At 71.2% G+C, this 41,363-nt stretch carries 36 protein-coding genes and 1 tRNA gene; 15 read left to right on the top strand and 22 right to left on the bottom strand.

What is annotated here, in order from left to right:
* Window positions 1–25: 25 nt before the first annotated feature.
* Window positions 26–733, bottom strand: a complete 708-nt coding sequence (gene rpiA / locus AC3WLN_RS15100) for a ribose-5-phosphate isomerase RpiA (protein WP_492482506.1) — start codon at window positions 731–733, stop codon at window positions 26–28.
* A 164-nt stretch (window positions 734–897) separates the two neighbouring features.
* Entirely contained in the window at window positions 898–1,398 is a 501-nt protein-coding gene (locus AC3WLN_RS15095) for a hypothetical protein (RefSeq protein WP_492482504.1), read from the bottom strand.
* Between the two features lie 247 nt (window positions 1,399–1,645).
* Between AC3WLN_RS15095 and AC3WLN_RS15090 the strand changes: the two genes are divergently transcribed.
* Entirely contained in the window at window positions 1,646–4,435 is a 2,790-nt protein-coding gene (locus tag AC3WLN_RS15090; protein WP_492482502.1) for a [protein-PII] uridylyltransferase, read from the top strand.
* Window positions 4,436–4,549: 114 nt separating this feature from the next.
* Window positions 4,550–5,158 (top strand): nucleotide exchange factor GrpE, encoded by a 609-nt coding sequence (gene grpE / locus AC3WLN_RS15085; protein WP_492482500.1) that lies wholly within the window; start codon window positions 4,550–4,552, stop codon window positions 5,156–5,158.
* Between the two features lie 304 nt (window positions 5,159–5,462).
* Here grpE and AC3WLN_RS15080 read toward each other — a convergent pair whose 3' ends face one another.
* The 6 genes from AC3WLN_RS15080 to AC3WLN_RS15055 all read right to left on the bottom strand — a co-directional run bounded on the left by AC3WLN_RS15080 (window position 5,463) and on the right by AC3WLN_RS15055 (window position 10,330).
* Window positions 5,463–6,422, bottom strand: coding sequence for a hypothetical protein (locus AC3WLN_RS15080; RefSeq protein ID WP_492482498.1), 960 nt, complete (start codon window positions 6,420–6,422; stop codon window positions 5,463–5,465).
* Window positions 6,423–6,539: 117 nt separating this feature from the next.
* Window positions 6,540–7,217 carry an alpha-ketoglutarate-dependent dioxygenase AlkB gene (locus AC3WLN_RS15075; protein ID WP_492482496.1) on the bottom strand — a complete coding sequence of 226 codons (678 nt, stop codon included), beginning with the start codon at window positions 7,215–7,217 and terminating at the stop codon, window positions 6,540–6,542.
* Window positions 7,218–7,227: 10 nt separating this feature from the next.
* On the bottom strand, window positions 7,228–7,866 hold the full coding sequence (locus AC3WLN_RS15070) for a 2,3-bisphosphoglycerate-dependent phosphoglycerate mutase (protein ID WP_492482494.1): 639 nt from the start codon (window positions 7,864–7,866) through the stop codon (window positions 7,228–7,230).
* 159 nt (window positions 7,867–8,025) lie between these two features.
* Window positions 8,026–8,823 (bottom strand): 4-hydroxy-tetrahydrodipicolinate reductase, encoded by a 798-nt coding sequence (dapB, locus tag AC3WLN_RS15065; protein ID WP_492482492.1) that lies wholly within the window; start codon window positions 8,821–8,823, stop codon window positions 8,026–8,028.
* A gap of 78 nt (window positions 8,824–8,901) precedes the next feature.
* Window positions 8,902–9,591, bottom strand: a complete 690-nt coding sequence (locus AC3WLN_RS15060; protein ID WP_492482490.1) for a MarC family protein — start codon at window positions 9,589–9,591, stop codon at window positions 8,902–8,904.
* A gap of 4 nt (window positions 9,592–9,595) precedes the next feature.
* A complete protein-coding gene (locus AC3WLN_RS15055) occupies window positions 9,596–10,330 on the bottom strand; it encodes a class I SAM-dependent methyltransferase (RefSeq protein ID WP_492482488.1) in 735 nt (244 codons plus the stop codon).
* Window positions 10,331–10,628: 298 nt separating this feature from the next.
* On the opposite strand from AC3WLN_RS15055, the gene gloB reads away from it, so the two are divergent.
* The 8 genes from gloB to lpdA all read left to right on the top strand — a co-directional run bounded on the left by gloB (window position 10,629) and on the right by lpdA (window position 21,855).
* The gene (gene gloB, locus AC3WLN_RS15050; RefSeq protein WP_492482512.1) at window positions 10,629–11,426 is read left to right on the top strand and encodes a hydroxyacylglutathione hydrolase; all 798 of its coding nucleotides are present in this window, start codon (window positions 10,629–10,631) and stop codon (window positions 11,424–11,426) included.
* Between the two features lie 145 nt (window positions 11,427–11,571).
* Window positions 11,572–12,315 (top strand): TetR family transcriptional regulator, encoded by a 744-nt coding sequence (locus tag AC3WLN_RS15045; RefSeq protein WP_492482486.1) that lies wholly within the window; start codon window positions 11,572–11,574, stop codon window positions 12,313–12,315.
* A gap of 274 nt (window positions 12,316–12,589) precedes the next feature.
* Window positions 12,590–13,552, top strand: coding sequence for a malate dehydrogenase (gene mdh / locus AC3WLN_RS15040; RefSeq protein ID WP_492482484.1), 963 nt, complete (start codon window positions 12,590–12,592; stop codon window positions 13,550–13,552).
* A 135-nt stretch (window positions 13,553–13,687) separates the two neighbouring features.
* Window positions 13,688–14,884, top strand: a complete 1,197-nt coding sequence (sucC, locus tag AC3WLN_RS15035; RefSeq protein WP_492482482.1) for an ADP-forming succinate--CoA ligase subunit beta — start codon at window positions 13,688–13,690, stop codon at window positions 14,882–14,884.
* 8 nt (window positions 14,885–14,892) lie between these two features.
* On the top strand, window positions 14,893–15,777 hold the full coding sequence (sucD, locus tag AC3WLN_RS15030; RefSeq protein WP_492482480.1) for a succinate--CoA ligase subunit alpha: 885 nt from the start codon (window positions 14,893–14,895) through the stop codon (window positions 15,775–15,777).
* A 193-nt stretch (window positions 15,778–15,970) separates the two neighbouring features.
* A complete protein-coding gene (locus AC3WLN_RS15025; RefSeq protein WP_492482478.1) occupies window positions 15,971–18,943 on the top strand; it encodes a 2-oxoglutarate dehydrogenase E1 component in 2,973 nt (990 codons plus the stop codon).
* Window positions 18,944–19,023: 80 nt separating this feature from the next.
* Entirely contained in the window at window positions 19,024–20,340 is a 1,317-nt protein-coding gene (gene odhB / locus AC3WLN_RS15020; RefSeq protein ID WP_492482476.1) for a 2-oxoglutarate dehydrogenase complex dihydrolipoyllysine-residue succinyltransferase, read from the top strand.
* Window positions 20,341–20,454: 114 nt separating this feature from the next.
* Window positions 20,455–21,855 (top strand): dihydrolipoyl dehydrogenase, encoded by a 1,401-nt coding sequence (gene lpdA, locus AC3WLN_RS15015; protein WP_492482474.1) that lies wholly within the window; start codon window positions 20,455–20,457, stop codon window positions 21,853–21,855.
* 106 nt (window positions 21,856–21,961) lie between these two features.
* Here lpdA and AC3WLN_RS15010 read toward each other — a convergent pair whose 3' ends face one another.
* Window positions 21,962–22,549: a phospholipase A2 family protein gene (locus AC3WLN_RS15010; protein ID WP_492482472.1), complete on the bottom strand. Its 588-nt coding sequence runs from the start codon at window positions 22,547–22,549 to the stop codon at window positions 21,962–21,964.
* A 278-nt stretch (window positions 22,550–22,827) separates the two neighbouring features.
* On the opposite strand from AC3WLN_RS15010, the gene AC3WLN_RS15005 reads away from it, so the two are divergent.
* The gene (locus AC3WLN_RS15005) at window positions 22,828–23,115 is read left to right on the top strand and encodes an MTH1187 family thiamine-binding protein (RefSeq protein ID WP_463772530.1); all 288 of its coding nucleotides are present in this window, start codon (window positions 22,828–22,830) and stop codon (window positions 23,113–23,115) included.
* A 22-nt stretch (window positions 23,116–23,137) separates the two neighbouring features.
* Here the strand turns inward: AC3WLN_RS15005 and AC3WLN_RS15000 are convergent, their stop codons facing one another.
* On the bottom strand, window positions 23,138–23,365 hold the full coding sequence (locus tag AC3WLN_RS15000; protein ID WP_492482470.1) for a hypothetical protein: 228 nt from the start codon (window positions 23,363–23,365) through the stop codon (window positions 23,138–23,140).
* A 213-nt stretch (window positions 23,366–23,578) separates the two neighbouring features.
* On the opposite strand from AC3WLN_RS15000, the gene AC3WLN_RS14995 reads away from it, so the two are divergent.
* Window positions 23,579–25,147 carry a sensor domain-containing diguanylate cyclase gene (locus AC3WLN_RS14995; protein ID WP_492482468.1) on the top strand — a complete coding sequence of 523 codons (1,569 nt, stop codon included), beginning with the start codon at window positions 23,579–23,581 and terminating at the stop codon, window positions 25,145–25,147.
* A 50-nt stretch (window positions 25,148–25,197) separates the two neighbouring features.
* Here the strand turns inward: AC3WLN_RS14995 and AC3WLN_RS14990 are convergent, their stop codons facing one another.
* Window positions 25,198–25,710 carry an SRPBCC family protein gene (locus tag AC3WLN_RS14990; protein ID WP_492482466.1) on the bottom strand — a complete coding sequence of 171 codons (513 nt, stop codon included), beginning with the start codon at window positions 25,708–25,710 and terminating at the stop codon, window positions 25,198–25,200.
* A gap of 62 nt (window positions 25,711–25,772) precedes the next feature.
* Entirely contained in the window at window positions 25,773–26,729 is a 957-nt protein-coding gene (locus AC3WLN_RS14985) for a TAXI family TRAP transporter solute-binding subunit (RefSeq protein WP_492482464.1), read from the bottom strand.
* A gap of 215 nt (window positions 26,730–26,944) precedes the next feature.
* On the opposite strand from AC3WLN_RS14985, the gene AC3WLN_RS14980 reads away from it, so the two are divergent.
* Together AC3WLN_RS14980 and AC3WLN_RS14975 are read left to right on the top strand one after the other, a co-directional pair.
* Window positions 26,945–28,291 carry a PQQ-dependent sugar dehydrogenase gene (locus tag AC3WLN_RS14980; protein WP_492482462.1) on the top strand — a complete coding sequence of 449 codons (1,347 nt, stop codon included), beginning with the start codon at window positions 26,945–26,947 and terminating at the stop codon, window positions 28,289–28,291.
* 80 nt (window positions 28,292–28,371) lie between these two features.
* Complete coding sequence (locus tag AC3WLN_RS14975) at window positions 28,372–29,367, top strand: SDR family oxidoreductase (protein WP_492482460.1); 996 nt, start codon at window positions 28,372–28,374, stop codon at window positions 29,365–29,367.
* A gap of 115 nt (window positions 29,368–29,482) precedes the next feature.
* Here the strand turns inward: AC3WLN_RS14975 and AC3WLN_RS14970 are convergent, their stop codons facing one another.
* From AC3WLN_RS14970 to AC3WLN_RS14935, 8 genes are all read right to left on the bottom strand, one after another.
* Entirely contained in the window at window positions 29,483–29,833 is a 351-nt protein-coding gene (locus AC3WLN_RS14970) for a hypothetical protein (RefSeq protein WP_463772553.1), read from the bottom strand.
* 67 nt (window positions 29,834–29,900) lie between these two features.
* On the bottom strand, window positions 29,901–30,716 hold the full coding sequence (locus AC3WLN_RS14965) for a transglutaminase-like domain-containing protein (protein ID WP_492482457.1): 816 nt from the start codon (window positions 30,714–30,716) through the stop codon (window positions 29,901–29,903).
* Window positions 30,717–30,815: 99 nt separating this feature from the next.
* Complete coding sequence (locus AC3WLN_RS14960) at window positions 30,816–31,079, bottom strand: hypothetical protein (protein ID WP_463772560.1); 264 nt, start codon at window positions 31,077–31,079, stop codon at window positions 30,816–30,818.
* A 467-nt stretch (window positions 31,080–31,546) separates the two neighbouring features.
* Window positions 31,547–33,157: an ABC transporter ATP-binding protein gene (locus tag AC3WLN_RS14955; protein WP_492482455.1), complete on the bottom strand. Its 1,611-nt coding sequence runs from the start codon at window positions 33,155–33,157 to the stop codon at window positions 31,547–31,549.
* Window positions 33,158–33,159: 2 nt separating this feature from the next.
* Entirely contained in the window at window positions 33,160–34,581 is a 1,422-nt protein-coding gene (locus AC3WLN_RS14950) for a M20 family metallopeptidase (RefSeq protein ID WP_492482453.1), read from the bottom strand.
* A gap of 40 nt (window positions 34,582–34,621) precedes the next feature.
* Complete coding sequence (locus AC3WLN_RS14945) at window positions 34,622–35,575, bottom strand: ABC transporter permease (protein ID WP_492482452.1); 954 nt, start codon at window positions 35,573–35,575, stop codon at window positions 34,622–34,624.
* The gene (locus tag AC3WLN_RS14940) at window positions 35,572–36,486 is read right to left on the bottom strand and encodes an ABC transporter permease (protein WP_463772569.1); all 915 of its coding nucleotides are present in this window, start codon (window positions 36,484–36,486) and stop codon (window positions 35,572–35,574) included. The genes AC3WLN_RS14945 and AC3WLN_RS14940 overlap by 4 nt, the downstream gene beginning before the upstream one ends.
* Window positions 36,487–36,552: 66 nt before the next feature.
* Window positions 36,553–38,079 carry an ABC transporter substrate-binding protein gene (locus AC3WLN_RS14935; protein ID WP_492482510.1) on the bottom strand — a complete coding sequence of 509 codons (1,527 nt, stop codon included), beginning with the start codon at window positions 38,077–38,079 and terminating at the stop codon, window positions 36,553–36,555.
* Between the two features lie 170 nt (window positions 38,080–38,249).
* Here AC3WLN_RS14935 and AC3WLN_RS14930 point away from each other — a divergent pair, with 170 nt between their 5' ends.
* Window positions 38,250–39,155, top strand: coding sequence for a LysR family transcriptional regulator (locus AC3WLN_RS14930; protein ID WP_492482449.1), 906 nt, complete (start codon window positions 38,250–38,252; stop codon window positions 39,153–39,155).
* 387 nt (window positions 39,156–39,542) lie between these two features.
* On the opposite strand, the gene AC3WLN_RS14925 is transcribed toward AC3WLN_RS14930, so the two are convergent.
* Together AC3WLN_RS14925 and AC3WLN_RS14920 are read right to left on the bottom strand one after the other, a co-directional pair.
* A tRNA-Thr gene (locus AC3WLN_RS14925) sits at window positions 39,543–39,618 on the bottom strand.
* A gap of 50 nt (window positions 39,619–39,668) precedes the next feature.
* Window positions 39,669–41,315, bottom strand: a complete 1,647-nt coding sequence (locus tag AC3WLN_RS14920; RefSeq protein WP_492482508.1) for a DEAD/DEAH box helicase — start codon at window positions 41,313–41,315, stop codon at window positions 39,669–39,671.
* Between the last annotated feature and the right edge of the window lie 48 nt (window positions 41,316–41,363).

Here is a 41,363-nt window from a genome sequence, read left to right as displayed (position 1 = left end):
GAAGATGGGAGGAGAGGGGGCGGGTTCAGACGGTGCCGAGCCGGCTCACCACCGCCCGCCCGTCCCGCGCCTCGGCCAGGATGGCCCCGCTGGCGAGGCCGAGGAACAGGCCGTGCTCGACCACGCCCGGCACCGCCCAGAGGGCCCCCGAGAGGGCCTCGGGATCGGGGATGCGCCCGAGATGGGCGTCGAGGATGGGGTGGCCGCCATCGGTGAGGAAGGGCGCGCCGTCCCTGGCCCGCAGGACGAGTTGGCCGGTGCAGCCGGCCGCCCGCAGGGCGGCGGCGACCGCCAGCCGGGTGGCGCCGAGGCCGAAGGCGTTGACCTCGATCGGCAGGGGGAACGCGCCGAGGGTCTCCACGCGCTTGGCGGCATCCGCGATCACCACCATCCGGCGGCTGGCGAAGGCGACGATCTTCTCGCGCAGCAGCGCGCCGCCGCCGCCCTTGACGAGGCGCATCGCCCCGTCGATCTCGTCGGCCCCGTCGATGGTGAGGTCGAGCTCGGGCATCTCCTCCAGGGTGGCGAGGCGGATGCCGGCGGCCTCCGCCGCGACCCGGGTCGCCTCCGAGGTCGGCACGCCGACGACGTCGAGGCCGGCCCGGACGCGGGCGCCCAGCAATTCCACGAAGACGTTGGCGGTGGAGCCGGTGCCGATCCCGAGCCGCATCCCGGGGGTGACGAGCTCGACGGCGACCTCGGCCGCCGCGCGGCGCAGATCCGGCCCGCTCACGCGAGGGCTCCGGGGACCGGGAAGGGGAGGGCGTGCGGCATGGGACGGCTCGGGCGTGGGACGAAGCGGCGGGGAACGGATCGAACGGCGCGCGCCGCCGGGCGGGCGCGACCGGCTGCCCCTAGCACGCCGGGCCGGCCGCTCCAACGCGGCGCGGGCCGGGATCAGGGCCGGCCGCCCTGCGGCGGCGTGGCGCTCGGGCCCGCCCGGCCCGGGGCGGCGCCGGTGGCCGGGGCCTCGTCGGCCCCCGGGCTCGCCGGGTTGGCCTGCGCGGTGCAGACCACGGCCTCCTTCTGCAGCTGCACGTAGCAGATGCTCATCTCGCCGGTGCGGTAATTGACCCGGAACACCCCCGCCTCGCGGGTGTGGCGGGAGGCCACGAGGCCGTATTCCGAAGGGGCCTGGGCGCTCGCGCCCTCGCCGGCGCCGTAGCAGACGGTGACGCCGACGCTGCCCACCGCGCCCTCGCGCAGGCCGTACTGGCAGGAGGTGACCTCGCCCGTGACCTTGTCGACCCGGTAGACCCGGTTGAGGTCGATCTGGGGGGCCGGCACGAACTCGAAGGAGGCGGCCCAAGCCGGGGCGGCGAGCGCCGGCAGCAGGCCGGCCGTCAGGGCGAGGGCCCGGGCGGGGCGGGCGGACATCGGACGCAGGATCGAACGCATCGGGAGCCTTCGTGAATGCTGGGGGGCGCGGGGGGGACGGTCTGGACGGGAGACCGCCCAGCGCTAGCCCGGCCTTGCGGCGCAACCGTGGCCCGCCCGAACCCCGGAGACCGAACCCGGTAGACAAGGCGGCGGGCCGCCGCGCCCCGGGAAGGGCGGTGAAAACGCGTCGCGATCCCGCACCTGTGCGGGCTCCGCGCGGTGATGCCGCTGGCGTCGTTCCGCCAACATGCTAACGGGGTTGGCCATGTTCGACGCCGTCGCCGCCCTCCACGACATCCTCGAGACCCTGGACCGCGACGCCCGCGAGGCGACGCGCCTGCGGGCAGTGCTGGTGCCGGAATTACGACGGGTGATCGAGCTGGGGCGGGCCGATGCCGAGGAGCGCCTCCTGAAGGAGCGGGACGGCATCGCCTGCGCCCAGCGCCTGAGCCGGCTCACCGACGCGGTGATCCGCACCATCCACGACGCGGTGGTCTGGCGGCTCTACCCCAACGACAACCCCTCCACCGGCGAGCAGCTCGCCGTGGTGGCCACTGGCGGCTACGGCCGGGGCACCATGGCGCCGGGCTCGGACATCGATCTCCTGTTCCTGCTGCCCTACAAGCAGACCGCCTGGTCCGAGAGCGTCGTCGAGGCGATGCTCTACGTGCTGTGGGACCTCAAGCTGAAGGTCGGCCACGCCACCCGCTCGGTGGAGGAGTGCCTGCGCGAGGGCCGGGCCGACATGACCATCCGGACCTCGCTCCTCGAGGCCCGCTACCTGTTCGGCACCCGCGCCCTGTTCGAGGAGCTCGTCACCCGCTTCGACACCGAGCTGGTGATGTGGACCGCGCCCGAATTCGTCGAGGCCAAGCTGCGCGAGCGCGACGCCCGGGTCTCGAAGGCGGGCGCCTCGCGCTACCTCGTCGAGCCCAACGTGAAGGACGGCAAGGGGGGCCTGCGCGACCTCAACACCCTGTTCTGGATCGCCAAGTACACCTACCGGGTCCGCGACCAGAGCGAGCTCGTGGCCGCCGGCCTGTTCACCCCGGAGGAGTACCGGGTGTTCGAGCGCTGCGACGAGCTCCTGTGGCGGGTGCGCTGCCACATGCACTTCGTCACCGGCCGGGCCGAGGAGCGCCTGTCCTTCGGGCTGCAGCCGCGGATCGCCGAGCGCTTCGGCTACGAGCCGCGCGGCGGCCTCTCGGGCGTCGAGCGCTTCATGAAGGCGTATTTCCTCATCGCCAAGGAGGTCGGCGACCTCACCGCCATCGTGTGCGCGGCCCTGGAGGCGCGCCACGCCAAGCGCACGCCCGTGCTCGACCGCTGGATCGGCCGGTTCCGCGACCGCTTCCGCGCCACCGCCATCGAGGCGGAGGACTTCGTCGACGACCACGGCCGCATCAACCTGCGCGACGCCGACGCCTTCAGCCGCGATCCCGTGAACCTGATCCGGCTGTTCTGGCTCGCAGACCGCCACAACCTGCCGATCCACCCCGACGCGACGCGTGCGGCCAACCGCGCCCTGCGCCTGATCGGCCATTCCTTGAGGGCGGACGAGGAGGCCAACCGGCTCTTCCTCGACATCCTGACCTCGAAGAACTCGCCCGAGACCATCCTGCGGCTGATGAACGAGGCCGGAGTGCTCGGCCGCTTCATCCCGGATTTCGGCCGCATCGTCGCGATGATGCAGTTCAACATGTACCACCACTTCACGGTGGACGAGCACCTGCTGCGCGCCCTCGGGGTGCTCTCGGCGATCGAATCGGGCCGCACCGAGGAGGAGCATCCGCTGGCGACCCGGCTCATCGACACGATCAGCCACCGGCGGGCGCTCTACGTCACGGTGCTGCTGCACGACATCGCCAAGGGCCGGCCGGAGGACCATTCCATCGCGGGAGCGGCGATCGCCGAGAAGCTCGGACCGCGCTTCGGCCTCACCCCGGCCGAGACCGAGATGGTGGCCTGGCTGGTGGAGCACCACCTGCTGATGTCGATGACCGCCCAGAGCCGCGACCTCTCGGACCCCAAGACCATCGAGAAGTTCGCCGGGGTGGTGCAGACCCTGGAGCGCCTGAAGCTCCTCACCATCCTGACGGTGGCCGACATCAAGGCCGTGGGGCCCGGCGTCTGGACCGCCTGGAAGGGCACCCTGATCCGCACCCTCTACGACGAGACCGAGGTGGTGCTCTCCGGCGGCCATTCCGAGATCGCCCGCACCGACCGGGTCCGCCTGATCCAGATGGCCCTGCGCGAGCAGCTCAGCGACTGGCAGTCGGAGGCGTTCGACGCCTACGCGGCGCGCCACAACCAGGCCTACTGGCTCAAGGTCGACACCACGCGCCAATTCAAGCATGCCGGCTTCGTCAAGGCGCTCACGGCCGAGGGGCGCACGGTGGCCACCGCCGCCGAGACCGATCCGGTCCGCGGCGTCACCGAGCTGACGATCTACTCGCCCGACCATCCGCGCCTGCTGGCCATCGTCACCGGGGCCTGCGCCGCGTCGGGCGGCAACATCGTCGACGCGCAGATCTTCACCACCACGGACGGCTTCGCCCTCGACTCGATCTTCATCTCGCGCGCCTTCGAGCGGGACGAGGACGAGCTGCGCCGGGCCGGCCGCATCACCACCGCCATCGAGAAGGCCCTGCGCGGCGAGATCCGCATCGCCGACCTCGTGGCCGACAAGCACCCCCCGAGCGAGCGCTCGCGCACCTTCCTGGTGCCGCCCGACATGGCGATCGACAACGCCCTGTCGAGCCGCGAGACCGTGATCGAGATCACCGGCCTCGACCGCCCCGGCCTGCTCTACGAGCTGACCACGGCACTGAGCCGGCTCAGCCTCAACATCACCTCGGCCCACGTGGCGACCTTCGGCGAGCGGGCGGTGGACGTGTTCTACGTGACCGACCTCACCGGCACCCGGGTGACCCAGCCCGATCGCCAGGTGGCGATCCGGACCGCCGTGATGGAGGTCTTCGCCGGCGACGTCGCCGCCCTGCGGGCGGAAGGGCTCGATGCGCTGATCGACTCGCCCCCCCCACGCGAGGCCTGAGCCCGGCCCGGAGCCGGGGGCGCTCAGGGTCCGAGCGCCCGCGCGCTTGATTTCGCGGCGCCACCGCCTGATATCAGCGCCAACCCCGAACCCGAATTTTCCTGACGAAACCCCATGATGGCGAACGACATGCACGACGAGCGGCGCGATCCGGCCCAGGCGGTCGAGGAGACCCAGGGGGCCGCGCAGACCGAGGGCTCCGGCGAGGCGATGCCGGGCGAGGCGCTGGCTCCCCTCGTGGCCGAGCGCGACGAGCTGAAGGACCGCGTCCTGCGCACCCTGGCCGAGATGGAGAACCTGCGCCGGCGCACCGAGCGCGAGGTCGCCGATGCCCGCGCCTACGCGGTGACGAACTTCGCCCGCGACCTCCTGAATTCCGCCGACAACATCCGCCGCGCCCTCGAGAGCATTCCCGAAGCCGACCGGACGAGCGCCGACGGCGCCTTCAAGGCCTTGATCGACGGCATCGAGCTCACCGAGCGCGACCTCGCCAAGACCCTGGAGCGGCACGGCGTCAAGCTGATCGAGCCGAAGGGCCAGCGCTTCGACCCCAACCGCCACCAGGCGATGTTCGAGGTGCCGGACCCCGAGGTCCCCACCGGCACCGTCGTGCAGGTGATGCAGGCCGGCTACATCATTGGCGACCGGGTCCTGCGTCCGGCCCTGGTGGGCGTGGCCAAGGGCGGCCCGAAGCCGACCGCCAGCCCGGCCGACGCGGCCTGAGCTGGGGCGTCTCGACGCGCAAGCACCACCCCTCTCCGTCCGGGCAAAGCGATCGTAGACGGCCCCACGCCGTCATTCCGGGGCGCCGCAGGCGAAGCCGGACCCGAAGGGGCGCGCTGGAGGCGTGCAATCCAGAGCCGCTGACGGCGCCAGGTTCGACACCCCCTGCGGGTCTGGATCCCGGGCTCCGCTGTGCGGCCCCGGGATGACGCGGTGCTGCGCGCGGGGCGTCCGGACGAACCGTCCGCACGCGACCCGTCGCCAGGGCGACCACCCCGCCCGCCGAGGGCGGGGAGGCATGCCCCTAGCGCAACTGCACGCTGTCCACGACCTCGCGGAACTTCGCCAGGACGCCCTCGCGGTTCTCGGCCTTCACGACGCCGACGGCGCGCAGGTAGCCGTCGGGCGCGAAGCGGATCGTCTGCGAGATGACCACCGGCGTGCCGGACGCCGTGTCCACCGCCCGCGCCACGATCTCGTGCCAGTCGACGCCGTTCTGGCGGTAGCTCTGGGCCCGCTCGATCACGAAGTCCTTCATGGTCTGGTTGGAATAGAGCGCCGCGCGCGCGAAGGCGTCGCGCTGCTCCGTGGCCGGCGGCGGCTGCACCGCCTGGGCCAGCACCAGGATCGGCTGCTCCAGGCCGAGCATCTCGTCCTTCGTGCCCTGCGTCAGCAGCACCGAATTGCCGGCGAGCACCCGCACCGGACGGAAGCCGGCGTCGTTGCCGATCCGGAAGGGCAGGGCGGCGACCTGCTGCTCCAGGGTGAGCGCCGGCCGGATGTGGATGCCGGTCAGCAGCCGCTTCATGGTCTCCTCGGTCTCGGCATCGGGCGTCGCCTGCGCGATGATGATGCCGGTGACGGTCGGATCGCCGACGAGGAGCATCCACTTCTTGATGGCCGGGGTCCCGGCCGATTCCACCGCCGGCTGCTCGCCCGTGAACAGCACCGCGTCGACGTCGCCCGCGACCTTGATGGCCTGTCGGCTGCTGACGATGAAGCCCTGGGCCTTCAGGTTCGCGTCGGTGAAGTTGGTCTCGAGGTCGGCGAAGGCGTTGGCCGGCAGCTCCACCACCGAGACCGTCGCGCCGCCCTCCAGCCGCTCCAGGCCGGAGAAGCGCTTCGACGAGACCATGTCGGAGGGCGGGTCGAAGCCGAAGCGCGAACTCGGCGGGAAGACCGGGTCCGCCGCCAGGGCCGGCGCGGCCAGCCCCAGGGCGAGGACCAGGAGGGACACCGGACGAACGAGGTTACGCAGACGCATCGAATCGATTCTCCGCAAGGCCCCGGTCTCGCGCCGGGCAGGTCCGCCGGGTCGCCCCTGGCGGGGCAGGCCGACGCTCAGGCTGACCCGATGGGTCGGCTCAACACCCCGCCGCTGTCAAGCGCCGGAGGGCCGCGTCACGCGTCGCAGGGTCAGGTTGCAGCGCCCGCCGGGCACGAGAAAATCGGGCGGCCCGCCGGGGGCGGCGCCCGAGAGCAGGTCCGGCGCCTCCGGGACGAGGCGGTCGACCCCGTGATGGATCAGCCGGGCCGGACCGCCGATCACGAGCGCGTCACCGGCTCGCAGGCGCAGCGAGCGGGTCGGGTCCGCGCGTTGCAGGCCGCCGTAGCGGAAGAGGGCGGTGGCGCCCAGCGAGAGCGAGACCACCGGCGCATCGTGGGCGTCCTCGTCGCGGTCCTGGTGCAGGCCCATGCGGGCGCCGGGCCCGTACAGGTTGACGAGGCAGGCCTCGGGCGGGGCGGGATAGCCCGACAGGGCCTCCCAGGCGGCGAGGGCGGTGGCCGGGATGGCCGGCCAGGGCGCGTCCGTCACGGGGTGATGGGGCTGGTAGCGGTAGCCCGCCCGATCGGAGACCCAGCCGAGGGGGCCGCAATTCGACATCCGCACGGAGAAGGGCCGGTCGGTGCGGGGCATCCGCGGCGTGTAGGGGGGCGCGGCCGCCAGCGCGACCGCGAGTTCGGCGGCCAGGCGCGCCTGCGCCGCCCCGTCGAGGTAGCCGGGGACGTGGATCAGGCCGGGAACCAGGGCGATCCCGGCCGGAACGCGGGCGGCCACGGGTGGACGGTCAGACCTTGTGGTCGATGTCGTGCTCCAGCACCGTCTTGCTCTCCACCGTGGTGTCGGCCTTGAGCTGGTAGACGAGCGGGATGCCGGTGGCGATCTCGAGGCTGGCGATGGTCTTGGTGGTCATGCCGTCGAGCACCATCACCAGGGCGCGCAGGGAGTTGCCGTGGGCGGCCACCAGCACGCGCTCCCCCGCCATGACGCGGGGCAGGATGAACTGGATGTAGTAGGGCAGGACGCGCGCGGCGGTGTCCTTGAGGCTCTCGCCGCCGGGGGGCGGCACGTCGTAGGAGCGGCGCCACTGGTGCACCTGGGCGTCGCCCCAGCGCTCGCGGGCATCGTCCTTGTTGAGGCCGGAGAGGTCGCCGTAGTCGCGCTCGTTCAGGGCCTCGTTGCGGATCGTCTCGACGTCGCTCAGGTCCATCTCCTGCAGGATCAGCGCGCAGGTGCGCTGGGCCCGCTTGAGGTTGGAGGTGAAGGCCACGTCGAAGCCGTAACCCTGCTCCTTGAGCCAGCGCCCGGCATTGCGGGCCTCCTCGACGCCGAGCTCCGTCAGCTCGGGATCACGCCAGCCCGTGAACAGCTTCTTGAGGTTCCAGTCGCTCTGGCCATGGCGAGCGAGGACGAGAAGGCGATCCATCGGGGGATGATCCTCTTGGTCTTGGAGACGACACGGGCCTCGGCGGAAGCCTGGGCCGGGGGCGATGGTGCAGCGCAGCGAAGGCGCCGCGGGCGGCTCATGCGCGCGTCAATCTGAACGGCGGATGACGAAACCCGGCCGCGGCGCGCGAGTTTCGTACTAAAGCCCGAGGACGTCATCCATCCCGTAGAGGCCGGGCGGCCGGGCGAAGGCCCAGAGGGCCGCCCGCACGGCGCCGCGGGCGAAGATCGCTCGGTCCTCGGCATGGTGGCCGACGGTGATCCGCTCGCCGGGGCCGGCGAAGACCACGCTGTGGTCGCCCACCACCGTGCCGCCGCGCAGGGTGGCGAAGCCGATGTCGCCAGGCCGGCGCGCGCCGGTATGGCCGTCGCGGGTGGAGACCCGGGCGTCCGCGAGGGCGACCCCGCGCCCCTCCGCCGCCGCCTCGCCGAGGAGGAGGGCGGTGCCGGAGGGGGCGTCCACCTTCATGCGGTGGTGCATCTCGACGATCTCGATGTCGAACTCCTCCCCGAGGGCCGCCGCCATCCGGCGCACGAGGCCGGCGACGAGGTTGACCCCGAGGGACATGTTGCCCGAGCGCACGATGCGGGCGTGGTGGGCGGCCGCCGAGAGCTGGGCGAGATCGGCCTCCTGCAGGCCGGTGGTGCCGACCACGTGGACGATGCGGGCCTGCGCGGCGAGCTCGGCGAAGAAGGTGGTGGCGGCGGGCGCCGTGAAGTCGAGGACGCCCTCGGCCGCCGCGAAGACCGGCAGGGGATCGTCCGTGACCGCGACGCCGAGGGGCGCGAGGCCCGCCAGCGTGCCGGCATCCTGCCCCAGGGCCGCGGAGCCTTCGCGCTCGATGGCGCCCGACAGGGTGCAGCCCTCGGTCTCCGCCACCGCGCGGATCAGCATCCGCCCCATGCGCCCGTCGGCGCCGACCACCACGAGCCGCATCGTCCTCAGCCTCCAGAGCGTGTCGCCACCTGTCGCGTCCGCGCTGCGGTACAGCCTCCGGCCGGAGCGGACAAGGATTCAGCGCCCCGCCTGCGCCAGCAGGGGCCCGATCACGTCCGTGACGCCGTTCACGGTGATCTGGGTGCCGACGCAGAGGAGCAGGAAGGCGAAGAGGCGCCCCAGCACCCGGGCACCGACGGGGCCGATCCAGGTCACCACCCGGTCGGCCGAGCCGTAGGTGAAGCGCACGAGCACCGCGATGGCCAGCGCCGCCAGGGACATGCCGACGTAGAAGCCGATCCGGTCCGGCCCGGGCGCCGGCCGGTTGGAGCCGAGCGCGATCGCCACCGCGATGGTGCCGGGGCCGGTGGTGAAGGGCAGCGTCAGGGGGAAGAACGCGATCTCGGCCAGGTTGCCGGCCGGTTCCCGGGTGACCTCCGCCTGCTTGCGGGCCTCGCGCGCCTCCGGCGCGGTCAGCAGCGTCCAGGCCGAGGCCGCCACCACGAGGCCGCCGGCGATGCGCAGGGCCGCCAGGGAGACCCCGAAGAAGTTGAGGATCGGCGCGCCGGCCCAGAGGGTCGAGAGCATGATCAGGGCGGCGTAGAAGCCGATGCGCTTGGCGAGCTCCAGGCGCTCGGCATGGGAGTTCAGGGCCGTCACCTGCGCGAAGATCAGCGACGAGCCGACCGGGTTCACGATGGAGAACAGCGAGGAGAAGGCGAGCACGAAGCTCTGGAGCGCCGCCTCGGGCGCGATCAGGCTCAGCATCCGTTCAGCCCGGCGAGGGGGCGGGCACCAGCACGCGGGCCGGGGCGAGGCGGGTCGCCCGGCGCACCCGGCGCACGGCGACGGGGCGGTAGAGCTGCTTGGTGGCGTCGACCACGTGCAGGCCGGCGAAGGGCAGGGACAGGCTGGTGCCCATCCGCTCCCAGGCGCTCGCCGTGCGCAGCAGCAGCCGGTTCTCCACCGGCGGCATGTAGAGGGTCTCGGCCCAGCCCTCGGGGGAGAACTGGGTGGTGCGCATCAGCCGGGCGAGCTGCGAGCGGCTGTAGGGCTGGCCGTGGCCGAAGGGGGTCGCGTCGCGCCGGGCCCAGACGCCGCGCCGGTTGGGCACCACCAGGATCATCCGGCCGCCCGGGGTCAGCACCCGCCAGACGTCCTGCAGGAGTTCGGTCGGGCTCTCCACGGATTCCAGCGCGTGGACGAGGATCACCCGGTCCACCGCCGCCTCGGGCAGGGGCATCATGGTCGGGTCGGCCAGCGCCGAGCAGGAGCGGCCGCTGCCGGGCCAGTTCACCACCCCCTGCGTGGCCGGCATGAAGGCCAGGGTCCGCTCGGCGATGACGTGGACGGGGCCGAGATAGGGCGTGGCGTAGCCGAGCCCGAGCACGCGCAGGCCCGAGACCGAGCCGAGGAAGCCGTGGATCGCGCGCGCCACGATGCGGTGCGTCACGCCCCCCAGGGGGGTCGCGTAGAAGGCGCGCAGATCGGTGACGTCGAGGCGCATGGATCGGGTTTCGGTACGGTCGCTCGGCTCTGGCCGGGGCCGGCCAGGAGGCCCGCGGTGCGAAACGCTTCATCCGCATCAATGGGGGCCGGGACCCGGCACGACAAGCCCGGATCGGCCGAGCCCCACGAAGACCGGGGGACACCGCCTCCGCTCCCGCCGCGGGACACCGGTCCGGACGCGACCCTGGACCTGCCCCGTCCCGCATCCATTTGGTCCCGTGACCCCGTTCGTCGGCGCCGAGGTCCGCGCCGCGCATCCCGATCCGGAAGGACGTCCCATGACCGCCCCCAGCCCCATGACCGCTCCCAGCCCCGCGAAAGCCCAGAGTCCCGAGATCCGCACCTTCCTGTGCCGCAGCGACAATATCGGCGTCCTCATCCGCGATCCCGCCACCGGCGCCTGCGCCGCCATCGACGTGCCCGAGGCCGGCCCCGTCCTGGCGGCCCTCGACGAGTCCGGCTGGACCCTCACCGATATCCTGGTCACGCACCGGCACGGCGACCACGTGGAGGGCATCCCGGAGGTGAAGCGCCGCACCGGCGCGCGGGTCACGGCGCCCCTGAAGGCGGGCAACGCGGTACCGGAGGTCGACGTCACGGTCTCGGAGGGCGACGTGGTCCGGGTCGGCGAGCTCGCGGCGCAGGTTTGGGAGACGCCGGGGCACTGCGCCGACCACGTCACCTACTGGTTCGAGAGGGCGGGCGTGGTGTTCGCCGGCGACACCCTGTTCACCCTCGGCTGCGGCCGGGTGATGGAGGCCGAGCCCACGATTCTCTGGCGCTCCCTGGAGCGCTTCCGGCCGCTGCCCGACGCGACGGCCGTCTATAGCGGCCACGACTACGTGCTCTCCAATGCCCGCTTCGCGCTGGCGGCCGAGCCCGGCAACGCCGCCCTCGCCGCCCGGGCGGCCGAGGCCGAGCGCGCCGCGGCGGAGGGGCGCTTCCTGATTCCCAGCACCCTGGGGGCCGAGCGCGCGACCAACCCGTTCCTGCGCGCCGGCGAGCCGAGCCTCGCCCGAGGGGTGGATCTCGCGCCAGGGACCCAGCCCTCGGTTGTCTTTGCCGCATTGAGGGCCTGGAAGAACCGGTTCTGAGTCGTTAAAGGGGCGTTACAGCGAGGCTAGTGCTGTCATTGATACTGGCCTCCTTGGACTTTCGGCCAGGACATCGGCTTCTCGCGAAGCGGACCTGACCGGGAGGCTTCGTCCCGCCCCTTCACGAGCCCCGGTGTCCGATTTGATGCAGCCGCCTGGCCCGCCCTTCGCCTTCGGGCGCGAGATCGACCTCAGCGAGAGCCGGGGAAGCGAACCTGCGGAGGACCGGACGGCTCCGGAGAGCACCGTCCGCATCTCGGTGCCTCGGGTCGCCCGTCCGGCGCCCCGGGCCGCGGCGCCCCTGGCCGTCGACGCGCGCCTGCTCGCCGTCGCCACGGAGCATCTCCGGCGTCTCGGCCCCAAGCGGGTCACCGTGGTGGCCGTCGCCGCCGAGGCCGGCATGACGCATGCCAACGTCTACCGCTACTTCCCGTCGAAGGACGCGCTCCTCGACGCGGTGGCGGGGCGCTGGCTGCGCGACGTCGAGTCGGAGCTCGCCCGCATCGCCGATGCGCCGGACCCGGCCGACGACAAGATCGAGCGCCTGCTCACCGCCCTGGCCAGCGTCCAGCGCGAGACGCTGGTCCACGAGCCCAACCTCTTCGCCGTCCATCTCGACGCCACCGTGGGGGCGCGCCCCATCGCCCGGCGCCACCGGGTGCGCCTGCGCAGCCTCGTCGAGCGCGTGGTCGAGGAGGGCATCGGCGCCGGCGCCTTCGTGGCCCGGGACCGCGAGCGGGCCATCGCCCACATCTTCGACGCCAGCTACCGCTTCACCCATCCGCTGGCGATCCAGCACGATGCCGACCTGCCGCGCGACCTGGTGGAAGCCCGCCTCGGCGCGGTGATTCTGGCGATCCAGAAGGTGCTGCGGACGGGGACGCTCTGAGCCTCCGTGACAGAATTTTACCTCTGTCACTTGGCCTTCGCGCGCAGGTAGGTTTTGCGGTCTTTCCGCCAACCTCCTCGGACTGCTCGGCTTTTTCGCGGAGGGTGTCGAATCCGATCGCCACGGACCCTGGCCTGAACCCTGCTTTGGCCTTCGTGTCTCGGTTGAAGCTCTGGGCCTTTTCCGCCACACACCGCCGCAGCAACGCGCCGGTGGTTGTGCAAGCCTCCGAGCGCCGTGACCGCCACGCAAGGACCGGAGGTTCGTTTCCCCCATGGCACGCAGCAAGATCGCGCTCATCGGCGCTGGACAGATCGGTGGAACCCTCGCGCACCTGGCGGGCCTGAAGGAACTCGGCGACGTCGTGCTGTTCGACATCGCCGACGGCGTCCCCCAGGGCAAGGGCCTCGACATCGCGGAATCCGCGCCCGTCGACGGCTTCGACGCGACCTATACAGGCGCCAGCGACTATGCGGCGATCGCCGGGGCCGACGTGGTGATCGTCACTGCCGGCGTGCCGCGCAAGCCCGGCATGAGCCGCGACGACCTGATCGGGATCAACCTGAAGGTCATGGAGGCCGTCGGCACCGGCATCAAGGAGCACGCGCCCGACGCCTTCGTGATCTGCATCACCAATCCCCTCGACGCGATGGTCTGGGCCTTGCAGAAGTTCTCCGGGCTTCCCACCCACAAGGTGGTCGGCATGGCCGGCGTCCTCGATTCGGCCCGCTTCCGCCACTTCCTCGCCGACGAGTTCAAGGTCTCGGTGGAGGACGTCACCGCCTTCGTGCTCGGCGGCCACGGCGACGACATGGTCCCGCTGGTGCGCTACTCCACGGTGGCCGGCGTGCCGCTCCCCGACCTGGTCAAGCTCGGCTGGACCACCCAGGAGAAGCTCGACGCCATGGTCGAGCGCACCCGCAAGGGCGGCGGCGAGATCGTCAACCTGCTCAAGACCGGCTCGGCCTTCTACGCGCCTGCGGCCTCCGCCATCGCCATGGCCGAGAGCTACCTGCGCGACAAGCGCCGCGTGCTCCCCTGCGCCGCCTACCTCAACGGCGAGTACGGCGTCTCCGACATGTATGTCGGCGTGCCGATCGTGATCGGTGCGGGCGGCGTCGAGCGCGTCCTCGAGGTCACGTTCAACGGCGACGAGAAGGCGATGTTCGACAAGTCGGTCGGCGCTGTGAAGACCCTGATCGAGGCCTGCAAGGGCGTGAACCCCGCGCTCGCCTAGCGCGACCGTCATTCCGGGGCGCCGCAGGCGCGCCCGGAATCCAGGGCCGCCGAGGCGGCAGGCTGGATCGCAACCTGTGTTTCTGGATCCCGGGTTCCGCTGCGCGGCCCCGGGATGACGTCGAGGTTCTCATCCATGAACATTCACGAATACCAGGCCAAGGCGGTGCTGAAGGAGTTCGGCCTGCCCGTTTCCAAGGGCGTGGCGATCTTCAAGCCGGAGGAGGCCGAGGCGGCCGCCAAGGAACTTGGCGGCCCGGTCTGGGTGGTGAAGTCGCAGATCCACGCGGGCGGCCGCGGCAAGGGCACCTTCAAGGGCGCGCCGGCCGGGGCCAAGGGCGGCGTGCGCGTCACCAAGTCCCTCGACGAGGTCAAGCAGTTCGCCGGCGAGATGCTGGGCCAGACCCTGGTCACGATCCAGACCGGCGAGGCCGGCAAGCAGGTCAACCGCCTCTACATCGAGGAGGGCGCCCAGATCGAGGCGGAGTTCTACCTCTCGATGCTGGTGGACCGCGAGACCGGCCGCGTCGCCTACGTCGTCTCGACGGAAGGCGGCATGGACATCGAGACGGTGGCGCACGACACGCCCGAGAAGATCGTCACCTTCTCGGTCGATCCCGCCACCGGCGTGATGCCCCATCACGGCCGCCTCGTCGCCAAGACGCTCGGCCTCACGGGCGCCCAGGCCAAGGAGGCGGGCGACCTCACCACGCGGCTCTACCAGGCGTTCACCGCCAAGGACATGAGCATGCTGGAGATCAACCCGCTGGTGCTCACGGGCGACGGCCACCTCAAGTGCCTCGACGCCAAGATCTCCTTCGACTCGAACGCCCTCTACCGTCACCCCGACATCGTGGCGCTGCGCGACGAGACCGAGGAGGACGCCAAGGAGATCGAGGCCTCCAAGTACGATCTCGCCTACATCGCCCTCGACGGCACCATCGGCTGCATGGTCAACGGCGCCGGCCTCGCCATGGCGACGCTGGACATCATCAAGCTCTACGGCGAGGAGCCGGCGAACTTCCTCGACGTCGGCGGCGGCGCCAGCGAGGAGAAGGTCACGGCGGCCTTCAAGATCATCACCGCCGACCCGCAGGTGAAGGGCATCCTGGTCAACATCTTCGGCGGCATCATGAAGTGCGACGTGATCGCCAACGGCGTGATCGCGGCGGTGAAGGCGGTCGGCCTGCAGGTGCCGCTGGTGGTGCGGCTGGAAGGCACCAACGTCGAGAAGGGCAAGGAGATCATCCGGAATTCCGGCCTGAACGTGATCCCGGCCGACGACCTGGACGATGCCGCGCAGAAGATCGTCGCCGCCGTGAAGAAGGGCTGAGAGACCCCATGTCCATCCTGATCGACGCGAACACCAAGGTCCTCTGCCAGGGCTTCACCGGCAAGAACGGGACCTTCCACTCCGAGCAGGCCATCGCCTACGGCACCAAGATGGTCGGCGGCACCTCGCCGGGCAAGGGCGGCTCCAAGCACCTCAACCTGCCGGTCTTCGACACGGTGGCGGAGGCCCGCGAGGCCACGGGCGCGACGGCCTCGGTCGTCTACGTGCCGCCGCCGGGCGCGGCGGACGCGATCTGCGAGGCGATCCAGGCCGAGATCCCGCTCATCGTCTGCATCACGGAAGGCATTCCGGTGCTCGACATGGTGCGGGTCAAGCGCGCGCTGGAGGGCTCGAAGTCCCGCCTCGTCGGCCCGAACTGCCCCGGCATCGTCACCGCCGGCCAGTGCAAGATCGGCATCATGCCGGCCAACATCTTCAAGCCGGGCTCGGTGGGCATCGTCTCCCGCTCCGGCACGCTGACCTACGAGGCCGTGTTCCAGACCACGAATGCCGGCCTCGGCCAGACCACGGCGGTCGGCATCGGCGGCGACCCGGTCAAGGGCACCGAGTTCATCTCCATGCTCGAGCTGTTCCTCGCCGACGACAAGACCGAGTCGATCGTGATGATCGGCGAGATCGGCGGCTCGGCCGAGGAGGAGGCGGCGCAGTTCCTGGCCGACGAGGCCAAGCGCGGCCGCAGGAAGCCCATGGTCGGCTTCATCGCCGGCCGCACGGCGCCTCCGGGCCGCCGCATGGGCCATGCGGGCGCCATCATCTCGGGCGGCAAGGGCGGCGCGGAGGACAAGATCGCCGCCATGGAAGCGGCCGGCATCCGGGTCTCGCCCTCGCCGGCCCGCCTCGGCAGCACCCTCGTCGAGGTTCTGCGCGGCTGACACGCACGGGACGCGGGCCTCGCGTTGTACGAGGTTCAGGTCCGCGTCCCCATCTGACGAACGAGCGACGCGAGCCCGCTCGGGCCCGCGTCTTTCCCGGTACATCCGATTCCGGCCGCGATCCGCGCGGACGGGGTCGGGCAGGGGCCCTCCCCGGCGGAGGACCCCGCACAGCGGCAGGATGACCCGAACGATGGCACGCCAGGACGCGCTCGAAACCTCGTTCCTCTACGGCGGCAACGCCGCCTACATCGAGGAGCTGCAGGCGGCTTACGCCCGGGACCCGAACTCGGTCGACCCCGAGTGGCAGACGTTCTTCCGGTCCCTGAACGAGGACAAGGGTCTGGCGGAGAAGAACGCGGCCGGCGCCTCGTGGGAGCGGCCGAACTGGCCGATCCACGCCAACGGCGAGATCGTCTCGGCGCTGGACGGCAACTGGGCCACCGTCGAGAAGGCGATGGGCGACAAGATCCGCGCCAAGTCCGACACTGCCTCGGCCCCGTTCAAGGGCGCCGTCATCGCCTCGGCGCCGGGCATCTCGGTCGAGCAGGCCACGAAGGATTCGGTCCGCGCGATCATGCTGATCCGCGCCTACCGCATGCGCGGCCACCTGCACGCCAAGCTCGACCCCCTCGGCCTCGCCCCCCGCGGCGACCACGAGGAGCTGCACCCGCAGCATTACGGCTTCGAGGAGAAGGACTGGGACCGCCCGATCTTCCTCGACAACGTGCTCGGCCTCGAATTCTCGACCATCCGGGAGATCGTCGAGATCCTGGAGCGCACCTACTGCCAGACGCTCGGCGTCGAGTTCATGCACATCTCCAACCCGGAGGAGAAGGCCTGGATCCAGGAGCGCATCGAGGGCAAGGGCAAGGAGATCACCTTCACCCCCGAGGGCCGCCGCGCGATCCTCAACAAGCTGATCGAGGCCGAGGGCTTCGAGAAGTTCCTCGACCTCAAGTACACCGGCACCAAGCGCTTCGGCCTCGACGGCTCCGAGGCGATGATCCCGGCCCTCGAGCAGATCATCAAGCGCGGCGGCGCGCTGGGAGCCGAGGAGATCGTCGTGGGCATGGCCCATCGCGGCCGCCTCAACGTGCTCACCAACGTGATGGCCAAGCCCTTCCGGGCGGTGTTCAACGAGTTCAAGGGCGGCTCGGCCAACCCCGCCGAGGTCGAGGGCTCCGGCGACGTGAAGTACCATCTCGGTGCCTCGTCGGACCGCGCCTTCGACGGCAACAACGTCCACCTCTCGCTGACCGCCAACCCGTCGCATCTCGAGATCGTCGATCCGGTGGTGCTCGGCAAGGTGCGCGCCAAGCAGGACCAGCGGGCCAAGCCCACGGTGGAGCGCACCCGCGTGGTGCCGCTGCTCATCCACGGCGACGCGGCCTTCGCGGGCCAGGGCGTGGTGGCCGAATGCCTCGGCCTGTCCGGCCTGAAGGGCCACCGCACCGGCGGGTCGATCCACTTCATCATCAACAACCAGATCGGCTTCACCACCGATCCGCGTTTTTCGCGATCGTCCCCTTACCCGTCGGATGTCGCGAAGATGGTGGAGGCGCCGATCTTCCACTGCAACGGCGACGACCCGGAGGTCGTGACCTTCGCGGCCAAGATCGCGATCGAGTACCGCCAGAAGTTCGGCAAGCCCGTCGTCATCGACATGCTGTGCTACCGCCGCTTCGGCCACAACGAGGGCGACGAGCCGGCCTTCACCCAGCCGAAGATGTACCAGCGCATCCGCAAGCACCCGACCGCGCTGGAGACCTACGGCAAGAAGCTCGTGGCCGAGGGCGTCCTGAGCCAGGAGCAGCTCGACGCGCGCAAGGCCGAGTTCCGCGCCATGCTCGATGCCGAGCTGGAGGTGGCGGGCAACTACAAGGCCAACAAGGCCGACTGGCTCGACGGCCGCTGGGCCGGCTTCAAGGCTGTGCGCGAGGACGTGGACGATCCCCGCCGCGGCAAGACCGGCGTGCCGGTGGAGACCCTGCGCGAGATCGCCCAGCGCATCACCACGCCGCCGCCGGGCTTCCACCTGCACCGCACGATCCAGCGCTTCTTCGACAACCGCGCCAAGGCGGTGGACTCGGGCCAGGGCATCGACTGGGCCACCGCCGAGGCCCTGGCCTTCGGCTCGCTCCTCATCGAGGGCCACCGGGTCCGGCTCTCGGGCCAGGACGTCGAGCGCGGCACCTTCTCCCAGCGCCACGCCGTGGTGATCGACCAGGAGAACGAGCAGCGCTACACCTCGCTGAACTCGATCCGCGAGGGCCAGGCCAGCCTGGAGGTCATCAACTCGATGCTCTCCGAGGAGGCGGTGCTCGGCTTCGAGTACGGCTACTCCGCGGCCGAGCCCAACGCCCTGGTGCTGTGGGAGGCGCAGTTCGGCGACTTCGCCAACGGCGCCCAGGTGGTCATCGACCAGTTCATCTCGTCGGGCGAACGCAAGTGGCTGCGCATGTCGGGCCTGACCCTGCTGCTGCCGCACGGCTACGAGGGCCAGGGGCCGGAGCACTCCTCCGCCCGCCTGGAGCGCTTCCTGCAGATGTGCGCCGAGGACAACATGCAGGTCGCCAACTGCACGACGCCGTCGAACTACTTCCACATCCTGCGCCGCCAGCTGCACCGCGAGTTCCGCAAGCCGCTGATCCTGATGACGCCGAAGTCGCTCCTGCGCCACAAGAAGGCGGTCTCGCCGATCGAGGCGATGGCGGAGGGCTCGAGCTTCCACCGCGTGCTCTGGGACGACGCCGAGCGCGACGAGGACGGCATCAAGCTCGTCAAGGACGACAAGGTCCGGCGCGTCGTGCTCTGCTCGGGCAAGGTCTATTACGACCTCTACGAGGAGCGCGAGAAGCGCGGCGTCAACGACGTCTACCTGATGCGCGTGGAGCAGCTCTACCCGTTCCCCCTGAAGGCGCTGGCGGGCGAGATGGCGCGCTTCCGCAACGCCGAGGTGGTGTGGTGCCAGGAGGAGCCCAAGAACATGGGCTCCTGGACCTTCGTCGAGCCTTACCTCGAATGGGTGCTGGGCCAGGCCCAGTCGCCGGTCAAGCGCGCCCGCTACGTCGGCCGCCCGGCCTCCGCCTCCACGGCGGTGGGCATGCTCTCGAAGCACCAGGCCCAGCTCCAGGCCTTCCTCAACGAGGCGCTGGCGGTCTGACCGCCGGCCCTTCCCGACCCCTTTCGATCCGAGGGCGCCGCGCGAACGGCGTCCCGAACCCTCCGGACGGACACTGAACCATGGCAACCGATATCGTCGTCCCGACCCTGGGCGAATCCGTGAGCGAGGCCACCATCGGCCGCTGGTTCAAGAAGCCGGGCGACGCCGTGGCGGCCGACGAGCCCCTGGTGGAACTCGAGACCGACAAGGTCACCCTGGAGGTGAACGCCCCGGCCGCGGGTGAGCTCGGCGAGATCCTGGCCAAGGACGGCGAGACGGTGGAGCCCGGCGCGCTCCTCGGCTCCATCGTCGAGGCCGGTGGCGGCAAGGCCGCGGCGCCGAAGAAGGCCGACGCGAAGGCCGAGACCAGGACAGAGGGCAAGACCGAGGGCAAGAGCGAGGGCAAGCCGGCCGAGGCGCCGGCCCAGACCTCCTCGGCCGCCTACGGCAACCACGGCGAGGCCGTTCCCCAGGCGACCCGCGAATCCGGCGACCACGGCCCCGCGGTGGCCAAGATGGCGCGCGAGTCGGGCATCGATCCCGCGACCCTGAACGGCAGCGGCAAGGACGGCCGCGTCACCAAGGGCGACATGCTGGAGGCGACCGCCAGGGGCCCGTCCGCCCCGGCGCCCGCACCCGCACCCGCCCGGGAGGCCAAGCCGGCCGCCCCGCGCGCGCCCTCGAAGCCCGACGATGCGGCGCGCGAGGAGCGCGTGCGCATGACCAAGCTGCGCCAGACCATCGCCCGCCGTCTCAAGGACGCGCAGGACACCGCCGCGATGCTGACGACGTTCAACGACGTCGACATGTCGGCCGTGATGGCGATGCGGAGCCAGTACAAGGACATCTTCGAGAAGAAGCACGGCACCAAGCTCGGCTTCATGGGCTTCTTCACCAAGGCGGTGATCGGCGCCCTCAAGGACGTGCCGGCGGTGAATGCCGAGATCGACGGGCAGGACCTCGTCTACAAGAACTACTACCACATCGGCATCGCCGTCGGGACCGACAAGGGCCTCGTGGTGCCGGTGGTGCGCGACGCCGACGACCTCTCGATCGCCGGCATCGAGAAGAAGATCGCCGGCTTCGGCAAGAAGGCCCGCGAGGGCAAGCTCTCCATCGATGAGATGCAGGGCGGCACCTTCACCATCACCAACGGCGGCATCTACGGCTCGCTGATGTCGACGCCGATCCTCAACGCGCCGCAATCCGGCATCCTCGGCATGCACCGCATCGAGGAGCGCCCGGTGGTCCGCGCCGGCAAGATCGAGGCGCGGCCGATGATGTACCTCGCCCTGTCCTACGATCACCGCATCGTCGACGGGAAGGAGGCCGTGACCTTCCTCGTGCGCGTCAAGGAGGCGCTGGAGGATCCGGCACGCCTCGTGCTCGACCTCTAAGGCCCGGCAGCTGCCGTCCGCCCGCCGCGCCCCCGCGCGGCCGGACGCTTCCGCGCGCTTCGTCCATTGATGGTGGGGCATGACCCGCCGCCCAATCCAGCGAGTCAGATTTCCATGTCCTACGATCTCGTCGTCATCGGCACCGGCCCCGGCGGTTACGTCTGCGCCATCCGCGCCGCCCAGCTCGGCCTCAAGACCGCCGTGGTGGAGAAGCGGGCCGCCCATGGCGGCACCTGCCTCAACGTCGGCTGCATCCCCTCGAAGGCCCTGCTGCACGCCTCGGAGGCCTTCGAGGAGGCGGGCAAGCACTTCGCCGACATGGGCGTGATCGTGAACGCGCCCGAACTCGACCTCGCCAAGATGATGACCTTCAAGCAGGACGGCGTCGACGGCAACACCAAGGGCGTCGAGTACCTGCTGAAGAAGAACGGCATCGACGCCTATCGGGGCACCGCGCGGCTGGCCGGCGCGGGCCGCGTCGAGGTGCTGTCCGAGGACGGCGGCAACCAGCTCCTGGAGACGAAGAACGTCGTCATCGCCACGGGCTCGGACGTCACGAAGCTCCCGGGCGTCGCCATCGACGAGACGATCGTCGTCTCCTCCACCGGCGCCCTGGCCCTGGAGAAGGTCCCGGGCAAGCTCCTCATCATCGGCGCCGGCGTCATCGGCCTCGAACTCGGCTCGGTCTGGCGCCGCCTCGGCTCCGAGGTGACGGTGGTCGAGTACCTCGACCGGATCCTGCCGGGCATGGACGGCGAGGTCGGCAAGCAGTTCCAGCGCATCCTCGGCAAGCAGGGCATGCAGTTCAAGCTCTCGTCCAAGGTCACGGGCGTCGAGGTCAAGGACGGGGCCGCCACCGTCACGGTGGAGCCCGCCGCCGGCGGCGAGGCCGAGAAGCTGCAGGCCGACGTCGTGCTCGTGGCCATCGGCCGGGTCCCCTACACCGAGGGCCTCGGCCTGGAGACGGTGGGCGTCGGCCTCGACAACAAGGGCCGTATCCAGACGGACAGTCACTACGCCACCAACGTCACGGGCATCTACGCCATCGGCGACGTCATCGCCGGGCCGATGCTGGCCCACAAGGCGGAGGACGAGGGTGTGGCCGTGGCCGAGCTCCTGGCCGGCCAGTCGGGCCACGTGAATTACGGCGTGATCCCGAACGTGGTCTACACCTATCCGGAGGTCGCCTCGGTCGGAAAGACGGAGGAAGAGCTGAAGAAGGACGGCATCGCCTACAACAGCGGGAAATTCCCCTTTACCGCCAACGGTCGCGCCAAGGTGAACCACACCACGGACGGGTTCGTGAAGATCCTGGCCGACGCCACCACCGACCGCGTCCTCGGCGTCCACATCGTGGGAGCCGATGCCGGAAACCTGATCGCGGAGGTCGCGGTGGCGATGGAGTTCGGCGCCTCGGCCGAGGACGTGGCCCGCACCTGCCACGCCCATCCGACCCTGACGGAAGCGGTGAAGGAAGCCGCCCTCGCGGTGGGCAAGCGCGCGATCCACATCTGATCCGCAGCGCCGGACCCGAAAAGCCCGGCCGCCGCTCCCCGAGCGGCGGCCGTTTCGATTCCGTCGGGAGGGCGAGCCGCGGGGGTCGCCGCGGCTCCGAGAGCGGTCAGGGCGCCTGGCAGGCCATTACCTCGGCCGCCTGGGCTACGCTGAGGGCCCGCTCGCGAACCTGGCGGGACAGGCCCGGCCGCTCCGAGACCGCGGCGGCCTCGCGTTCGAGGGTGGCGTTGCAGGCGCAGGACCGATGTCCGGCCGCGTCGAAGCAGGCGTCGTGGCGCATGCAGGCCGCATCGAGGTCGTCGGTGGGCGCCAGCCCCTCGCCGCGCTGGCCGGCGCCGCAGTAATTGCCGTGAAACAGGGCCTTGCCCTCCAGCACCTGCGCGAGATCGGCCTTGGGCAGCGGCGCCTCGTCGGGGCGGTCGGTCGGGGTGAGGTCGTTGGCCGGGCCACCGGCCCGGTCGGCCGAGCCGCGAAGCGCCCTGGGAATGCCGGAGGCGGGCCCGGGCTGGTTCAGGGGCTCGCCCGCACGCCCGTTGGAATCCGCCAGGTCCGGCAGCGGCGGCGGCGGCCCGGGCCGCGCTTCCTCCTCCACTAGGCCGGCCGGCGCCTCGGTGGCGGTCTGGGCCTGGGCCGCCCCCGCCGTTAGCAGCAGGACGGCGATCGCCGCGGCTATGGCGCGAAACCGGTCGGTCAAGGCTCTCGTCTCCCGTCCACCGGACCCCCTCCCGCCCGGGCCGCGGCGGGGTCCCCGTTGGTCAGCAGATACGGCGAAGGTGGCAAGACCGTTCCGCCCGGCAGGATCCGGCCTCCGGCCTCGCGGAACGGGCGATCACCGGCCCGTACCCGTCGAGGAGATGGCGCGTCGGTGACACGGCGCGCGGGAGATGCGGCGGGCGGGAGATTCGGCGGGCGATTGACAGGCCGGGGCGCGTGCGACCTCTGAGAGGACCGTGAAGCGCAGGGAGAACCATCATGAAGGTCGTCGCGGATCTGTGCATCGTCCCGATGGGCGTCGGCCCCTCGGTCTCGCCCTACGTGAAGGAGATCAAGGCGATCATCGACGCCAGCCCTCTCCAGGCCGAGATGCATGCCAACGGGACCAACATCGAGGGCGAACTCGGCGACATCTGCGCGCTGATCGAGGCCTGCGAGGCCAGGCTTAGCGAGATCGGCGTCCAGCGCGTGTTCTTCACGATGGCGTTCTCGTCGCGGCGCGACAAGGCGCAGTCCATGGCGGACAAGCTGAAGGCCGTGCTCTGAGCGGCGGCGGCCGTCGGGACCGTCACGGCTTCGGCGCATCCGATTTCGGCCGGTCCAGCGTCTCGCCGGCCACGCATTCCCGCAGGTACGTGTCGCGGCCGGCGCCCGTGATGCCGTTCCTGTCCGCCTGCGCCCGGCAGACCGCCTCGCCGGGCGCCTCCGCGCGGGAGTCCGGGGGCGCCGGCTGCGCCGCGGCCGGCGTCGCCAGGCCGAGGGCCAGGAGCAGGATGTGGCAGGGCCGGGATCTCATGCTGAAGCCTTCCGTCCAATTCGCGTACCCACGGCAACGCATCCGGACGTTCTCTCGATCCGTCGACCGGGGCGGCCGAAAGTGTGTGGAATCACACGTTGGAGCGCTCGACGGATGAAGTCTTAACGGCCCCTGGCCGATTGCTGGCCGATCACCGGGACTTGCCGGCGGTCGTCGTTGGTTTCTCTCGGCGCGCGGATCACCGGATCACCGATGGATGCCAAGATCATCATGATGCAGGCACGATTGATCCGGACGCAGCGCTTTCGGTGGACGCACTCGGCCCGCTGGCTGAGCGCCATCAACCTGCTCGCGGTGGTCGGCCTCTGCCTGGTCTCGGGCTACATGCTCTGGCAAATGCGCGTCGATGCGGCCCGGCGCTCCGAGGTGACGTCGCGCAGCCTCGTGCAGGTCCTCGGGCGGGACATCGCCCGCAACATCGAGCTCTACGACCTCTCGCTGCGGGCGGTCGTCGACGGCCTGAAGCTGCCCGAACTCGCTCAGGCCGATCCCGCGCTCCGGCAGATGATCCTGTTCGACCGGGCCGCCACGGCCGAGAATTTCGGGCATACCCTGGTGTTCGACAGGACGGGCAAGCTCATCATCAGCTCGAAATCCCTCGCGCCCGAGCCGCTCAACTACGCCGACCGCGAGTATTTCCAGTACCACGTCAAACATCCCGGGAACGAGCTGCACGTCAGCCAGCCCCTGATCTCGCGCCTCACGGGCAAGCGCGTGCTGATCATCAGCCGGCGACTGTCGGACCCGGACGGCAGCTTCGCCGGGGTGGTCCTCGGCTCGATCTACCTCGACTATTTCCGCCAGCTCTTCGCCGCCGTCGGCGCGGACCATGCCGGCACCGTCACCCTCTACGGTCCGGGCGGCGCGATCATCATGCGCGAGCCCTACGACGAGAGCGTGATCGGCCGCAGCGTCTCGGCGAGCGACAGCTACCGGAAGTTCTTCGATGCCTCGGGAGACCACTTCAGCGGCCCCGCGATGGTGGGCGAGGGGACTCGCGACTTCGTCTTCACGCAGGTCGGCGACCTGCCGCTCCACCTCAGCATCGCGGTGTCGCCGGAGGAGATCTACGCCGACTGGTGGCACCGCGCCCTCGTCCTCGGCGGCGTGGTGCTCAGCCTCTGCGCCACCACCATCGTCCTCACCGGGCTGTTCCGGCGCGAACTGCAGCAGCGCAAGGCGGCCGAGCAGGCCGCCCTCGACCTCAACGTCCAGCTGGAGAAGCTGGCGACCACCGACGCCCTGACGGGCCTCGCCAACCGGCGCCGGTTCGACGACGCCCTCGGGCGCGAATGGCGCCGCGCGGTCCGCAACCGGCTACCGCTCTCGCTCCTCGTCCTCGATGCCGACTACTTCAAGGGCTTCAACGACCGCTACGGCCACCAGCAGGGCGACGAGGCCCTCCGGCTGATCGCCCGCTCCATCGACGCGAGCATCGCCAGCGCCTCCGACACCGCCTGCCGCATCGGCGGCGAGGAATTCGCCGTCATCCTCCCCGAGACCGACGCGGCGGGGGCGGAGATCGTCGCCCACCGCATCCGCGACGCCGTGGCGGGCTGGGCGCTGCCCCATGCGAGCAGCCCGCTGGGCATTCTCACCGTCAGCATCGGCGTGGCGCAGATCCCCGAGATCCGGGCGGTCGACCCGGCCGCCTTCGTCGAGGCGGCGGACCAGGCGCTGTACGCGGCCAAGGCGAACGGGCGCAACCAGGTGCAGGTGCGGCGCCGGGACAAGGCCGGCCTCCGCCTGGCGGCGGGCTGAGTCCCGGGCGCAAGACCGGCGGAGCCTATCTCGGCAGAACCGCCGGCGGCCTATCTCGGCCTGGCTGCCGGGGCGCCGAGTTCCCGGGCAATGCCCGCGAGGCCCCGGTCGTAAACGCCCTCGATATCGGCCCGGGCTTCCGCCTCGCCCATGCCGGCCGGGTCGAAGGTGGCGCTCCACACCACGGTCGCACCGGTGCCGTTCGGCCGGACCTGGAGGGTGGCGTTGTAGGCCGCCACCGGCAGGGGACCCTCGATGAAGGCGTAGCTGTAGCTCATCCCGGCCTCGTCGCGCCGGGTCTCGGCCTCGACCAGGACGCCGAGGCCTCCGGCGATGGTGAGCCGGCGCATCGGCTCGTTGTCCTCCCGGTCCGCATCGTCCCGGGTCCCGGAGGTCTCGCAGGCGACGACCTGCGGATGCCACAGGGCGATCGCGCAGAAGCCGCCGACGAGCGCCCAGACGGCGGCGGGCGGGGCCGGGATGTCGCGGCTGCGGGAGACCTCGACCGCGCCGGCCGGGCCGGCCAGGACCGTGAGGGCGATCCCGAAGATGGCCTGCCGCATGATCGTTTCCCCCGCATCCGCTCAGCGCAACCGGGCAGCGGCAGGGAAGGTTGCGCCGCGCTTCAGGGGAGGGCGCCGATGCCGCGCAGGTAGGCGGCGCTCGCCGGGTGCAGCCAGGCATGGGGCGCGGCCTCGACGAGGTTGCGCGGGTCGCTGTCGCCGCCCTGCGGGTAGTTCCGCGCCAGGTGCGCCTGGCTCCCGGCCAGCGCCGCGACGAAGCGCGTCACGGCGGCGCCGTCGATGCCCGGCCGGGCGAGGACGAAGCTCCAGGAGCCCACCGTGTCGATGGGCGTGTGCTGGCCCTTCAGGGCGTCCGCCGGCACGGTGCGGCGGCGCAGGGAGGTGCCCAGCGCCAGGATGCGCGCGATCGCGTCCGGGGCGGGCCCGAAGAAGCGGGCGCCGCCGGGCGCCTCCGCCAGCGTCCGGAAGCTCGGCCAGCCGAGGCCGGCGCCCCAGAGCGCCGCGGCGCGGCCGTCCTGGACCAGGACCGCCCCGTCGCCGGCCCGGTCGAGGAGGATCGGCTCGATGTCGCGGTCGGGGTCGATGCCCGATCCCGCCAGCACGGTCCGGCCCATGACGGTGAGGCCGGAGGCGTGGGTGCCCAGAGCGACGCGCCGGCCCCGCAGGTCCTGCACCCCGCGGATGTCGCTGGCCGCCGGGACGACGAAGAGGCCCGGCGAGGCGTTCACCGGCGCGACCACGGTGAGGCGCGGACCCGCCTCGGGTCCCGCCGCGAGGGCATCGGTGGCATAGTCGCCCTGGACGAGGGCGAGATCGACGGCGCCGCTCCGGAGGAGGCCCACATTCTCGGCCGAGCCCTTCGAGGGCCGCAGGGTGACGGACAGGGTGGCATCGACCGTGCGGAGCGCCTCCACCAGGGCCTGACCGAAGGCGGGGAACGAGCCCCCCGGCGTCGCCGTCGCCAGCACGAGGCCGTCCGGCGCGCCGGCCGATCGCGCCCGTCCGGGCCGGATCAGCGTCGCCGCCGTGGCTCCGAGGAGGAATGTGCGCCTGCGCATGGGTGCACCCGGTGTGTCAGGGGGCCGGTGTCGCCCGGGAGCGCCCCAGCCCACGAGGTGATCCGGGGGATCGGGGCCGCCATTCAAGCGGAGGCGGCCTGTGTCGCGCAAGGGCCGCGTCGCGCCGCGAGGGAGCCAAAAGCGGTCTCGGAGGCTTGATCCTGCGAGGCGTGGCCGCGCGGGCTGCGCGCAACGTGCAAGCTGAAGTGATCGTCATGCGGACTCGATCGAAACTCGGCCTCGCGGCCCTGGCCGTCTTCCTCCTCGGCGGCGCGGCCTTCGTGCGCTTCATCGTCTATCCCGAGCAGGCCACCCTCGAGGCCTCGGCCGGCCAGGGCGCGAGCCCGACGCTGCCGGCTCCCAACCCGACCCTGATGCCCACCGTGAACATCGCCCGCGTCGCCCGCTGGGAGAACGGCGCCAAGCCCCAGGCCGCGGCCGGGCTGCAGGTGGCGGCCTATGCCGAGGGCTTCGATCATCCGCGCTGGATGTATCTCCTGCCCAACGGCGACGTGCTGGTGGCGGAGGCCAACAAGCCGCAGACCGACGACCCCTCGACCGGCGTCGCCGACTGGGTCGCCGACAAGGTCAAGAGCATGGCAGGCGCCGGCGTGAAGAGCCCCGACCGCATCGTCCTCCTGCGCGACGCGAACGGCGACGGCGTCGCCGAGGAGCGCCACGTGCTCCTGAAGGACCTGCACTCGCCCTTCGGCATGGCGCTGGTCGGCTCCGACCTCTACGTCGCCAATGCGGATTCGCTGGTGAAGGTGCCCTACCAGGCGGGCCAGACCGAGATCACCGCGACACCCGAGAAGGTCGTCGACCTGCCCTCCGGCATCAACCACCACTGGACCAAGAACGTCATCGCCAGCCCCGACGGGCAGACGCTCTACGTGACCGTCGGCTCGAACAGCAATGTCGGCGAGAACGGCCTCGACAAGGAGACCGGCCGCGCGGCGATCTGGGAATACACGATCTCGAACAAGCAGATGCGCGAATACGCCACCGGCCTGCGCAACCCCAACGGCCTCGGCTTCGAGCCGGTGACGGGCAAGCTCTGGACGGCGGTGAACGAGCGCGACGAGATCGGCAGCGACCTCGTACCGGACTACATCACCTCGGTGCAGGAGGGCGGCTTCTACGGCTGGCCCTTCAGCTACTGGGGCAAGAACGTGGACGAGCGCGTGCAGCCGCAGAAGCCCGACCTCGTCGCCAAGGCCATCGCCCCGGACTACGCGGTCGGCACCCACACCGCCTCCCTCGGCATCGCGTTCTCGCAGGCGAGCAGCCTGCCGGAGGCCTGGAAGAGCGGCCTGTTCGTCGCCCAGCACGGTTCGTGGAACCGCCGGCCGAAGAGCGGCTACAAGGTGATCTACGTGCCCTTCAAGGACGGCAAGCCCACCGGGCAGCCGGTCGACGCGCTGACCGGCTTCCTCAACGCCGACGAGAAGGCCCAGGGGCGCCCCGTCGGCGTGATCCTCGACAGGACCGGCGCGCTGCTGGTCTCGGACGATGTCGGTAAGACGATCTGGCGGGTGAGCGCCACCAGCCGGACCCAGTAGCGGCCGCCGAGCCGATCCAGGGGCCGGGCCGCGAGGGCCGGCCCGGATGCGCGACGTCCCCCGACAGCAGCGGAAGCCCCATGACAGAGACCAAGACCGACCCCTCGCGGCGCGCCCTCGTGGGCGGCCTCTCCGCCGGCATGGCGGCGGCGCTGGGGAGCGCGGCCGGCGCGCAGGAGCGGGTGGCGCAGACCGACCCCGCCCCGAACCCGCCGCGCAGCTATCCGAAGCCCCCGTTCGAGAGGCAACAGCAGGACTGGCCCGGCCTGGCGAGCCGGATGGTGCCCCGTCCGGATCACGGCGAGACCAGCTACAAGGGGTCCGGTCGCCTCGCCGGCCGCAAGGCGCTGATCACCGGCGGCGATTCGGGCATCGGCCGCGCCGCGGCCATCGCGTATGCCCGCGAGGGCGCCGATGTCGCCATCAACTATCTGCCGGCCGAGGAGCCGGACGCGGCCGAGGTGGTGGCACTCATCCGCCGGGCCGGGCGCAGGGCGGTGGCGCTGCCGGGCGACATCCGCGAAGAGGCCTTCTGCCAGCGCCTGGTGGCGGACGCGGCGCGCGAACTCGGCGGCCTCGACATCCTCGTCAACAACGCGGTCTACCAGAAGTCCCAGGTCTCGATCCTCGACATCACCACCGAGCAGTTCGACCAGACCTTCCGGACCAACGTGTACGCGATGTTCTGGATCACCAAGGCCGCCCTCGCCCATCTCGGACCCGGCGGGGCGATCGTCAACACCGCATCCGTCAACGCCTACGACCCCTCCGAGAACCTGCTCGACTACGCCTCGACCAAGGCGGTGATCGTGAATTTCTCCAAGGGGCTCGCCAAGCAGCTGGCGGAGAGCGGCATCCGGGTGAACGCGGTGGCGCCGGGCCCGTTCTGGACGCCGCTGCAGGTCTGCGGCGGGCAGCCGCCGGAGAAGCTGCCGACCTTCGGCAAAGACACGCCGATGGGCCGCCCGGGCCAGCCGGCCGAACTCGCCGGTCTCTACGTCCTGCTCGCCTCCAACGAGGCGAGTTACGCGACCGGCCAGGTCTTCGGCGCCACCGGGGGGCGCGGGGGTCCCTGAGACGAGGGGCGCCCGCGGGTCCGGGCGCATCCGGAAACGGCCCGGCCGGGTCGCCCCGGCACTCGACCTCGCCCGCATCCCGGCCCGGCCGGGGCCGGGATGCATCCCGGAGGCTTCAGGCTCCGACCGCTCCGTTGTGGAGCGCCCGAACGTCGGCGTAGCTCATGGTCTCGCGGCTCCAGGTCGGTCCGTCGCAATCGTGGAGCCGCTTGGCCAGCGGCTTGTGCTTGTCGCCCTGGTAGAACCCGAGGATGACGGTCTGGCCGTCGGAATCGTCTCGTTCGATCCGGTAGGGCGGCTGGGCCGGCGGCCCGACCCGGCTGAGGCGGACGCGCAGGGTCGGGTTTCCGGCCTGGTCCGGGACCATGTTGAGATAGACGCCCTTCAGATACGCGAGGCGGTCCGCCGCCCGTCCGGTGAGGTCCGCGATCGAGACGTTCTCGGCGAGCATGTCGGCTGTGGTCATGGTGTCTCTGCTTTCGGGTCGGTTCGGAGCGCCGCCCCCGGAACGGGCCGGGGCGGCGGGCGGTGTGTCAGGCGCTGGGCGCGGCTTCCTCGGTCGTGACCAGGAACTTCGTCAGGGTGTTCGCCCCGAAGGTGAGGGTGAGCGGCACGTCGGCCGCGTCCCGACCGTAGGCGATCAGGATACGGCCGATCCGGGACGCGTTGTTGCGCGGATCGAAGGTGTGCCAGCGGCCGTCGAGGAAGACCTGCATCCACGCGGCGAAATCGCCGGGCGCGTGGGGGAGGGGAAGGCCGATGTCGCTCACGTAGCCGTTGCAGTAGCGCGCCGGGATATTCAGGCATCGGCAGAATGCGATCGCGAGATGCGCATAGTCGCGGCACACGCCCCGCTGTTCCTCGAAGACGTCGAACGCGGTCCGCGTCGCGCGCGCGTGCTCGTAGCCGAAGGTGATGCGGTCGTGCACGTAGTCGCAGATCGCCTGGACCCGGCTCCAGCCCGGGGGCCGATGCCCGAACAGGTCCCAGGCGATCTGCGAGAGCCGGTCGGTCTCGCAGTAGCGGCTGCCGAGAAGGAACAGCAGGCTGTCCGTCGGGAGCTTCGCCACCGGCGTCTCGGCGGCATCGGTCTCGGGGCGGTCGCCCTGGCCCCCGTCGCGGACGATGGTCCCGGTCTTCAGCGTGAAGGTCCCGGCCGGCGCGGTCATGCGCTGGCACCAGTTCCCGAAGCTGTCGCGATAGCCTTCCAGCGGCACGGCGGGGCTGGTGACGAGGTGGTCCGGTCGCTCCAGGTCCGGGAACCGCGAGGCATGGACGTTCAGCGTCGCGATGACCGGCGTCGGCTGAGGGAAGCTGTAGGTCATCTCGCAGCCGACGAGGATGCGCATGGTGTCTCTCCTGGAAAGGCAACGGCCGGCCGGGACGCGTGCCGTCCGGCCGTGGAATCCGGGTGGCGCGCCGCGCCGGTCCGCGGGGGCGGACGCCGCTCAGTGCAGGGTGGGCGGCGGCTCCAGGAACGCGCGCATGCCCCCGCCTTCCTCGACCGCGTCGGTGAAGGCGTCGAGCGCATCCTCGTCGGATTCGAAGGTATCGCTCCAGACCGTCGACCACCCCGTCTGGTCGATGACCTCCAGGGTCCAGGGGTCCTGGGTGCCGGCGAAGCGGTAGACGTTCACCGTGACCGTGACGCCGTCCTGGGTCGCCCGTCCGGTCAGGTCCGAGAATTCCATGTTGGGCTTCTCGTAGGCCATGCGGTGTCTCTCTCAGATGACGAGTTCACCGCAGGGATCCGGGCGTATCCCTGTCTCATGAGCCGAATATGGGAGTCCTAGCAGAGTTCACGCTGAAACGGTTCGGAAATGTTCTGGTCGAGGGCGAGACCTGCCCCGCGCCGATCTTCGCAGACGCCATCCAGATCACGATCCGCCAAGCAGACCTCCGGCGAAATCCCGGTTTCAGTGGCAGGCCTGGCGACTGCGCAACAGCAGCCGCTCGCTCCGTCCGGAGGTCTCGGTCTTCGCGAGGATATGCTTCTGGTGGCTCCGGACGGTCGCCATGGACAGGCGCATCGCCACGTCCATCCGATCGGAGCGGAGGAGCGGCCGACATCTCCGTCCGCTCGGGCGGGTCCGTCACAGACGGCGGAGGGCGGCGCACCAATCTCCGGAGGCCGGAGCGCCCCGGCGCTCGCGCGGCCGGCCCGTCGCGGATCGACGCCTCACGGGCCGGTCGCCCGCAGCCCCGGCACCGCCCCGAGGAGGTCGCGGGTGTAGGCGTGCTCCGGCGCGCGGAACAGCTCGGCGGTGGGGCGCATCTCGACGATGCTGCCCCGATGCATCACGGCGATGCGGTCGCAGATCTTGGCGGCGACGCGCAGGTCGTGGGTGATGAACAGCATCGCGAGGTTCAGGCGCCGCTTGAGGTCTTCGAGGAGGTCGAGCACCTGCGCCTGGACCGAGACGTCGAGGGCCGAGACCGCCTCGTCCGCCACGAGCACGTCGGGCTCCATGGCCAGCGCCCGGGCGATGCCGATGCGCTGGCGCTGGCCGCCGGAGAAGGCGTTGGGGTAGCGCTCGGCCGCGCTCGGGGAGAGGCCCACGAGGTCGAGGAGTTCGCGGGCGCGCGCCTTCGCCTCGCGGGCCGGCGTGCCGTGCGCGATCGGGCCGGCGGTGATGATCTGCTCGACGGTGCGGCGCGGATTCAGGGAGGCGAAGGGGTCCTGGAAGATCATCTGGATGCGCTTGCGCTCGTCGCGCAGGGCGCGGGGACCCAGCGCCGTGTAGTCGAGGCTGCCGAGGCGCACCGTGCCCCGGTCGGGCTCGATCAGCCGGATCGCGAGGCGAGCGGTGGTGGACTTGCCCGAGCCGGATTCGCCGACGAGGCCCAGGGTCTCCCCGCGCCGGACGTCGAAGGCCACCTCCTGCACCGCCGCGACCACGCGCGGCTTGCCGAACAATCCCGCGCGGCTGGTGTAGGTCTTGGTCAGGCCGATGGCCGAGAGGGCGAGGGGCTCGGCCTCGCGGGAGGCGCGCGCGGGCGGCACCAGGCTCGGCACCGCCGCCAGCAGGGCCTGGGTGTAGGGATGCTGCGGGTTCCGCAGCACCGCCCCGGCGCTGTCCTGCTCGACCAGGCGCCCGCGCTGGAGCACCGCGACCTGGTCGGCGATGTCGGCCACCACGCCGAAATCGTGGGTGATGAACAGGACGCTCATGCCGCGCCGCCGCTGCAGGTCGCGGATGAGCTTGAGGATCTGGGCCTGGGTGGTGACGTCCAGCGCCGTGGTCGGCTCGTCGGCGACGAGAATCGAGGGTTCGAGGGCGAGGGCCATGGCGATCATGGCGCGCTGGCGCTGGCCGCCGGAAAGCTGGTGCGGGTAGGCCCGCACGATCTGCACCGGGTCGGGCAGGCCGACCTCGGTGGCGAGCGCCACCGCCCGCGCCCGGCGCTCGGCAGGGGTGAGGAGGTCGTGCGCCTCGAACATCTCGGCGATCTGGTCGCCGATGCGCATGACCGGGTTGAGGGCGGTCATCGGCTCCTGGAACACCATGGCGATGCGGCGCCCGCGCAGGGCGCGCCAGCCGCGCTCGTCCAGGGTGAGGAGGTCCCGGCCCTCGAACAGGATCTCCCCGCCGACCGGCTTCAGCGCCCGGGGCAGGAGGCCGGTGAGCGCGTAGGCGCTCATCGACTTGCCCGAGCCCGATTCGCCGACGACGCAGAGGATCTTGCCCGGCATCAGGTCGAGGGAGAGGTCCTCGACGGCGTGGGGCCGGTCCGAGCCCTTCGGCAGCGCCAGGGTGAGGTTCCGGATGCGGACGACGGGCTCGCTCATGCTCAGGCTCCCTGGAGGGCTTTGCGCCGGGCCAGCACCGCCGGTCCGGTCTCGGCGAGGTCCCAGTACAGCCCCGCCATCAGCATCAGGGCCTCGCGGGAGGGCGACCCGAGCAGGTGCTCGTCGGGCCCGTGCTGGAGGCAGGCCGGGTAGGAATGGGGCACCCACAGGGTGGGCAGGCCGAGGATCTCCGAGAAGGCGTCGTTGGGCAGGGAGCCGCCGAGGTTCGGCAGCAGGGCCGGCCGCTTGCCGGTGCTCTCGGCGATGGAGGCCAGCGCCCAGTCGACCCACGGGTCATCCACGGGGAGCCGGGTGGCGCGGAAGACCTCGGTGCGGGCGGCCCGGACCTCGACCATCGGATAGCCGTGCGCGTCGAGATGGGCGCGCAGCGCCGGCAGGATGCCCTCCCAGTCGGTGCCGACCACGAAGCGCAGCTGCAGGGTCGCCTTCGCGGTGGGCGGCACGGCGTTGAGGGGGCCGTCCGGGTCGCCGGTCTTGAAGGCCAGCACCTCCAGGGTGTTCCAGGCGAAGACCCGCTCGGCGTCGGTCAGGCCGGGCTCGCCCCAATCCGCGTCGATCGCGGGCGCGGTCGGGTCGGTGCCGACGGTGATGTCGGCCAGCGCCGCGCGGACGGCGTCGGGAATCGCCGGCGGCCGCAGGGCGTCGAGGAGGATCTTGCCGCGCCCGTCGACGAGGGTGGCGATGGCGTTGGCCAGCACCGTACCGGGGTTGCGCAGGAGGCCGCCCCAATTGCCGGAATGGTGGCTGCCCACGCGCAGGTCCAGCAGCATCTCGAAGGTGTAGCCGCCGCGCGAGCCGAGGAAGACGGTCGGGCGCTCGGCGCTGACCCGCGGTCCGTCCGAGGCGATGAGGACGTCGGCCTTCAGGGCCTCGGCCTCGGCCCGGCAGACCTCGCGCAGGCCCGGCGAGCCGGATTCCTCGCCCATCTCGATCAGCAGCTTGGTGTTGAAGCCGAGTCGTCCGTCCCGGGCCGCCATGACCGCCGCCAGCGCGCCGAGGTTGAGGATGTGCTGGCCCTTGTTGTCGGCGGTGCCGCGCCCGTACCAGCGCTCACCCTCGATGGTGATGGTCCAGGGGTCCAGCCCTTTGCGCCACTGCTCGGGGTAGCCGCGCACGGTGTCGCCGTGGCCGTAGATCAGCACCGTGGGCAGGTCGGAGCCCTCGTGACGCTCGGCGATGAGGAAGGGGCCGTGCGTGCCGTCCGGGTTGTCGAGGATGCGGCTGGCGAAGCCGAGCGGCCCGATCAGGGGCACGAGGAAATCGTCGAGATAGGCCCGCAGCTTCGGCAATTGGCCGGAGGTCTGGCTCTCAGTGGGGCGGGCGACGGCGTCCTGCAGCACGGTGAGGAAATCGCCCTCGTCGTAGTGGCGCGCCGCGCGCGCGATCGCATCGTGTCGGGACATGGACTCACTCGATCTCGGTGACGGGTCGGTTCGGGGGGGCTCAGCGCCGGCCTTCGGGGGCGGTGACGTCGCGGATGCCGTCGCCGAGCAGGTTGATCGCCAGGACGAGGACCAGGAGGGCGACGCCCGGGATGGTGATGACCCAGGGCTGGAAGAACATGTACGGCTTGCCCTCGGCGATCATCAGGCCCCAGGACGGCAGGGGCGGCTGCACGCCGAGGCCCAGGAAGGACAGGGCGGCCTCGAGCAGGATGGCGTGGGCCATCTCCAGGGTCGCCACCACGATCAGCGCGTTCAGGATGTTCGGCAGCACCTCCTGGAACAGGATGCGGGCCGGGGAGAATCCGGTGGCGCGGGCCGCCGCGATGAAGTCCTGGTCGCGGATCTGGCGGGTCGCCGCGCGGGTGACCACGGCGAAGCGGTCCCAGAGCAGGAAGCCGAGCACCAGCACCACGACCTTCAGCGAGCCGCCCACCAGGGAGGCCATGGCGAGCGCCACCAGCACCACCGGCATGGCGAGCCGCGTGGTCACGACGTAGCTCACCACCGCGTCGACCTTGCCGCCGAAATAGCCGGCGCAGATGCCGAGCGTCGTGCCGATCACCCCCGAGATGGTGGCGGCCGCGATCCCGATCAGGAGGGAGATCTGGCTGCCGTAGATCAGGCGGCTGAGATAGTCGCGCCCGAGCTTGTCGGTGCCGAGCACGTGCTCCCAGCTGCCCTTCAGGTGCCAGATCGGCGGGATCAGGCGCCGGGAGACGTCCTGGGCATAGGGATCGTGGGGGGCGATCAGCGGCGCGGCGAGGGCGCAGAGCAGGATGATTCCGAGGATGCCCGCGCCGATGACGAAGCCGCCGTGGTGGAGGCCGCGCCGGAGCGCCAGGGCGGTGGGCGAGCGGGCCGCGGGCAGCGGCGCCGGGCCGTCGGCCGGGCGGGTCGCCGGCGTCTCCGGCAGGCCGGCATCGAGGGGGGATGCGGATGGCTGGAGGGTCATTGGCGCAGCCGGGGATCGAGGAAGGCGTTGAGGAGATCGGCGGCCAGCGTCAGGGCGATGTAGATCATCGCCAGGACGAGCACGATCGCCTGCACCACGGGAAAGTCGTTGCGGGCGATGGATTCCCAGGCGAGCTGGCCGAGCCCCTGGAGCGAGAACACCGCCTCGATCACGATGGAGCCGCCGAGCATGAAGCCGAACTGGACGGCGGCGAGCGCGATCACCGGGATGACGGCGTTGCGCAGGGCGTGACGGATCAGGATTTTTCGCGGTGGGAGACCTTTCGCCCGTGCCGTGCGGACGTAGTCCGAGGCCAGGACCTCGAGCATGCCGTTGCGGGTCAGCCGCATCACCGCCGGCATGGCGTAGTAGCCGAGCGCGACGGCCGGCAGCACGAAGTGCTTCCAGGTCGTGTTGCCCGAGACCGGCAGCCAGCGCAGGTTCACCGAGAAGATCATGATCAGGGTCAGGCCGAACCAGAAGCTCGGCATGGCCTGGCCCAGCACCGAGACCGACAGGGCGGCCCGGTCGATCCAGGTGCCGCGCTTGACCGCGGCGAGCACCCCGAGGGGGATCGCCACGAAGAGCGCCACGGCCAGCGCCACCACGCCGAGGAACAGGGTGATCGGCAGGCGGGCGGCGAGCAGGTCGATCACGCTCTCGCGGAAATAGAACGAATTGCCGAAATCGAGCCGGATCGCTCGGGCCGCCCAGGCGACGAACTGCGCCAGGAGGGGCTGGTTGAGCCCGTACTGGACCCGGATCGCCTCCACCTGCACGGAGGTCGCCTCCGGCCCCGCGATGGCGGCGGCGAGGTCGCCGGAGAGGTGCAGCAGCATGAAGCTCGCCACCGACACCGTCACGGCGACCGCGAGCGCCACCAGACTTCGTTGGATCATGAACCGGAGCATGGCCCGCTTTCCTCGTTCGGAGCTGTCCGTCGGCCCGCCGTCAGGGACCGGCCGTCCCGCGCGCCGTCACTTCCACTGCGCCGCGTAGAAGCGCGGCAGCTCGTCGGGCTGGGCCGTGAAGCTGAGGTCGGACGTGAAGGCGTAGTTCGTGGAATAGGAGAACAGCGGCAGGGCGTAGGCCTGGCCGGCGATGCGCTTCAGCGCCTCGGCATACTTCACCTTGCGGGCGGCCGGGTCGGTGGCGCCGTCGCCGGCCTGGAGGGCCGCGATCGTCTCCGGGTCCTTGGTCAGGTCCTCGTCGCCGCCCTTGAAGTACACGCCCGTGAAGGCCGAGACGTCGAGCACCGAGAACGAGCCCCAGGTCTGGAAGGCGATCGAGACCTTGCCGCCGCGGATCTGGTCGCGCAGGGCGGCGTAGCGCAGGTAGTTCAGCCGCGCCTTGATGCCGACCGCGCGCAGGTAGCCGATCACCGCCTCCGCGTAGTCGCGCTCGCGGTAGGCCCCGAGGTCGATCTCGAATCCGTCCGGATAGCCGGCCTCCTTCAGGAGCGCCTTGGCTTTCGCCGGGTCGTAGGGGTAGCGCGGCACGCCCTCGTCGGTGCAGCCGAACTGGTCGATGAAGCAGGCCGCGTTCATCACCCGGCTGCCGCCGCGCACGAGGTTGTCGACCATGGCCTTGCGGTCGATGGCGTAGGAGATCGCCTGGCGGACGCGCACGTCCTTGAGGGGCGAATTGGCGGCGGCCCGCCCCAGGGTGTCGAACTGCAGGAAGCCGACCCGCATGGTCTCGGCACTGAGCACGGTGACGTTCGGGGCCGCCTTGAGCTGGTCGGCCTGGTCGCTCGGCACGCGCCAGATCCAGTCGATGCCGCCGGTGACGAGCTCGGCCATGCGGCTGTCGGCGTCCGGGATGACCCGGAATTCGAGCTTGCCGATCTTCGGGGAACCGATGGGGCTGCCGGGCCAGTACTTGGCGAAGCGCTCCATCTTCACGCCGCGCCCGTTCTCCACCGCGGTGATGCGGTAGGGGCCGGTGCCGACGGGCGCCTTGGCGAAACCGTCCAGGCCGACACGTTTGAAATAGGCGGCCGGGAAGATCGGGGTCGGGCCCGCGAGATATTCGAGCGCCGCCGGGAAGGCGTTCTTCAGGTGGATGCGGACCGTGTGGGCATCGACGACCTCGGTCGATTTCATCCAGTCGACGTTCTGCTTCGTCACCGTGCGGGCTTCCGGCGTCAGCACGTAGTTGAACGTGAAGGCGACGTCCTCGGGCCCGAACGCGTCGCCGTTGTGGAAGGTCACGCCCTCGCGCAGGGTCAGTTCGAGGGTGAGGGGATCGACCCATGTCCAGGCGGTGGCCAGCATCGGCTGGTAGGCGCCGGTCTTCGGGTCGCGATAGATCAGGGTGTCCCAGACGTTGCGAGCCAGGATCACGCCCTCGCGGGCGCTGTTGTGATAGGGGCTGACGTTCTCCGGCTCCGTGTCGGAGGCGTAGACCAGGGTGTCGTCGGCCTTGCCGGCCAGGGCCGGCACGCTCGCGGCCAGCATCAGCAGGGTGAGCGCGGCGCGCGCCGCGGAGCCGTGTCTCGTCATGATCCCGCTCGCCATGATGTCGATCCCTCTCGCCCGTTCGCACGGCGGCCGGATGCCGGCCGCAGCGGCCTGCCGCTTTTTTCGCCCTGCCATGGTGTTGTGCATTTTGCATCGCAACAAGTAGAATTTCGCGATTGCTGCCGTGCCGTTTCGGCAAGGAAACAGGTCTCATGAACATCTCGGGCCTGCGCTACTTTCTCGCCGTCGCCAGGACAGGCTCGATCGCGTCCGCCTCATCGCAACTGAATGTTGCGGCCTCGGCGATCAGCCGGCAGATCTCGAATCTCGAGGCGGAGCTGGACTGCGTTCTGTTCGAGCGTCGCCCGCGCGGCATGGTGCCGAGCCCGGCCGGGGAGCTGCTGGCCGCGCATGCGCACCAGACCCTGCTGCGGGCCGAGCAGGTGGCGGCCGAGATCCAGGAGCTGCAGGGGCTGGCGCGGGGCTTCATCCGCGTCGCGACCTCGGAGGGCTTCGCCCTCGACCTCCTGCCGAACGCCATCGCGGAGTTCCACTCCGCCCATCCGGGCATCCGCTTCGAGGTGCAGATGCTGCCCCCGGCCCAGGTTACGCACGTGGTCGCGGCCGGCGACGCCGATATCGGCATCACCTTCGCCATGGCCCCGTCGAGCCTGGTCGCGGTCGTGTACGACAACGCCGTCGAGATGGTGGCCCTGAGCGCGCCCGATCATCCGCTGGCGCGCCGACCCTCGATCCAGCTCGCGGACCTCAAGGCCTATCCGATCGCGGTGCCGACCCTCGACACCACCGCCCGGCGGGTCTTCGACGCGGCCTGCCTGGCGGAGGGAATCGCCATCGAGCCGACGCTGACGGCCAACATCCTCTCCGCCCTGCTGCCCTTCGTGCGCCGCACGCGGGGGCTGGCGCTGATGTCGGCCCTCTCCGTGCAGACCCCGGTGCGTCTGGGCGAACTCGTCTGCATTCCGGTGCGCTCGCGGGCGAACCTGATGCGCGGCATCCAGGTCCAGGTCATGCGCGACCGCAGGCTGCCGCATGCCGTGCAGGCCTTCCTGCGCCAGCTCGTCGCCGCGCTGCCGCCGCCGCACGATCCGCGATAGATCTCCGCCCCGGCTTCGCCCGCGCCCGGATGCGCGGGAGGAGCCATCAAATGCGAGAGGCAGCCTCCGCCCGACCTGCTACGGATCGAAGCCCTCACCCCCGAGGGGCATCATCGACACTCACCCGCCCGGAGCGATCCGCGGCGGGTCTTTCGTTGCCCGGGACCTTTGCCGGCCACCGGCGCCCCTCAACGGCCGGTGCTGCGGATCGACAGCCTTGCACGGAGCGGGTCCCATCCGGCAGCCCCGCGCCGTCGATCCTGCCGCGAAGCGTCAACGATCCGGCATTCGGTACGGGCCAGGTGGGATCGACGGATGAGGGCGATGGCGGCGGGCGAGCCCCGTGTCGATGGAGCCCGCGCCCAGGCCGGTTCGGTTCAGAAAACGTGGTGCCGGTTGCGGGACTTGAACTCGCGACCTACCGCTTACAAGGCGGTTGCTCTACCAGCTGAGCTAAACCGGCGTGCCGTCCTGCGCTATCAGCGCCGTTGGTTCGGCGCAAGCCCGACCTCGTCAGGCGGCGAGGTCGCCGAGGCGGCGGGTCTCGGCGAAGATGCGGCCGTCCGGGAAGCGGTAGCGGACCGATTCCGTCAGGCGTCCCTGCCCCCGGATCTCGATCGCCTCCGGGCGGGTGAGGCCGTCCTGGCGGTCCAGGGCCTCGGCTCCCGTCATCGGCGCATCGCGTCCGCCGCCGAGATGGCGCCACCACTGCACCGCCTTCTCGCGGGGATATCCGGCCCGGGCGAGGCCGAGCACGATCCGGTGGTGTCGCCCGTCGCGCAGGTGGAAGGTGACCGCGAGGTCGCCGTCGGATTCCGGCTGGGCCGCGAAGGTCCAGCCGCCGACCGGCTGCCACCCGGCGGCGCCGCGGTCGGGCACCTGGCTCGACAGGATCGGATGCGCATCGTCCGCGGAGGCCGCGTGGACCGGACCGGCTTCCTCCGCCTCGGGTTCGACCCAGCAAGCCTCGCAGGTGCTCGCGTTGAGGGCGATCAGGGCACCGCAGCCGGGGCAGGCCTTGGCCCGGATCTCGCCCTCTCGGCCGCGGATCGCAGCGGCGCTGCGGGCGGTGACGATGTCGACCGGGCCATGCATGCGGACGAGGCCGGCATAATCGAGGACGAGGGCATCGGTCTTGCCCGGCGCGCGGCGCAGGGCCCGGCCGACCTGCTGCACGTAGAGGCCCGTGCTCTGGGTCGGCCGCAGCAGGGCGACGAGATCGACCTGGGGCACGTTGAACCCGGTGGCGAGGACGCCGACCGAGGTCAGGCAGCGGATCCGGCCCTCGCGGAAGTCGCGCACCATGCGGTCGCGCGCCCGCTTGGGAGTCTCGCCCGAGAGGGTCTCGCAGGTATGGCCCTCGGCCCGGATCGCGTCGCGCACCGCGGTCGCGTGGGCGACGCCGGCGCAGAAGGCGAGCCAGGCCCGGCGGCCCTGGCCGTAACCCACCATTTCCTCCACGGCCGCCCGGGTGATCCAGTCCTGGTTGACGGCGGCCTCGAGCGCGCTCGGGATGTAGTCGCCCCCGCGCCGCGGCACGCCGCTGACGTCGAGAAGCGTGGCGGTGGCCTTGGAGATGAGCGGCGCGAGGTAGCCCTGGTGGATCAGGTCGCCGACATTGGCCTCGTAGACGATGGCCTCGAAGATCCGGCCCGGACCCTCGTCGAGGCGTCCGCTGTCGAGGCGGTAGGGCGTCGCCGTGAGGCCGACGACGCGCAGGTCCGGGCGCTCGGCGCGCAGGGCGCCGAGGAAGCGGCCGTAGCGGGTCTCGGCGTCGCGCGGGATGAGGTGGGCCTCGTCCACGATGACGAGGTCGAAGCCTCCGAGTTCGGGTACGCGGTTCCAGACGGACTGGATGCCGCAGAACAGGACCTGCGCGGTCCCGTCCCGGCGGCCGAGGCCGGCGGAATAGATGCCGGCCGGCGCCGCGGGCCAGAGCGCCAGGAGTTCGCTATGGTTCTGGGCGATCAGCTCGCGGGTATGGGTGACGACCAGGATGCGGTGGGCGGGGTGGGCATCCAGGGTCTCGCGCACCAGGGCCGCGATCACCAGGGACTTGCCCGCGCCCGTCGGCAGGACGATGAGGCCGGCCCCCTCGCCCCGCGCCCAGGCGGCGTGGAGGGCATCGAGGCTGGCGCGCTGGTAGAGACGAAGGTCCATCGCTGGGGATTCGGTGCGTGTCTCGGAATTGGTCTGGGGGCGCAGGGG

The organism is Methylobacterium sp. FW306-05-D (genome assembly GCF_058782155.1).
The sequence above is the reverse complement of the archived record's forward strand: the minus strand, read 5'-3'. Positions and strand labels throughout refer to the sequence as shown.

What these genes read in the sequence shown, in the direction of transcription:
- AC3WLN_RS15095 (WP_492482504.1), bottom strand. Translation starts at nt 1,398, where the DNA reads ATGCGTTCGATCCTGCGTCCGATGTCCGCCCGCCCCGCCCGGGCCCTC.
- AC3WLN_RS15090 (WP_492482502.1), top strand. Translation starts at nt 1,646, where the DNA reads ATGTTCGACGCCGTCGCCGCCCTCCACGACATCCTCGAGACCCTGGAC.
- grpE (WP_492482500.1), top strand. Translation starts at nt 4,550, where the DNA reads ATGATGGCGAACGACATGCACGACGAGCGGCGCGATCCGGCCCAGGCG.
- AC3WLN_RS15080 (WP_492482498.1), bottom strand. Translation starts at nt 6,422, where the DNA reads ATGCGTCTGCGTAACCTCGTTCGTCCGGTGTCCCTCCTGGTCCTCGCC.
- AC3WLN_RS15070 (WP_492482494.1), bottom strand. Translation starts at nt 7,866, where the DNA reads ATGGATCGCCTTCTCGTCCTCGCTCGCCATGGCCAGAGCGACTGGAAC.
- dapB (WP_492482492.1), bottom strand. Translation starts at nt 8,823, where the DNA reads ATGCGGCTCGTGGTGGTCGGCGCCGACGGGCGCATGGGGCGGATGCTG.
- AC3WLN_RS15060 (WP_492482490.1), bottom strand. Translation starts at nt 9,591, where the DNA reads ATGCTGAGCCTGATCGCGCCCGAGGCGGCGCTCCAGAGCTTCGTGCTC.
- AC3WLN_RS15055 (WP_492482488.1), bottom strand. Translation starts at nt 10,330, where the DNA reads ATGCGCCTCGACGTCACCGATCTGCGCGCCTTCTACGCGACCCCCCTG.
- gloB (WP_492482512.1), top strand. Translation starts at nt 10,629, where the DNA reads ATGACCGCTCCCAGCCCCGCGAAAGCCCAGAGTCCCGAGATCCGCACC.
- AC3WLN_RS15045 (WP_492482486.1), top strand. Translation starts at nt 11,572, where the DNA reads ATGCAGCCGCCTGGCCCGCCCTTCGCCTTCGGGCGCGAGATCGACCTC.
- mdh (WP_492482484.1), top strand. Translation starts at nt 12,590, where the DNA reads ATGGCACGCAGCAAGATCGCGCTCATCGGCGCTGGACAGATCGGTGGA.
- sucC (WP_492482482.1), top strand. Translation starts at nt 13,688, where the DNA reads ATGAACATTCACGAATACCAGGCCAAGGCGGTGCTGAAGGAGTTCGGC.
- sucD (WP_492482480.1), top strand. Translation starts at nt 14,893, where the DNA reads ATGTCCATCCTGATCGACGCGAACACCAAGGTCCTCTGCCAGGGCTTC.
- AC3WLN_RS15025 (WP_492482478.1), top strand. Translation starts at nt 15,971, where the DNA reads ATGGCACGCCAGGACGCGCTCGAAACCTCGTTCCTCTACGGCGGCAAC.
- odhB (WP_492482476.1), top strand. Translation starts at nt 19,024, where the DNA reads ATGGCAACCGATATCGTCGTCCCGACCCTGGGCGAATCCGTGAGCGAG.
- lpdA (WP_492482474.1), top strand. Translation starts at nt 20,455, where the DNA reads ATGTCCTACGATCTCGTCGTCATCGGCACCGGCCCCGGCGGTTACGTC.
- AC3WLN_RS15005 (WP_463772530.1), top strand. Translation starts at nt 22,828, where the DNA reads ATGAAGGTCGTCGCGGATCTGTGCATCGTCCCGATGGGCGTCGGCCCC.
- AC3WLN_RS15000 (WP_492482470.1), bottom strand. Translation starts at nt 23,365, where the DNA reads ATGAGATCCCGGCCCTGCCACATCCTGCTCCTGGCCCTCGGCCTGGCG.
- AC3WLN_RS14995 (WP_492482468.1), top strand. Translation starts at nt 23,579, where the DNA reads ATGGATGCCAAGATCATCATGATGCAGGCACGATTGATCCGGACGCAG.
- AC3WLN_RS14990 (WP_492482466.1), bottom strand. Translation starts at nt 25,710, where the DNA reads ATGCGGCAGGCCATCTTCGGGATCGCCCTCACGGTCCTGGCCGGCCCG.
- AC3WLN_RS14985 (WP_492482464.1), bottom strand. Translation starts at nt 26,729, where the DNA reads ATGCGCAGGCGCACATTCCTCCTCGGAGCCACGGCGGCGACGCTGATC.
- AC3WLN_RS14980 (WP_492482462.1), top strand. Translation starts at nt 26,945, where the DNA reads ATGCGGACTCGATCGAAACTCGGCCTCGCGGCCCTGGCCGTCTTCCTC.
- AC3WLN_RS14975 (WP_492482460.1), top strand. Translation starts at nt 28,372, where the DNA reads ATGACAGAGACCAAGACCGACCCCTCGCGGCGCGCCCTCGTGGGCGGC.
- AC3WLN_RS14970 (WP_463772553.1), bottom strand. Translation starts at nt 29,833, where the DNA reads ATGACCACAGCCGACATGCTCGCCGAGAACGTCTCGATCGCGGACCTC.
- AC3WLN_RS14965 (WP_492482457.1), bottom strand. Translation starts at nt 30,716, where the DNA reads ATGCGCATCCTCGTCGGCTGCGAGATGACCTACAGCTTCCCTCAGCCG.
- AC3WLN_RS14960 (WP_463772560.1), bottom strand. Translation starts at nt 31,079, where the DNA reads ATGGCCTACGAGAAGCCCAACATGGAATTCTCGGACCTGACCGGACGG.
- AC3WLN_RS14955 (WP_492482455.1), bottom strand. Translation starts at nt 33,157, where the DNA reads ATGAGCGAGCCCGTCGTCCGCATCCGGAACCTCACCCTGGCGCTGCCG.
- AC3WLN_RS14950 (WP_492482453.1), bottom strand. Translation starts at nt 34,581, where the DNA reads ATGTCCCGACACGATGCGATCGCGCGCGCGGCGCGCCACTACGACGAG.
- AC3WLN_RS14945 (WP_492482452.1), bottom strand. Translation starts at nt 35,575, where the DNA reads ATGACCCTCCAGCCATCCGCATCCCCCCTCGATGCCGGCCTGCCGGAG.
- AC3WLN_RS14940 (WP_463772569.1), bottom strand. Translation starts at nt 36,486, where the DNA reads ATGCTCCGGTTCATGATCCAACGAAGTCTGGTGGCGCTCGCGGTCGCC.
- AC3WLN_RS14935 (WP_492482510.1), bottom strand. Translation starts at nt 38,079, where the DNA reads ATGACGAGACACGGCTCCGCGGCGCGCGCCGCGCTCACCCTGCTGATG.
- AC3WLN_RS14930 (WP_492482449.1), top strand. Translation starts at nt 38,250, where the DNA reads ATGAACATCTCGGGCCTGCGCTACTTTCTCGCCGTCGCCAGGACAGGC.
- AC3WLN_RS14920 (WP_492482508.1), bottom strand. Translation starts at nt 41,315, where the DNA reads ATGGACCTTCGTCTCTACCAGCGCGCCAGCCTCGATGCCCTCCACGCC.